Here is a 57,671-nt window from a genome sequence, read left to right as displayed (position 1 = left end):
GTCAACAACGGCGAGCTCGCGCGTGACGCGGCCGTGGCGGGGCTGGGCCTGGCATGGCTTCCGGTGTTCATCGTGGCCCCGGCGCTGGCCAACGGACGGCTCGTGACGGTGCTGGATGACTTCGCGCCGCCGCCGTCCGCCATTCACGTGGTCTACCCCCAGCACCGGCAGGCATCGCTCGTCATTCGCTCATTTGCGGATTTTCTGACATCGGCTTGCGCTGTCGCCGGCACCACCTGGTAAGACCGAGGGCTGTGTCTCACCGGAAAATTCCGAAAAAACGCCGGAAACCAGGTGGGAAATTGGCGAATTTCGGTAAAAACGGGCCTGGCTACGCGCTCCCGGCGTGAACGAGACTTGACCGCCCATGGCCCGGACGGGGATACTTGACAGGTTAATAACGTCTGTTTGCCACTCCGATGACCACGATTCTGCAGCATATCCCCACGGGACAACGGGTCGGTATCGCCTTCTCGGGCGGTCTCGACACCAGCGCAGCGCTCCTCTGGATGCGCACCAAGGGGGCCATTCCCTACGCTTACACCGCCAATCTGGGTCAGCCGGACGAACCCGACTACGAAGATATTCCGCGCCGCGCCATGCAGTACGGCGCCGAAAATGCGCGGCTGGTGGATTGCCGCTCGCAGCTCGTGGCCGAAGGCATTGCCGCGCTGCAAAGCGGCGCGTTCCACATTTCGACGGCCGGCGTCACATACTTCAACACCACGCCGATCGGGCGCGCCGTCACGGGCACGATGCTCGTGGCCGCGATGAAGGAAGATGGCGTCAATATCTGGGGCGATGGCAGCACGTTCAAGGGCAATGACATCGAGCGCTTCCACCGCTACGGTCTCTTGACCAACCCGGGCCTGCAGATCTACAAGCCTTGGCTGGACCAGGCGTTCATCGATGAACTCGGTGGCCGCGCTGAAATGTCCGAATTCATGCGCCAGCAAGGCTTTGCCTACAAGATGTCGTCCGAGAAGGCGTATTCGACGGACTCGAATATGCTGGGCGCGACCCACGAAGCGAAGGATCTGGAACACCTGAATTCGGGCATCAAGATCGTCGAGCCGATCATGGGCGTGCCGTTCTGGCGCGACGATTGCGACGTGAAGCGCGAAGAAGTCACGGTGCGTTTCGAGGAAGGCCAGCCGGTCGCCCTGAACGGCAAGACTTTCGCCAACGCCGTGGAGCTTTTCGCCGAAGCCAACCGCATCGGCGGCCGCCATGGCCTGGGCATGAGCGACCAGATCGAGAACCGCATCATCGAGGCGAAGAGCCGCGGCATTTACGAAGCCCCGGGGCTGGCGCTGCTGTTCATCGCTTACGAGCGTCTGGTGACCGGCATCCACAACGAAGACACGATTGAACAGTACCGTGAAAACGGCCGCCGTCTGGGCCGCCTGCTGTACCAGGGCCGCTGGTTCGACCCGCAAGCCATCATGCTGCGCGAAACCGCCCAACGCTGGGTGGCGCGCGCCGTCACCGGCGAGGTCACGATCGAGCTGCGCCGCGGCAACGACTACTCGCTGCTGAACACGGAATCGGCGAACCTGACATACAAGCCGGAACGCCTGACGATGGAAAAGGGCGAATCGATGTTCTCTCCGCTCGATCGTATCGGTCAACTGACAATGCGCACGCTAGACATCATCGACACGCGCGAAAAGCTGATGACGTACGCCAAGGCGGGCCTGTTGACGGCCAGCAGCGACGACGCCCTGCCGCAACTCGATAACGGCAAGAAAGACTGACGCCAGCGTCCCTGCGTACCGCGCACGGGCGTTGCCGCCGGGCGCATGGCGGCAGAAAAAATGCGGAGCCTCCGAAAGGATCGCTCCGCTTTTTTCATCCGGCCCCGCCCCGCGCCACGGCTGATCTCCTGCACGATGCGGTGACATCCGGAACAACGCTGCCTTATACTGGATCGGACGCGGCGCAGGCCGCCGACGCGCGCGGGCCATTGGCTTGCCGGCCGCGCCACCGCGACAGGATTTCCGCCGAGGACAGCCCAACATGTTCATACGCCTGTGGCGATACGCCAGCGCCGCCCTGTTTCCCGTACTGTTCGCCGGCCTCATGCTGGCGCGCGCCGCGCACGCCGTGACCGCCGAAACCGCACCCGCCACCATTGCGCACGGCGCGATGGTCGACAAGACGCCGCTCGACGACGACCTCGGCCTGCCCGAAGCCGGCGCGCAGTTCCGCATCCGCTACAGTTCCATCGACGGTGTCGGCGGCGTCGCAGCGCGCGAAGACACCGGTGTCGTGTTCCTGCCGAAGGGCCCCATGCCCAAAGGCGGCTGGCCCGTGGTCGCATGGGCGCATGGCACCGTCGGTATCGCCGCCGCCTGCGCGCCCTCGGACCATCCGCGCAGCCCGCGCGATACGCAATATCTCGGCACCTGGCTCTCGCTAGGCTTCGCCGTCGTCGCCCCCGATTACGCGGGACTCGGCTCGAATGGACTCCATCACTATCTCAACGCACGCGCTGAGGCTTACAGCGTGCTCGACAGCGTGCTTGCCGCAAGGCAAGGCTTCCCCCTGCAAAACCGCATTGTGTTCGTCGGCCAGTCGCAAGGCGCACACGCCGCCTTCGCCGCCGCCGCGTTCCAGTCATCCTATGCGCCCCAATTGCGGGTCGTCGCCTCGGTGCTGACCGGCGCACCGTATTTCAATGCGAATACGTCCGCTGCGGCATTGTTCTCGGGTGCGTCCGACCCGGGCGCGGCCGATCCGAAGATCCCGTACGCGATGTACATCTTCCTGTCAGCCGCCGACCTCAATCCGGCGCTCGAGTCAGCCCGGTACTTCTCGCCGCAGGCGTTGCCCGTGCTGAAACAGGCGCGCGAACTATGCATCCAGGAATTGACGGATGCGGCCGCCGCCGCCGGACTCAACGCCGGCAACAGCCTGCGCCCGGCGATCCAGGAGGTCCTGGCCTCGCAAACGCCGGCCTTGCGGTTCCCGGCGCTGCGGGTGCGCCACCCGGTGTTCGTCGGTATGGGTAGCCTCGACATGGACGTGCCGCTCATCATGCAGCAGGCCTTCGTCCACGATCTCACCGCCGCCGGCACAAAGGTTGACGCCCACGTCTACGAAGGCCTCGATCATGAGGCAACGGTCAATCCGTCGCTGCGCGATTCAGTCCCGTTCGTGCTTCAGGCCATCAAACGCGAACCGCACTGATATTTCGTATCCGGCGCCATGGTGCACCTGCACGCAAATTAGAGGAATTCCTCAAATTTACACATTCCTACATTGACGCATGTATGCGCCAATCTTCAGGCGATGCCCGCCCAGCGTGGCTTTTCCGGATGTTGCACTGTCGCGACACCCCTCCGGATTACGTAATTTTACATATGGTGCGTCGCAACAAACGAGCTATACTGAACTCGTCTCCTCCATGTCTCCTCCTGATATGGATTTAGCCCGCCACTCGCGGGCTATTTTTTTGTCACGCTTTGCCGACTTCCAGCAAATGCTCACAAAATTCCGCGGCCAACGGGGACATGGACACCGTCTTGTGACGGATCAGGCCGATGGTGCGCAAAATCTCTCGGCCCGCCAGCGGCACCGCTACGACGTTCGAATTCGGTAACGCCGACAGGGACAGCGACGGCACGATCGCACACCCCACGCCCGCCTCGACCAGCGCAATCACGCACGACACGTGCTCGACCTCGTAGAACCAGCGCAAGCTCACGGATTCCTGCCCCAGTAGTAGCTCCAGCAGCAAGCGATTGCCCGAGTCCCGCCCGCCGATGACCAGCCGCGCTCCTTTCAAATCCTGCAGTGCAACCCGCTCGGCGCCCGCCAGCGGATGGTCCCGGTGTACTGCCAGCACATAGTGGTCGGTGAGTAGCGGTGTGAACGCGAGATCGTCGTCTTCGCCCGGGTCCATGGCAATGCCGAACTCCGCCAGCCCCGCGCGCACCTGACTGACGACGAAATCGTGATTGCCGTCGAAGACCTGGATGCCGATCTGCGGATAGCGCTCCGCATAACGGTGCATGACGGCCGGCAGCACGCGTGTGACGAACGTCGGAATACTCGCCAGCCGGATCTTGCCGAAGCGCTTCTCGGCGATTTCCTGAATCGACGACAACATCGACCCGAGCTGCGCGATCTGTTGCCGCGCCATTGGCAGAAAGTGGCGGCCTACGCCCGTCAGCTCGATGCTGCGCGTGGTGCGGTGAAACAACTCGACGCCCAGTGTCTGCTCGAGCTTCTGGATGCGGCGTGACAAACCCGGTTGCGTGAGATGCAGCTTGTCTGCGGCGCGCTGGAAACTGCCCAGTTCGGCGACCAGCACGAAGGCTTCAAGCTCGGCGTTCTCAACTCTCATAGCGAATTCTCATGAATCCCAAACAGACCCGCATTGGACGCGGCAAATATGGCTAGCGACCATTGTCCCCTGAATCATCGGGTGTGAGAACCGGCCGAAACTCCCCTCGGCAGCAGGGCGTCACACCCGGCAAGTGGAGGAGACAGCATGGATTTCGACGGCATCATTCGCGGCGGCGACGTCATCGACGGCACCGGTGCATGCCGATTTCAGGCGGATGTGGGCATCCAGGGCGATCGCATTGCGGCCATCGGCGATCTCGGCCACGCCACTGCCCGCTGGACGATCGATGCGGCCGGCCAGATCGTCGCGCCCGGGTTTATCGACAGCCACACGCACGACGACGCGTTCGTGCTGTCCTCGCCGGACGTCGAACCGAAGGTATGCCAGGGCGTGACGACCGTCATCGCCGGCAACTGCGGCATCAGCCTTGCACCGCTCGTCGCCGAACGCGACGTTCCGCAGCCGCTCGATTTGCTGGGCGCATGGGATACGTTCCGCTTCTCCACCTTCGCCGCCTATCTCGACGCGCTGGATGCGGCGCCGGCCGCCGTCAACACGGCAGCGCTGGTCGGCCATTCCACGCTGCGCGTGCGCAATATGCGCGACGTCAAGCGCGAAGCGGCGCCGGACGAGGTCGCCCGCATGGCCGCCGACGTCCGTGAAGCAATGACGGCCGGTGCGTTCGGGGTCTCGTCGGGCACGTTCTATCCGCCGGCCGCAAGCGCCACGCAGCAGGAGTTGATTGACGTTTGCGCACCGCTGCGCGAGACGGGCGGCATCTTCGCTACCCATTTGCGCGACGAAACCGTCGACATCCTGCCGTCGCTCGACGAAGCGTTCGCCATCGGGCAAGCGCTGGGCGTGCCCGTCGTGCTGTCGCATCACAAGGTCGCCGGCAAGGAGAACCACGGGCGGTCCGTTGAAACGCTCGCACGCATCGACGCGCAACGCGCCGTGCAACCGCTGTGCCTCGATTGCCATCCGTATCCGGCAACGTCGACGATGCTGCGCGCCGACCGTATCCGCCAATCGTCGCGTGTGATGCTGGCGTGGTCGAAAGCGCGGCCCGACCTCGCGGGACGCGATTTTCACGAGATCCTGCCGATGTTCGGCAACTCGGTCGAAGCCGCCATCGAAGCCTTGCGGCCCGCCGGCGCGATCTACTTCGTCATGGACGAAGCCGACGTCGAACGCATCTTCCAGCACGAACAAACGATGGTCGGCTCGGATGGCCTGCCCAACGATACGCGCCCGCATCCGCGCCTGTGGGGCACCTTCCCGCGCGTGCTCGGCGTGTTCTCGCGCGAGCGCGGACTGTTTCCGCTGGAAACGGCCGTGCGCAAGATGACCGGCCTGACCGCCGAGCAATTCGGTCTCCCGGCGCGCGGGCATGTCGCGGTCGGCCATTTTGCCGATCTGGTCGTGTTCGATCCCGTGCGCGTCATTGATCGCGCGACGTTCGCCGCGCCCACGCTGCGCCCCGAAGGCATCACCCACGTGTTCGTCAACGGCGAACAGGTGGTCGACAACGGACGCCATACCGGCGCACGCCCCGGGCGCGCATTGCGCCGCTCCCCACCCCCGCAGGCATAATCGAAACAACAGACGGAGTCATCATGGCAATCTCGAACGGCGCGACGCCCGCCCGTGGCACCCCACACACCCCGACGGCACACGGTGCAGTTTCGGCACAGGATGCCGACGCGCTTTACCGCAAGCTGAGCCGGCGCATCATCCCGCTGATCCTCCTTTGCTATTTCTTCGGCTATCTCGACCGCGTCAACGTCGGCTTCGCCAAGCTGCAGATGGTGGCCGAGTTGCAGTTGAGCGAAGCCGCGTATGGTGTCGGCGCGGGACTGTTCTTCCTCGGCTATTTGCTATTGCAGGTGCCTGCCGGGTATCTCGTGCAGCGTATCGGCGTGAAGAAGTGCCTGGCCGGTTCGATGCTGACCTGGGGCATCGTGTCGGTCGCCACGCTCGCGACCGTCGATCAGACCTCGTTCTACCTCCTGCGCTTTCTGCTCGGTGTGACCGAAGCCAGCTTCTTCCCGGCGGTGATCGCCTACTTCAGCGTGTGGTTTCCATCGCGCCGGCTGTCGAAAGTGATGGCGCTGCTGTTCCTGGCGATGCCGCTCGGCGTGATCGTCGGCGGGCCGCTGTCGGGCTGGATCATGGACGCCACGCATGGCGGCTTCGGGCTCAAGGGATGGCAATGGATGTTCCTGATCGAGGGCTTGCCGGCGGTGCTGCTCGGTTTTTATCTGCTCGCGACGGTGACTGAACGCGTCGAAGACGCCGCCTGGCTGACAGACACCGAGAAGCGCATCGTGCAGCGCGAAATGGCGCAGGAAGCGACCGGCAAGCGCACGAGCCTCGGCCCTGCCATGCGTGAGCCGACGCTGTGGATTCTGTTTGCGACGTCGTTCCTCTATAACGTCGGCAACTATGGTCTCGTGTTCTGGATGCCGACGATGATCAAGGCGCTCGGCACGCTCACCAATTTCCAGATCGGCATGATCAGCGCGATTCCGTATCTCGTCGCCTCGATCGCGATGGTCCTGAACGCACAGCACTCGGTGAAGACTGGCGAGCGCCGCTGGCACACGGCCGTGCCGGTGTTCATCGGCGGCGTGGCACTGCTGGCGAGCGTGGGCGTGCATGCGCAGCCGGTCGCGGCGGTGGCTTGCCTGACGGTCGGCGTGGCCGGCATCATGAGCACGCTCGCCATGTTCTGGAGCCTGCCGTCGCGGATCCTGGCCGGCACGGCCGCCGCCGGTGGCGCGGGGATTGTCAACATCGGCGCGGCGGTCGCCGGCTTTGTCGGTCCGTCGATCATGGGCTATCTGAAAGGACTGACGGGCAGCACCGAAGTCGGCGTGGCGCTGCTGGCCGTCACCCTGTTCGCCGCCGCAGCGCTGATCCTGTCGATCCCGCGCCGCTTCATGAGGAATGCGTGATGTCCGACACGGATGACACACTCGACACGATGCGCACGCTCGCGCGTGCGTTGCATCTGACGATCGACGACGAGGTCGAGGCGGACGTCGCAACCCTGTTCGGACAAATGGCGCAGGCGGCGCAGCGGCTGGCTGCCGCACTCAGCGAACAGGCAACGTCATGACGTCGATGCGTGGCGCGCTGACACTGGCGCGCGAAGTGAAAACGCGCCGCCTGTCCGCCGAGACTGTGGTGCGCGCCGTATTGGCCGACATCGCCGCGCGCGACAAGGCTTTCAATGCATGCGCGGCGGTCATGGCCGACGACGCGTTGGCCGAGGCATTACGCGTCGACGCGGCCCTCGCCGCCGGACGCGACCCGGGCCCCTTGGCCGGCGTGCCGTTTCTTGCCAAAGCCAACTTCGATGTCGCCGGCTATGTGACCCTCGCCGGATCGCCTGCCCGGGCTTCGTTGCCGCCGGCCGCCGCAGATGCGTTCGCCGTCGCGCAATTGCGGCGCGCGGGTGCGGTGTTGATCGGCACCACGCATATGGACGAACTCGCCTGCGGCGCGACGGGCGAGAACCCGCACTTCGGCGCGGTTCATCTGCCGCACGACACCACGCGCATGACGGGCGGCTCGTCAAGCGGATCGGCGGCGGCGGTGGCGGCCGGGTTTGTGCCGCTCGCACTCGGCAGCGACACCAACGGCTCCATTCGCGCGCCTGCCGCGCTGTGCGGCGTCTGGGGCGTCAAGCCGACCAACGGCCGGCTCTCGCGCGGCGGCTGCGTGCCGTACGCAAACACGCTCGATGTCGTCGGCGGATTCGCGAACCACGTGGACGATCTGGCCATGTTGTACAACGTCATGCAGGGTTACGACGCGACGGACCGCTCGCATGCGCGCGAACCGGTCACGAGGATCGGTGAAGACGCGGCGTCACGCCCACGGCATCCGATGCGTGTCGGCGTGTTGACCGGATACTTCGAGACGTTCGCCGATGCGAATGCGCGGCGCGCGGTGCGTCGTGCGGCCGCATGCTTTGACGCTGTGACGGATGTCGCCATCGATGCCGAGACGATCGAGCGAGTGCGCGACGCCGCAATGATCGTCTCGAACGTCGAGGTGGCGGCCGCGCATGAGGCCCTGCTTGCGGGGCACGCGGCGCAGTGCTCGCCGCGCCTGCGTACACGCCTGTTGGCCGGCTCGCTCAGTCCGGCGATCTGGTACGGACGCGCCCTTGCCTGGCGCGAACAGTGGCAGGCGTTGATCGGCGCCCTGTTCGATTGGTTCGACGTATTGCTCGCTCCCGCGACGCCTTACGCCGCACCACGGTTCGGGACGGCGCATGTTGACGTCGGCGGGGTGGCGATGGCGCCCGCCAAAACGCTCGGCATGCTCACACAGCCGATTTCGTTCGCCGGCCTGCCGGTGGTGACGGCGCCGGTGTTCGACGCCGGCGAATTGCCGTTGGGCGTGCAGCTCATCGCCGCGCCGTGGCGAGAGGACCACTGCTTCGCCGCCGCCCGGCGAATCGAAGGGCAGCGCCAAGCCCACTTCCCCGCCTACGGTTGCGTCAACGGCACGCCCTCGGCACCCGCATAAAATACGATGAGCTCCGCGGGTGAGCTGCCGGTCCTGCCACGGTGAAGCGCGCCGACCAGTTCCGGCAATACCTGCCCCTGCGTGAGCACCCGCTGCACCCCGCCTTTCTTTTTCTCGACGATGAGCTTGCCGGACAGAATATAGCCGGCGTTCGGGCTCGGATGCCGATGCCATGCCAACGTGGTGTGGGACGGCACAACGATTTTCAGGACCGTCAACTCGGGCTGCCCGGGCGGATACGCCGTGTAGGGCGTGCCGTCCCAGGCGGTCGTACTGCGCAGCAAGGTTTCCGTTTGCAACTCAGGATTTGCCAGCGCAGGCAGGGGCCCGGCCAGCAGGAATCCGACAAAAAACATGATCGTTCGCATTGCCGTCCATCCTTCAAGTTAGACGAACAATGACTTTCCCGCCCCTTGCCGCGAAGCGCTATCAAAAATCGCTCAAATTCCGCCTGTGACGACCGCCATTCGGGGGCCTTGGCGGTATCCGGCGAGCAGGCTCAAGGCTTGGGAATGGCGCTGGACGGGAACTAAAGTCAGGTTAATATGCCAATGTCACAGTCCGAAACTTCCGAACGACGAGGGCATGATGCATAAACTCCCCGCACTTTCTTCCGGCTTGACGCTCGCAACCGTGCTGTTCACCGCCGGCTGCGCCACTTCCGGCACGGTGCCGGCATCGCCGACCACACCGCAAGGCGATGTCACGGCACCGAACACCTGCGCCGCCAATCAGCACCCCGACGATGCGTTGGTGGGCAAGACGGAGGCCGAAGCGACCGCGCTACTGCAGGGCTGCATCTGGCGTCTTGGCGAGAAAGACGGCCAGCAATTCCCGGGCACCATGGACTACCGCCAGGAGCGCCGGACGATCGGCGTCAAGGAAGGCAAGGTCACTTGGGTGCGGCGCGGCTGAATTCCTGTCACCGCAAACCGATAACCCGATCGCCCCATCGCGTCTCCCGAGGTTAAACTAGCGCCTGGCGCTTCGACAACGGGGCGCTGGGCCGCAGCATCGAAGGCCGGCAGGTCGAATGCTGAAGGGCCGAAAAAAGGACATCGAATTGTCCGCGGCCAATGGGGAAGAAGCGATGGTGCGGTGGTCACTGAAGTCTCGTTTGGTCGCGTCGACAGTCATTGTTGTCGCGGTCCTCATCGTTCTGTTGTTCGTGGTCGCCCGCCATTTCGCCTATGCGCAACTCCGGCATGTGCTGCAGGCACAACAGGACACGCAAGTCCGATTGGTCGCCGAACAGCTTGACGACAAATTCGAAGAGCGCGCGACGATCCTGCATCACGTGGCCGCACAACTCGCCCCGATGCTGGGCAGAAGCCCGGCAGAACTGAAAGCGTTCGCAGCGACCACGGCGGCCATTCCGCACATTTTCAACTGGGTATTTCTTGCCGGCACGGACGGCTCGCGGATATTCGACTCGCGGCTCACCGGCGAGCAAGCCAACTTTTCCGACCGGGAATACTTTCGCAAGATTTTGCGGGGCGATGAACTGGCGATTTCGGAGCCATTGACAACCAGGTTGACCGGCGCGCCAGGGGTCATCATGGCGGTTCCGGTCCGCGCCGCCGACGGCCGCCTGCTTGCCATGCTCGCCGGCGGGTTGAACCTGCAACAGGCGAACTTCCTGCTGGACCTTTCCAACAATCGAATTGGTGCGACCGGGATCTACTGCCTCATCACGACCGGCCCATCCAGACGCTACGTCATGCATCCGACCGGGGCGATGGTGCTGCAGCCGGAAAGCGCGCAAGGTGACGCATGCGGCTTGGCCGAGGCAGACTCGGCCTGGAGTTTCGGCGGACTTGCGCAACCCGTCGTCGCACGCCAGATCCTCAGGACAAGCGGATGGGAATTGATCGCCGTGCTCCCGCCGAAGGAAGCGTTCTCGCCTTTGACCCAGACTCGGCCAAAGGTTATCGTCACCGTCCTGGGCGCGCTGTTGCTCACCGGCCTGGCCGTATGGCTCGTCATCCGCTGGCTGCTCAAACCGTTGGATCAGTTGCATCGTGTCGTGCGGCGCAGTGCCTCGGATCCCCGCGCCTATACATGCCTGCCAGCGGGAAAGCCCGACGAGATCGGCGAACTGAGCCTTGCGTTCTCCCACCTGATGCGTCAGCTCCTCGAACGGAACGCCGCGCTTCAAAACGCGAAGGAGGTGGCCGAAACACGCGCAAAATACATCCAGACGATCGCGAATCATGTGCCGGACCTGATCTCTTATCTCGACACGCATGAGCGCTACGTCTTCGTCAACGCCGCGTACGAGCGCCGCTTCAACCTTTCCGCGAATCAGATTGTCGGCCGGACCCTGCGAGACCTTTGGGGAGACGAGATCTACCTGAGCACGCTTGCGAAGCGAATCAGGCAAGCGCTTGCCGGCGAAGTCGTCAACTTCTCCGTCGAGTGGCGAGAAGACAGCACCACGCAGATCTTCGACGTGACTTATCAACCGGTGGCCAATGCCGACAGCGGGCCGGTCGTCGGCATCCACGTTTTCGTACGGGATGTCACGCAGGAGCGGATGAAGGTCGAACATCTCGAACAAAAGATGATGTCCGACCACCTGACCGGATTATTGAACCGGACCGGGTTCGAACAACGCCTGGCATCCGCCATGGCGGCGGCTGAGCGCGATCGCCAGAAGGTCGCCCTGCTGCTCATCGACCTGGATAACTTCAAGCTGGTCAACGATACCTACGGCCATGCGTTCGGCGACGCATTGCTGACACTTTTCGCGCGACGGCTGAAGTCATGCGCGCGGGGGGCAGATGTTGTCGCACGGATCGGCGGAGATGAATTCGCCGTTATCCTGGCCGGCTTCCCGTCCGAAAAAACAGTCGAGCGCATCGCCGGAGACATCGTCAACCATTGCGCGCAAAGCTATGAGATATATGGCTTGAATCTGCAATGCGGCGCGACCGTCGGCGCCGCATCGCACTTGGGCGACAGGCAGATCTCCAGAAACGAATTGTTCCTGAAGGCCGATACCGCCCTCTACGCTGCGAAAAACGCCGGGAAGGCGCGATTCGCCCTGTTTCCTTTGCTCGACGCCCCCGACGCTACGCCTTGTCCGGGCGACCCGTCTTGATTTTCTCGACTGCCCGAAGCTCTGTAAGCAAACGCTTAATAGGCATCACCTCCAGCGCAGCGAGCCCAGCGCGGAGCAATTCGCTCTTCTTGACCTGAACGCCTTCAGCAAGGCATTTCTTCTTCAGTTGCGCCAACTTCACATGGTCGTAGTCCGGCATCGTAAAGCTGTCGCGAACAATTTTGACTTTTGACTTCTTGGGGCTCTTGTCGCTTTTGGCCGCGGGGGTCTTGGGCGTGGGGGTCTTGGACGCGGAGGCGGAGGCCGAGGGGGACGTTTTCGCGGCGACAGTCGCTACCGCATTGGGCGATTCGTCCGCCTGCGCGTTGCGCTTCGGCGGCGCCTTCTTGGCCGCTACGGTTGAGGCTTGCTTGGCAGCGGCCACCGAGCGGGTTCTCTTCACAGGCATCTTGGATGGGCTCACGGTTACCTCTCGTTAGAAACGGTATATACAGTTTAGCGCAATACCGTTGCGGTATCCATCGCAAGGCTTGGCAAAGTGGAGCATCCGACCGGCATTTCCGGGCGTCGGCCTCCGCAAGCTACAAATCCTTACATTTTCGTGATGCGCTCGCGTCCACCGTTTTGCCGGCTCCGGCGTTGCTATCGGAGACACCATTGGAGTTCCTCATGAGCGCAGTTACCCTCGGCAGTTCACCGCACCGCAATCGCACCCGCCTGATGCTTGCCGGGGCAGCGATTGCTGTCGCCTGTCTTTCCGGTACGGCATCGGCACGCACCGATGTCGGTGTCTACTTTGGCATTCCCGCCCCGGTCTACGCGGCGCCGCCGGTGGTTTATCAGGAAGCGCCGCCGCCGGTCGTGTATGAGGCGCCCCCCGTGGTCTATCAGCCGGTTTCGCCTCCCTATTATGGATATCGGTACGACGACGACGACCGGGAACACCGGTACGAGAAACACTGGCGCAAGCGCTGGGAGCATCGCCACGGCCATGACGACGACGATTAAAACGAACGCCGGCCGACACGTTTCGACAACTTCAACAATTTCGTGCTGATAAACGTACCCTCGATCATGACCGCGACCAAATCCGTCATCTTCTCCGCGTTGGTTCTCGCACTTGCCGCGACAGCCGGGCAAGCCTCTGCCAAAGGTTGCATCAAGGGTGCCGTCGTAGGCGGTGTCGCCGGGCATTATGCAGGGCACCATGCGGTCGCAGGCGCAGTCGCCGGGTGCGTCGTTGGCCGGCATATGGCAAATAAGCAGGCGGAAGCGGCCGCCGCCGCGAAGCAAGCGAATCCCGGCTCGGCGACGGGCAAGCCCAATTAACGTTCAACAGTTGCCGCGGTTTGCAAGGCTGCGGTTTGCCGCAGCCTCGCCTGGCGCACTGTCGCCAGCCTAGCGGTGTCCGCCGCCCCCGTGGCCGCTACCCCAATCGCTAACGCCGTCGTGCCCGCCGCCTGAACCGCCTTCATGCGAGCCGCCGCCACCGCCGTGCGAGGCCCCTGAACCGCCTGAGCCGCTCGAACCGCCGCCCGAAGCGCTCACACCGGCTTCATGCGAGCCACCGCTCGCGCCACGAGACCCGTCTCGTGCCCAGCCGGAAACCCCCATGCCGTCATGCCCGCCGTGCCCCGCGTGAAAGTCGTGAAAATGGTCATGGTCATGATGAAAGTCATGGTCACGGTCACGGTCACGATCACGATCAAAGTCATGGTGATGATGGAAGTGATCAAACCCAACGAATCCGAAAAACAGCGGGTTGTAGTACGGACAAGGGGTTACAGGGCCGCAGTACTCGTAGTATTGATCGCTGGAATATGCCGGTGTCTCGTAAGGCACCGTCGTACAGCCGCCAAGGACAGCAGTCGCTATTACCGAGGCGACGGGGAAATGATTCATGCGCTTCACGATGGCACCTCACCTGCTGCGCGGGACGCCTCTCCCGCAACTACTTTGACCGCAGCGCGCGATGAACGTCACATGTACGCCCCGGGAAATCGTTACCGAATGTGACAGCGCGAGCCCGATATTCGCGTGAACAGGCCCTAGCGCGTGCCCGAAGCGAGCGCCACGGTGCACCCGGGACTCTCGTCGGTGATGCCGATCGACATGCCGTGCATTCTGGCAATCGCTTGCGCAACGCTCAAACCCAGGCCGCTGCCTGGCGTGCTGCGACTGCTTTCAGTGCGATGAAAACGCCGGAACACACGGGCACGTTCATCGGGCGGAATGCCCGGGCCATTATCACGCACCGCCATGCAGAATCCGTCGGCGGTTCCGGTAAGCGCCAGCGAGACCCGCCCCCCCGGCGGCGCGAACTTGATCGCGTTGTCGAGCACGTTGCTGATCGCCTCGAACAGCAAGCTTGGATCGCCCGCCGCCATGCGCACGGGCTCGGCCGGTCTTTGATAGTCCAGTGAGATGCCCTTTTCCTCGGCCGTGGGCTGGTAGAACTCGATCACGTCGTCCGTGATGCCGCGCAGATCGACAGGCACGAACCCCGCGCGACGCGCATCGCCCTCGACTTCCGCGATCCGCAGCAGGGCGTTGAAAGTCCGCAGCAACTCGCTGGTCTGTTCGATCGCGTCCTCGATCACCGCGCGTTGCTGCTCCACCGATGACGTGTTGCGCTGCGCGCGCTCCAGACCGGCCCTCAGGCGGGTCAGCGGCGTGCGCAGATCGTGGGCAATCGCGTCGCACACGCCCCGCACTTCGTCCATCAGGCGTTCGATGTGATCGAGCATGCCGTTGACGACCGCCGCCAGCCGATCGATGTCATTGCGCTGGCCGGACACCGGTAAGCGACGGCCGAGGTCACCGGTCATGATGTCACGAATGGAATCCGTCACCGCGTCGATACGCCGCATTGCGCTGGCCGCCACGAAGGCGGCGCAGCCCAACCAGACGAGCAGCGTGGCAACCCCGACCGACACCAGCACCTCGCGAAGTTGTTCGTTGAAATGCCCCACGTCGTGCACGTCCTGGCATTGCAAGACCAGCTGCTGCGACGGCAGCGCCGTCGCTATGCAGCGCAACGGCACCCGATGTCCATGGATCGTGACCTTTGTCGAAAACGGCTTGTCCAGCGAGGGGATGACCGGCTGCACGCCCGGGAAGCCGCCGGCCAGCCGGGCCCCGCCGGCGTCGAACAACCCGAACGGCCGCCGTTGGAGCGTATCGACGCGCGCCTTCTCGTCAAGGGCCGCGCGCAGGCGGTCCGGCGCTACCCTGCGGATGCCGGCCTGCTCGCGCAACAGCCAGTCATCGACGCTTTGCATGGCAAAACCCGAGATCGAGATATACAGGTAGGCGCACAGGCCGAGCGACACCAGCCCGAACAGGCCGAGAAACAACACGGCCAGCCGAAAACTGCTGGTGCGCGGCAGCTCACGCAGGCGCGCGAAAAATGTAACCAGAGCCACGAACGGTATGAATCATCGGTAAGCGGTTATCGGGGTCGAGCTTCTTCCTCAACCGGCTGACGTGCACGTCGATCACGTTGGTTCTTTCGTCGTAGCGGTAGTCCCACACCGCCTCGAAAATCATCGTGCGCGTCACCACCTGGCCCGCGTGACACACCAGATATTCGAGCAGGCTGTATTCGCGCGGCAGCAGCGATATGACGGTGTCGCCGCGCCGCAGCGTACGCGTGAGCAGATCGAGATGCATGCCGCCGAAGCGATATTCTGTGACGACCTGGGCCGGCACGCGGCGTCGCATCAGTGCATCGAGGCGCGCCGTCAACTCCAGCGAGTCGAACGGCTTGGTCAGGTAATCGTCTCCCCCCGCGCGCAAGCCCCGCACCTTGTCATCGATCGCCGACAGGGCACTGAGGATCAGCACCGGCGTCTCGACCTGCGCGCCGCGCAGGGTGGCCAGCACGGCCAGGCCGTCCATGCCCGCCGGCAGCATGCGATCAAGCACGATGGCGTCGTAGGTGTTGGCAGCCGCCATCAGCAACCCGCTGCGGCCGTTGTCGGCAGTCTCCACGGCAAAACCGTGATCGCTCAGCGCGGCCGCGATTTCGGCTGATGTTTGTCGGTCATCCTCGACTACCAGAATCTTTGGCATGGCTCTCTTCGTTCGCGCCGGCCTCGCGGCGGGGCGGCCGTCCTCGGCAGGGGCGCGCACCAAACGCGCCGCATACGGTATTGTTACGATTATGCCAGCGCACCTTCCTCAAGCGTTTCGCCGGAACGTGAAATTATTGTAATGTGCGGCCCCCGGCCGCCGCCCACGCCAAGCACACACCGCCCATGCGCATCCTGGTAGTGGAAAACGACGATCGCTCCGCCAATTATCTGCTGCGCGGGCTGGGTGAAAGCGGACATGTCGCGGACAGCGTGCCAGACGGGGAGACGGCATTGGCCCTGTTGTGCGAGGGCATCTATGACATCGCCATCGTGGATCGCCGGCTGCCCGGCATTGACGGCATCGAACTGGTCCGGCGCCTGCGCGCGGCGGCTTCGGCGCTGCCGGTGCTGATGCTGTCGGGCCTCGGCAGCAGCGCGCATCGCACCGAAGGCCTCCGGGCGGGCTGCGACGACTACCTCGCCAAGCCCTATGCCTTCTCGGAACTGCTCGCGCGCATCGAGGCACTCGGCCGGCGCACTGATCGCAGCCGGCGCGACACCCTACTGCGCGTGGCCGACCTGGTTCTCGATACACGCGCCAGAACCGCCAGCCGTGGCGGTGTGCCGCTCAATCTGCAGCACCGTGAATTCCTGCTGCTGGAACTGTTGATGCGCCACGCTGGCCAGGTCGTCTCGCGCGGCATGTTGCTCGAAGCTGCCTGGGACTATGCGTTCGAACCGCGCGGCAACATCATCGACATGCACATGCATCGCCTACGGCGCAAAGTCGACAAGGATTTCCCGATCCCCCTGCTGCATACCGTACCCGGGGCGGGCTACACGTTGCGTGCTCCGGCCTAGGGCCTGCTCAAACATTACAGCGTTTTCATCTCGGCGCGAAGGCCCGTTCAGGCCGTGGCCGCTATCGTGACGGCAACCTCATGCCTGGTCGCGGAAATGCCTCGACCGGGTGGCGAGCCGTGCCGTCAACCGATCCCGTCGATCGCTTCCGAGATGCCGCTGTGATGTCCCGCCAAAGTCCGCTCCCCGATTCCGCCGCCATGCCGGCAACCCGGTGCGCCCGGCCTGCGCCATGGCGCCCGCCGCGCTGGGTCGCGGGCGTGGCCCTGTTGCTGCCGGCGCTCGCCGCCTGCTCGCTCACACCGCCCTTGCATCGCCCCGACGCCGACGTTCCGTCGCAGTGGAGCCGCGCCGTGAACACCTCGGCAAACGCCGCCGCTACGGTCGACCGGACCTGGTGGGAGTCATTCGGCGACCCGACGCTGACGACGCTCGTCGACCGGAGCCTTGGTCATAGCTTCACGCTCGATGCCGCCATCGCACGGCTTGCGCAAGCTCGCGCGAGCGCCGTGCAGGCCGGCTCGCCACAGTTCCCGGCGCTCGGCATCGTTGGCGCGGCGAGTCGAACTGCCCAGTCCGGCGACACCGGCAACCGGCATAGTCAGAGCGTGTTCCTGTCGGCCAGCTATGAACTCGATTTGTGGCGACGCAACGGTGCTACGGCGAATGCCGCCAGCACCCTCGCCGACGCGGTGGCATTCGATCGCGACGTCGCCGCCCTGAGCCTCGCCGCAAGCGTCGCCGATACGTATTTCGCGGTACAGGCCCTGCGCGCGCGGCTTCGGCTGGCACACGAAATCGTCGACAACGCGGAGCAGATCGAGGATCTTGTGCAAGCGCAGTACGAGGCCGGCGTAGCCACACAGTTGCAGTTGGAGCAGCAGCGCAATGCCCTGGCCACGTTCCGGGCCGCGGTGCCCAGCCTGCAATTGCAGCTCAACCAGAATCTTCACGCGCTGGCCGTGCTGAGCGGCGCTGACCCGGTGCGCATGGACGTGCCCGACGCATCGCTGCGTCACATCCGGGTCCCCGAACCGGTGGTCGACATGCCCGCCACGGTGCTCGAGCGACGTCCCGACATTCGTGCCGCCGAGTCCCGCCTGGTGTCCGCGAACTTCAGTGTCGGCGCCGCACGTGCGGCGTTCTTTCCAAGCATCGTGCTCACGGCTGAAGGGGGCGTGAGCAGCAACTCGCTCGCGCATTTCCTGGCCAATCCGCTGGCCACTGTCGCCGCGGCGTTGACAGCGCCACTGCTCGATGGGGGCTTGCGGCGGGGGCAACTGGCTCAGCAGCAGGCAGTCGTTGACGAACGCACGGCCAACTATCGCCAGGCCGTGCTCAGCGCTTTGCAGGATACGGAAGATGCACTCAGTGCCGTCCATCTCGAACAGATGGTGGAGACGGAGCAAACGACCGCGCGAGGTGCCGCGCGCGCGGCAGCCACGCTCGCGCAGGCGCAGTACCGTGCCGGCACGATCGATTTCATGAGCGTGCTCGACTCCGAGCGAACTGCCTATCAAGCCGAGGACGCACTGCTGCAAACACGGTTGCTGCGCCTGCAGGCCGCCGTGGGACTGTTTCGCGCGCTCGGCGGCGGCTTTGATGCGGCCCCCGGCACCGCCAGTCTCGCTGAGGCCGCGCTTGCCCCTCACGCCATCACTCCAGGAGTTTTACGATGACCCCCGACCAACGCGATCCGGCGAACCCTGCCCGCGCCCGGCCTGTCCTGACGCGACGCGGCATCCTCGCCGTAGTACTTGTCGCGGGCGCGGCCGTGGCGTGGCTCGCATGGCCGCGCCCCAAGCCCGTTGCCGCGGCATCCGCCACACCGGTCTCGACGGCATCAGCCCTGCAAACGGACTTGCCGATCTGGGCCACCGCAATCGGCACCGTCCAGGCCCTCAATACGGTCGACGTCAAAGTGCGCGTCGACGGACAGTTGCAGTCCGTGTCGTTTGCCGAGGGACAGGACGTGAGCGCCGGGCAGGTGCTTGCCCATCTCGACCCCGAGCCCCTCAAGGCCGAGTTGCGCAAGGCCGAGGCCGCACGCCAGAAGGATCAGGCGTCGCTGGACAACGCGCTTCTTGATCTGCAACGCTACACCAAGCTGGGGCAAATCGGCGCCGCCACCAAGCAAAGCGTCGACACGGCCACCGCGCAGGTCGCCTCGCTGCGCGCCGCCACGGCTGCCGACGATGCGCAAGTTCACGCCGCACGGCTGCAACTCGGCTACACCACGATCACCGCGCCTTTGAGCGGCAGAGTCGGCGCCCGCCAGGCCGACGCGGGATCGGTTGTGCATGCCAATGACGCCAGTGGCCTGGTGACGATCACCCAGATGCAGCCGATCACCGTAGCGTTCTCGGTCCCCCAGGACCTGTTGCCAGACCTCCTTGCGGCCCAGGCCAGCGCCCCGCTGGCCGTCACTGTGGCGACGCGCGGCGGCGAACGCGCATTGGCGCAAGGAAAGCTGGTGTTCGTCGACAGCCGTGTTGATCAGAACACCGGCCAGATTCGCCTGAAAGCGGCCTTCGACAATCAGGACCGCGCGCTCTGGCCAGGCGAGTTGATCAGCGTACGCTTGCTGCTGCGGACCGAGCGGCAGGTCGTGACGGTACCGAGCGACGCGGTCGTCAACACCCAGGATGGCCAGCGAATTTTCGTGGTCAAGGCGGATCAGACCGTGCAATTGCGACCGGTCAGGACCGGCGCGAGCGCCGACGGCAAAACCGAAGTGCGGGCCGGCGTGCGGGCCGGCGAAGCGGTGGTGACCGACGGCCAGAGCCGGCTCAACGACGGCAGCAAGGTCGCCGTACGGGCCGCTGTCGCTGTGGCACAAGCCGATGCGGGAGGACAGCGCTGATGTCGCTTCTCGACACCCTCGTTCACCGTCGCATCGCGACTTCCTTGCTCGCCGTGGCCGTGCTGCTGGTCGGCGGCATCGCCTATTTCCAGTTGCCGGTGGCGCCGCTGCCGCAAGTCGACTTCCCGACCATCCAGATCCTGGCGCGCCTGCCCGGCGCCAGCGCCGACACCATGGCGACCTCAGTAGCGACGCCGCTCGAGCGGCAGCTCGTCAACGTTGCCGGCATTACCGAAATGACGTCGTCAAGCTCGCAGGGCACCACATCGATCGTCGCGCAATTCGACCTCAACCGCGACATCAATGGCGCCGCACAGGATGTGCAGTCCGCCATCAACGCGGCAGCCGGGTCGCTGCCCAAGAACCTGAGCAGTCCGCCAACCTATGAGAAAGTGAACCCGGCCGACTTCACCATGCTGTCGCTGGCACTGACCTCCGACACCCTGCCACTGACCGAACTCGATCACTACGCGGAAGACTACCTCGCCCAGCAAATCTCGCAAATGCCGGGGGTCGGCCTGGTCGATTTCCATGGCGCGCAGCGGCCGGCAGTGCGTATTCGCCTGGATCCGGACAAGCTCGCGGCACGCGGACTGACCCTGGAAGATGTGCGCTCGATCGTTGGCCTGCAGACCGTCAATACGCCCAAGGGCAGCCTGAACGGCCGCAATCGCGCAGTGGTGCTGAACGCGACCGACCAGATGACGGACGCGGCCGACTATCGCGACATGGTCGTGGCCTACAAGAGCGGTGCGCCCATCCGCATGAGCGATCTCGGCACCGTCGTCAACGCCCCCGAGGACCTCCAACAAGCCGCCTGGGTGCAGGGCAAGCGCTCTGTCATCATCGACGTGCACAAGCAACCGGGCTTCAATGTCGCGGCCACCATCGATAACATCAAGGCACAGCTCCCGGCATTGCGCGCGACACTGCCGGCATCGGTGCACCTGGCTGTGGTGGGTGACCGCACACAGACCATCCGGGCGTCGGTCAACGACGTGCAGTTCACGCTGATGATCACCATCGCGCTGGTCGTCATGGTGATCTTCCTGTTCCTGCGCGACGTGTGGGCGACGCTGATCCCCAGCCTGACCATCCCGCTGTCGCTCGTTGCCACCTTCGGCGTCATGTATCTGTGCGGCTACAGCCTCGACAACCTGTCGCTGATGGGGCTCGCAATCGCCGTCGGCTTCGTGGTCGACGACGCCATCGTGGTGATCGAAAACGTGATGCGTCATATTGAAGCCGGTACGCCAAAACTGGCGGCCGCCCTGCAAGGTGCGCGCGAGGTGCGCTTCACCATCGTCTCGATGACCGTTTCGCTGATTGCGGTATTCATTCCCATCCTGTTGATGGGCGGCATCATCGGCCGATTGTTTCGCGAGTTCGCAGTGACGGTCAGTGTCGCGATTGTGATGTCGGCAATCGTCTCGCTGACGGTGACCCCGATGATGTGCGGCTGGGTACTGCGCAACCATCCTGCGGAGGGTGCGACGGGCCGGTCCGTCGGACGCCTGCACCGCTGGCTCGACGACGGCCTGGACCGGCTACTGCGTGGCTACGAGGCTGGCCTGGATTGGGTCCTTCAGCACCAGCGCATAACGTTGGCCGTCACTGTCGCGACCGTCGCAGCGACGGCAGCGCTGTTCGTGGCCATCCCCAAGGGCTTCTTCCCGCAAGCGGATTCCGGCCTCATCCTCGGCGTGGTGCGCGCCGCCCCGGACATCTCCGTGCAGGCCATGTCGGCGCGCATGCAAGCGGTCGGCCGCGTGGTCGAAAGCGACCCCGCCGTCGAAACCGTCTACTACTGGATCGGCCCGAACCCGACCTTGAGCCAAGGCCGGCTGATGATCAGCCTGAAGCCGTTCGACCAGCGCGATGCCGGCGCCACCGCCGTATTGAACCGGCTCAAGCCACGCCTGGCCGCGGTCACCGGTGTCTCGGTCGGCATGCAGGTCAAGCAGGACATCCAGGTCGGCGGCCGGATTTCGTCCGCGCAATACCAGTACACCCTGCAGGGCGTCGATATCGACGAAGTCAACCGCTGGGCGCAGCTGCTGGCCAAGCGCTTCGCCAAACTGCCGGCGCTGACGGACATCTCGACAGACCTGCAGCAATCGGCGACCAGCGCCACCCTCGCCATCGACCGCAACACGGCCGGCCGGCTCGGCGTGCCGGTACAGACCATCGACGACACGCTCTATGATGCCTTCGGCCAACGTCAGGTGGCGACCATGTTTACGCCGATCAACCAGTATCACGTGGTAGAGGAAATTGACCCGGCCTACCAGGCGTCGACCGACACGCTCGACCGCCTCTACGTACGCTCGCAGACGACTGGCGAGCTCGTGCCGCTGTCCACCCTGTTGAAGGTGAAGCCGGGCGTCTCGCCCATCGCGATTCCTCACCAGGGCCTGCTGCCGGCGGTGACGCTGACCTTCAACCTGGCACCGGGGCACTCGCTCGGCGACGCGGTCACCGCGATCCGGGCGGCCGAACTCGACGCTGGCATGCCGGCGTCGATTCGCGGCAGTTTCCAGGGCACGGCACAAGCGTTCCAGAGCTCACTCAAGAGCGAGCCGTGGCTGATCGCGGCAGCGCTGATCGCGGTGTATATCGTCCTCGGCATCCTGTACGAGAGTGTCGTGCATCCGCTCACCATCATCTCCACACTGCCATCGGCCGGCGCAGGTGCCCTGCTGGCCCTGATGCTGTGCGGCCAGGACCTCTCGATCATGGGCATGATCGGCATCATCCTGCTGATCGGGATCGTCAAGAAGAATGCCATCATGATGATCGATTTCGCCCTCGTCGCCGAGCGCGAGCAGGGCCTCTCGAGCTTCGCGGCGATCCGGCAGGCCTGCCTGCTGCGCTTCCGGCCGATCACGATGACCACCCTTGCAGCGTTGCTCGGCGCCCTGCCGCTCGCACTCGGCCACGGCGCCGGGGCGGAGTTGCGCGTACCGCTCGGCATCGCCATCGTGGGAGGCTTGCTGGTCTCGCAGGCGCTGACCCTGTTCACCACGCCGGTGGTCTATCTCTGGTTCGCACGCCTGGGCAAACGCGGCAAGACGGGCGCCGACGATCCTGCCGCTTCAGCCATCGACGTCGGCGCCTGATGTGCGCGTCGCCGGCATGCTGACGGCGACGTGCATGCAAAAAGGGCGATGCGGGAAATTCCCCCATCGCCCTTTTCTTCATCCGGCCTTCGCTCAAATCCCCCCATTCGCTACATACTTTACCGCTACGTCATGGCGTGAGGGCCGTGCGGCCCTCCGGCTCAGTTGCCCGCCAGCGCGTGACTGGCCCCGCCCGGCAGCACATTGAAACGCAGCAGCGCGCCGCCTCCCTTGCTGTCCCCCGGCGATACCGCCACGTACATCCGGCGCAGTTCGGGCACGAGGATGGCCGTCTTGGCGCCCTTGGCCGTCGGCACGTTGGCAAGTGCCTCATAGTGGTTCGCGCCTTTCTGCTGAATCACACCGAGATAGTTGTCACCGGCCATGTAGATGCGCTGGTTTGCCTCGTCGAACATCACCTGATTGGTTCGCTCAGGCGCGTCGAAGCTGGCCAGCTCGGCCCCGTTTTTTGTATCCAGCACCAGCAGCTTGAACGGCTTGCGCGTGGAGATGAACAAGCGTTGATGTGCTTCGTCAAGCGCCATCGCCGCGTTCAACTCGGCGCCCTTGATCGGCCAGGTGTCGATGATCCGGCGGCTGGCCTTGTCAACAACCGCCACCATGTTCTTGCCGGTCACGTTGATGAACAGGCGATTGCCCTTCTGCTCCGCCGCCATCGCTTCCGTGAAGTCGGTGTCGAACTGCATCTCGCCGATCGTGCGGCCAGACCTCGGATCGATCTCGGCAACGATGGTCTTGGACATCTTCGGCTCGGCATTCTTGCCGCCGGTGACGATATAGAGATGCTTGCGCGACGGATCGTAGTGCATGGAGTCCGCGCCGAGCGTGAGCGGGATCGACCCGATGATCTGGTAGTTTGTGCCGTCGACCACCTTGGTCATGCCGGCGCCGCTGTCGGTCACGATCAGGCGGTTCACGTCGGGCAGGTAGAGGATGCCGTGGGGCTGCTCGAATCCTTTGACCGTTTTCAGGTGCGCCCCCGTCTTGAGATTGAAGACTTCAAGCGTAGCCCCGTCTTCACCGGCAAGAAACAGGCGGTTTCCTTTGACGTCTGCGGCCAAATGATCAAAGTCGCCCGTATAGGCCGGCAGTTCCGTACGCCCGCCGAGATGCAGCACCGGCGCGGCGGTGGCGACCGCACCGGGCTCAGCCGCCATTGCCGCGCCGGGCAGGCCCGCGCAAAGGGTGGCACAAGCGAGTGCTGTGAGGGACAGCATCGCGGAAATTCGCACACGCATTTTTCGACTCCTGGTGAGCATTCGGTGAGCGAGACGGCGTGCTCCGTCCAATGAAAATTGAGCTTTCCCCAACAGGTCGGGGAAAGCTCACGCACGTCACACGCGTCGCCGCTCAGCGTATTCAGTGAACGGGATTGAACAGCGCCTCGAAGCTGGGGATCTGCTTTTGCAGGCTGTCGCGCAAGGCGGTTCCAGCCATGAAGAAGCCTTTCTCGCCCTTGGCGTATTTGCCGTCGTTCTTGTAGGCGGCGACGAGAAGCCCGATATTTTCGCCCGCTGCGTCGCGCATCGGCATCATCATGACGAACTTCTTCACGGTGTCATTGGTCCGGTGCCAGCGCGGATCCACAATGGTGATGCCCTTCGTGATGATGTCGATATCGTCCGGATCGTCCGGATTGCCGATACGGTCCAGATAGGAGCCTGCAAACATGGTGTACGTCCCGGCTGCGGCACCGGGCGGGACACCGTGGAACGTGATGCTGATCAGTTCCGGATGCGCTTTCATGATCTTCTCGGACAGCACTTGCGCGTAAATCTTCGTGCTCGGCGGCGTCCAGTTTTTCGCCTTTTCCGGTGCGGGGGCGGGTGCCGCCTGCGCGGTGCACAGCGCTGACACGGTCGACAGCACACTGAGCGTCGTGACGAACGCGATCTTGGTCAAAGTTTTCATATATCTCCTCTCTCTTGCCCGGCGGGCGGTATGGAACCAACTGTATGAACGAGTGTAGGTTTGACACCTTGAACGAAGATGAACGTGTCCTTAAAACAAATTTAACCAGGGGGTGAGCAGCACGTACGGCGCTATCGGGCGTACGTCAAGACACTGAACGTGTCGGGAAAAAAGTGTGTGGCTGGCGCGCGTCCTTCTTCGTATTTGATGACATACCGGGCGTTGACCAGATAGATCTTGCCCGTCTCGGCATCCATGACGCCGGTGCGCGCCATCGGTTGCGTGCCGACGGTTTCCGCCACCCGGTAATCATTGGCCGACACCTGTTGAATGACCGTCATGTTCGCGTCTTCGCCATTGGCGGTCACAATCTGCCGGGCCCTTTCGTCAAACAGGACTTCGTCGACACCCCGGCCAATCGGCAGCTTCGCGAGCTGTGTTCCGGAGGCGGCGTCGAGCACCGCCAGCCCGGGAGGCGAGTCCCCTTTGCCCCGGCAACCAACGAAAATGCGCTGCGCGGCACTGTCCACTTCCAGCGCAGCCGGCTGCAGGCAATCGTCGAGTGGAAACGTCGTGACCACCTTCATCGTTCTGGCATCGACCTTGACGATCCGGGCTTTGTCGCGAAGCGGCATCAGGATATTGCCCGCCCCGTCAGATCGCGGCGCATCGACCTTCACGCTGTCGATCGTCACGGATCCAACGGCCTTGCCGGTCGTGCCGTCGAAAAAGAGCACCGGCGTCGTCTTGTTGGCACTGTCCGCTTCGCCAATCATGGCGAAACGCCGGCTCACCTTGTCGAACGTGGCCCCGTCGAAGCCGTCGGTATCGCTCTTGTAGCGAGATAACGTCTTGAGACTGGATATCCGGAATACCACGACGTAACCATCGGTCGTGCCGGCCAGGCCCACGTCGAATTCGGGCGCGAGCGCAGACGTGTTGGTACCCGTGGATTGCGCCAGTGTCTTCACAACACGCGCATGGTGGATGTCGTACACCTGCAGGCCGTCTTTTCGATGCGCAATGAACATTCGGCCGCGCACCTGATCCAGCGAGTTGTAGTCCCACCCGGTGTCGCTGCTCTTCACCGTCACCTGTTTTTCGAGGTGATAGCTGCCGGCCTGCGCGCCATGGGCGGCCGCAAAGGCCGACAACATGGCGGCCACCAGGAATCCGCCCCTGAGCGGGCGGGCGTCACGCACACCCGAAGGTTTCAAGCCAAGCATGGGAATCTCCTTCGCAAACCGTTCCTCCCGTCTCAGAAATCGATCTTGGCATTCAGCCTGACGCTGCGATCCATGCCGGTCCCGAACGTGCCGGTCTGCACCGAATTCCAGTAGCGCAGGTTGGTCAGGTTGTCGACGCTCAATACGAACGAAGTGCGGTGTCCGCTGATCACGGTGGCATACGTCGCGCCCGCCGAATACAGTACGTAGCCGGGGATGACGCCCTGGTTCTGCGGATTGACCTGCCGCTGCGTCACGAACGACGCGCCCAGTGTCACGGAAAGGCCAGGCAGCAGATATGTCGGCCGGTGCGTCACCGAAACGTTGCCGATCCACTTCGGCGTGTTCTCCGGCGTCTTGCCCCTGATCGTCATGTCCGACACCGGGTTCTGGATGGCGTTGAGCCACTGGACGGCAGTGGTCACGCTCCACTGGCGGCCGAACTGCTTGGTGACGACCGCCTCGGCGCCGCGGTACGTGATCGTGCCGTCATTGGAGAAGATCCTCGTCACCGAGTTGGTCACGGCATTGACGCGCTCGATGTCGAAGTACGACGCGCTGATCGACAGGCCCTCGAAATATGAATCGCGTATGCCGATCTCCTTCTGCGTCGAGACCGCTGGCGGCAGGATCTGATACGCGTTGACCGAGCTGACCGGCGCAACCCCGCCGTCTTCCAGCCCCTTCATATAGCTCGCAAACAGGGTGGTCGTTGGCAGCACGTCGTAGAGAACGCCGGCTGCCGGCAACGGCAGGTAAGACGCCTGCGACACGCGGCCGTCGCTCGACGTGGAACGAGTCTCGCGAAAGCCGGCGAGTACTTTCCACTTCTGGCCGATGCCGATGGTGTCATACGCATAGAGCCCGCTGTCGCTGCTGGTTTGCAGCGGCAGCGACGTGTTTGGACTGGTCGGCACCGGTGCCGGCAGCGCGATCGGATCGTAGATATTGATCCGCTGCGGCAGCACGATACTGTTCTGCGCGGGCGTCTCGGCATTGCGTTCGCTGCGCGAGATGCCCATCGTCAAGTCATGCGCCAACGGACCCGTGTGGAACTTGCCGAGCACTTCGGTCCGCTCGAAGCTGTTGATGTAGTTCTGCGTGACCGTGCCGACCGTCTCCACGCCGCCCGCGCCGGTCACGAGGTTATAGTTGGCAATACGCCCCGTGAGCCGCGAACGCTCCGCGTAAGAGCGGCCGACTTCCGCAAGCACTTTCCAGCCGTCGTCGATGATGTAGTCGACCCGGCCCTGCACGTTGGTCGTGCGCGGCGAATACACGGCCCATGGACCGGACAACAGGTTTTTCGGGTCCGGCACGCGCGGTATCGTGATATGCCCGTTGACCGCCGTGGGCAGATTGATGGCCGCCTGCTCCACGACGTCCTTCTGATACTGCTCGAAATCGAACTGGAAGCTGAGCCGGTCAGTCGCGCGCCAGTCCGCCCCCAGGCTCGCGAACGAACCGTGCCCGTTGCCGCCGTTGACACCATTCTCAAGGTGGGCGCCCGACAGGTTGACGCGCAGCCCGAGCTGCTGCTCGCTGCCAAAGCGCCGGCCGATATCGATGCCGCCGCCGTATTGACCGAACGAGTTGCCGGACAGCGTCACCGAAGTCACGTCGTGATCGGTGGCCCGCTTGGTCACGAGGTTGATGATGCCGGCCGGGCTCGCGACACCGAACATCAACGCATTGGCGCCCTTGAGCGTCTCGATGCGCGCCTTGTCGTCAGTCGGCGTAGTCACCACGCCGGCGATCGCCACCCCGCCGTTGAGGCGATAGTTCGAAAACAGGTTGAGCTTGATGCCGCGAATGCTCTGCGCATCTGCCGGACTGCCTTTTGAGTTCGTCGGCGCGACACCCGCCTGGTTCTTGACCGCGTCGGACAATCCGTCCTGCGCATCCTGAAGCGCGGCACTGGAAACCACCTGCTTGGTCATCGGCAGGGATTCCTTGTTGCCCAACGCCGACTTGTCCAGGTCGGGGGCCGCGGTACTCGCGATCGGCTTCACGGCGCCCGGCTCGAACAAATTCGGCTTCTGCGCGATCTGACGGCTCATGTCATCGCGAATGGCTTTCGCCCGCTTGATCAGCGCAGTCTCGTCGAGGCCCGAACCTGACGGATACGGGAAGGTGAACTCGACCGTTCCGATGATCGTTCCGCGCGCATCGAGCAACGGCAAGTGGGCCTCGACGTTTTGATCCCCCACGCGGTTGATTTCCACGAACGGCTGCCCCGTCTTGAATACCCCCAGGTCGTCCGGATCGGTCGCGTTGCCGATCCGCTTGCCTGACTTCGCCGCGATGATGACGCTGCGCTGCGCGCCCGGCGGCATCACGTGCAGGTCCAGTTCGAGCAGTTCCGGATGTTGGGCAACCGTGGCATCCACCAGGTTCTGCGCAAAGCTCCCGCCCTGCGCCTGCGCCCCTATGGCCTGCGTGCCGGCAGCTTGGGGGGGTTGCGTCTGCGCGTACAGCGCCGCCGGCAGCGTAGCCGCAACCGCCATGGCAAGCACGGATTTCGTGAACATGTCTCCTCCGTTATTATTCGCCCCTCGTTTTCCGATGAGAGGCTTTATCTCGTGACACCGGCCTTGGTCCGCCAAGCGTAAGCAACGAAACGGGCGCGGATGTGTGTGCGCATCCACGTTGCGGCGCAAAGTCACCGCAACGTGGGAAAGACTGACGATGCTTTTGGGGAGCGGCAGATCACCATCCCGCCTGTTCCAGAAGCGGGATGCCCCAATCACGCGGTTCCCATCGCCGCAGCGTCGCGGCGATGGCAAGTGGGTGAGACAGCAGATGCGGCGCGAGCGATAGCGCCCAAGAGAGGACCGTGGTGTCGCCCAAGGGACGACGTTGTATGTCTTGATGTCAACCGGCGACGTGGATGGGCTTCCTCTCCAACCCGTCCACCCCGCCGGCATCAAACGTTCAATCGACTTTGTCGAGCTTCGCCAGTTCTTCGCGTACGACCGCAGGCGTCAGCGGGATATAAACGCCTTCCTTCGCGACGACGTCCTGCCCCTGGCGGCTGAGCACCGCCTTGAGGAATTCCTTCACCTTCGGCTCGAGCGGCTGGCCCGGCTTCCGATTGACAAAGATGTAGACGTAGCGGCTCAGCGGATATTTGTGCGAGTACACATTCTCCAGCGTCGGCGCCAGGAACGGCTCGCCCTCCTTGGCGGCAAGCGGCACCACTTTCACGTTAGGCGTGACGTTGGCCAGCAACGCGTAAGTCAGGCCGCCCGGACGCGTGGCCATGTCTTCGGCCGCCACCGTGAAGGCATGGGTGAAACCCTTGCCTTTGACGAACTGGATGTTGTCTTTGTAATCGCCACCTTGCAGCACATTGAGTTTGAGGAACCACTCAATGCCGTTGACCGGCTTCAGGCCGTACAGATGAATCGGGCGTTTGGCCCACTCGCCCCCGAGTCCCAAGTCGCCCCAGGTCGAGATATCCGCGTGACCGCGATTGCGGGTCTTCGAATAGATCGCATCGAGTTGCGCCAGCGTCAGGCCCTTGATCGGATTGTCCTTGTCAACCAGCACGATCGAGGTCGCGGTCTTGCCCAACGAGCCTACGCTGCCGGTCGCCACACGAATCGCCATCGGCTTGTAGCCAAACTTGTCTACGAAGCCCTTCTCCTCCGCCGGCAGCAGCTCGCGGCCAACCGGTGCCAGATCTGCCCGGCCCTCTGTCAGGGCCGGCCCGCCGCTGCCGGACGATTTCGCCTCGATCGTGACGCTGAGTCGCGGATAGGCCTTGCGATACAGCTTGGCCCAACCCAGGGTGATTTCATCCATGACGTCAGCGCCGACCAGGCGAAGCTCTTCCTCCGGTATCGACTGGACTTCGCCCGGCTGCCAAACCGGAATCGCGGGATCGACCTTCAGATGATGCTCGACTTCGGCGTATTTCAACGCAAACGCCGGCGTCGATGTCATGAGCGACAACGCCGTCAGACCAAGCGTACCGGCAATGGACATCACCGCGGCTCGACGAAGCGAGGCGAATTGCGTCTGATGATTCATGTGCATCTCCTGAAATGTTTTAATAAGAATGCAAGATCGACTAACGACTTCCCTGGGCTTTGCCATGGCAGATTCATTGGCATGCCGCGAGCGCCACAACGGCGCGAGACTTGCTCAGTTCCCAACTGGTAGCGTTGTTTCCCCTTTGGGCTCCGGGTTTATTCATGGTGATATGCGCCCGTTAACAAGACCTGAAAGGATTCTGAAAAAATATTCAGATTGGCGTGAAGGGGCCATTTGGCGCCTCCGACTAGGGAAAGCACCAACGATAAAAGTCGCTCTGCGCAACGTTGGAGGCGATGATGAAGTTACGCCGCCGAATCCGGCGGCGTAAGGTAAGGCGCGGGCGATCTTCCCGCGTTAGAAGTCGATCTTGGCGTTGAGCCTGACGCTGCGATCCATGCCCGTGCCCAACGTCCCCGTTTGCACGGAATTCCAGTAGCGCCGGTTGGTCAGGTTGTCGATGCTCAGCACGAACGAAGTGCGATGTCCGCCGATCACGGTGGCATACGTCGCGCCCGCTGAATACACCACGTAGCCGGGAATGACGCCCTGGTTCTGCGGATTGACCGGCCGCTGCGCCACGAACGACGCGCCCAGTGTCACGGAAAGCCCGGGCAGCAGATATGTCGGCCGGTGCGTCACCGAGAAGTTGCCGATCCACTTCGGCGTGTTCTCGGGCGTCTTGCCCTTGATCGTCATGTCCGACACCGGGTTCTGCACGGCGGTGAGCCATTGCACCGCGGAAGTCACGCTCCACTGGCGGCCGAACTGCTTGGTGACGACCGCCTCGGCACCCCGGTACGTGATCGTGCCGTCGTTCGAGAACACCTTCGTCACCGAGTTGGTCACGGCATTGACGCGCTCGATGTCGAAGTACGACGCGCTGATCGACAGCCCCTCGAAATACGAATCGCGAATGCCGATTTCCTTCTGCGTCGAGACCGCCGGCGGCAGGATCTGGTACGCATTGACCGAACTGGCCGGCGCAACCCCGCCGTCTTCCAGCCCCTTCATATAGCTCGCAAACAGGGTGGTCGTCGGCAGGACGTCATAGAGAATGCCGGCCGCCGGCAACGGCAGGTAAGACGCCTGCGACACGCGGCCGTCGCTCGACACCGAGCGGGTCTCGCGAAAGCCCGCAAGCACTTTCCATTTCTGGCCGATGCCGATGGTGTCGTACGCATAGAGCCCGCTGTCGCTGCTGGTTTGCAGCGGCAGCGACGTGTCCGGACTGGTCGGCACGGGCGCCGGCAGCGCGATCGGATCGTAGATATTGAATCGCTGCGGCAGCACGATGCTGTTCTGCGCGGGCGTCTCGGCATTGCGTTCGCTGCGCGAGATGCCCATCGTCAAGTCATGCGCCAACGGCCCGGTATTGAACTTGCCGAGTACTTCGGTGCGCTCGAAGCTGTTGATGTAGTTCTGCGTGACGGTACCGACCGTCTCCACGGCACCTGCCCCGGTCGCGACGTTGTAGCTACCAATGCGCCCCGTGAGCCGCGAACGCTCCGCGTAAGAGCGGCCGACTTCCACGAGCACTTTCCAGTTGTCGTCAAACTTGTAATCAACGCGGCCCTGCACGTTGGTCGTGCGCGGGGTGTACACCGCCCAAGGACCGGACAGCAGGTTCTTCGGATCAGGCACGCGCGGTATCGTGATATGCCCGTTGACTGCCGTGGGCAAACTGATGCCAGCCTGCTCGACGACGTCCTTCTGGTACTGCTCGACATCGAACTGGAAGCTGAGCCGGTCGGTCGCGCGCCAGTCCGCCCCCAGGCTCGCAAACGAGCCATGACCGTTGGCGCCGTTGACACCATTCTCAAGGTGGGCGCCCGACAGGTTGACGCGCAGCCCGAGTTGTTTCTCGCTGCCGAAGCGCCGGCCGACATCGATGCCGCCGCCGTATTGACCGAACGAGTTGCCGGACAGCGTCACCGAAGTCACGTCGTGATCGGTGGCCCGCTTGGTCACGAGGTTGATGATGCCGGCCGGGCTCGCAACGCCGAACATCAACGCGTTGGCACCCTTGAGTGTCTCGATGCGCGCCTTGTCGTCAGTCGGCGTAGTCACCACGCCGGCGATCGGCAAGCCGCCGTTGAGGCGATAGTTCGAAAACAGGTTGAGCTTGATGCCGCGAATGCTCTGCGCATCCGCCGGGCTGCCCTTTGAGTTCGTCGGCGCGACACCCGCCTGGTTCTTGACCGCGTCGGACAATCCGTCCTGTGCATCCTGAAGCGCGGCACTGGAAACCACCTGCTTGGTCATCGGCAGGGATTCCTTGTTGCCCAACGCCGACTTGTCGAGATCCGCAGCCACGGTGCTCGCCACCGGCTTCACGGCGCCCGGTTCAAACAGTTTTGCGCTGCCCGGAATGCGCAGGCGCAGGTCGTCCCGGATCTTCTCGGCTTGCCGTTGCAGCGCCGGCTGGCTGGACGTCTTCGCATACGGAAAGATCACGCCCAGCGCGCCGACGGTCGCACCGGTCACGTCCTGCAACGGCAGTTTGACTTCGAAGCGGTCCTCCTCGCGATTGACTTCGAGACTTGTCTTGCCACTCGTGATCACGCGGATATCATCGTCATCCGCCGGCTTGCCGATGCGGCCGATGTTGGACGCGATGATCGGGTAGTCGGCGCCGCCCTGGGGCGGCTTGACGTGCATGGCAAGCACCACGACGTCGGGATACCGGGCCAGCGTTTCGTCGATCAACGTCTGCGCGTACGTGTTGCGCGGAATGCGTGTATCGAAGCGCGCCGGCTCGAACAGATTCGGCTGATGGGCGATTCGTCGGCTGATGTCATCGCGGATTTGCGCCGCCGTCCGGATCAGCGCAGTCTCGTCGAAGCCCGAACCCGCCGGATACGGAAAGGTCATTTCGACCGTGCCGATGACCGTGCCGTGTGCGTCGAGCAACGGCAGGTGGGCTTCGACGTTTTGATCCCCCACACGGTTGATTTCCACGAACGGCTGACCCGACTTGAAGACCGCCAGGTCGTCCGGATCGGTGGCCCGGCCGATCCGCTGGCCCGACTTTGCGGCAATGATGACGCTGTGCGCGGCATTCGCCGGCGTCGCGTGCAAGTCCAGTTCGAGCAGTTCCGGATGCCTGGCGACGGTGGTGTCTACCAGATGCTGCGCATAGCTCTCGGCCTGCGTCTGCGTGCCTATGGCCTGCGTACTGGCGGCCGGGGGGATTTGCGCCTGCGCATACACCGCGGTCGGCAACGTCGCCGCAATCGCCATGGCAAGCACGGATCTCGTGAACATGTCTCCTCCAATCTTATTCATCCCCCTTTATTCTTTTACGGGGGTATTTCTTTCACCACGTGGCCGGCATACCGGCTTCGTGGTTAGCGGGCCGGTTCAAACAGCGCCTCCAACGACGGCGTCTGAGCGCTCAGTTCGTCACGCAAGCGCTCGGCCTGTTGCACGGCCAGGGCTTTGTCACCGCCCCCCGCGAAACGGAATGTCGCGCCGATGACACCGATCGTCTTCGCATTGACATCGCGCATGATCAGTTCCACCGACAGGTCGCCGACCTTGGTCATTTCCACCCGCGGTTTCCCCGAAGCCAGGACAGACAAGTCGTCGGCGTCAGCCTTCTTGCCGATGCGGCCGATATTCGACGCGACGATGACGTTGTCCGCTGCAGCCGGCGGCGTAACGTGCAAGGCCAGGATCGTCAGTTCGGGATGCGCGGCCAGGGTCTTGTCGACCAGGCTTTGCGCATAGCTGGGCGCCCATGGCTGGGCCATTGCTGCGCCCGACAGCAACAACGCGGTTGCGGCCAAGATGATACGTTTCATTGAAATGCCCTCGTTACTGCGCCGCGCCTGCGCGCCTCCCGGGAAAGGTCGGGGCGCGCACGGCGGACGTATCCAATGGTAGTCTGACCTGAACGTCAGTTGGCGATCAGCGCGCGCGAACTGTCGGCCTGCCCCGCACGAAGCGGCACGTACATGGCGTTGTCGATGACCGACTGTTGCCCTTCCTTGCTCAAGACGTAACGCAGGAATTCGGCGATCGCGGGATCGAGTGGCTTGCCGGGCGCTTTATTGGTGTTGAAGTAAATCAACCGGCTAAGGGGATAGGTGGCCAGCGCGACGTTCTCGTAGGTCGGCGCAACGAACGGTCCATTGGCGGTCTCTGCGAGCGGCAGCATCTTCACCGGCGAATCGATATAGGCGATGCCTGAGTATCCGATCCCGTAACGATCGTTTGCGACACGCTTGGCCAGGGGGAACACCAGCTTGTCATAGTGGATATCGTCGCTCCACTCGCCGCGCTTGCCGTCGGTGCTCAGGATTTTCTGGCGCACGAACTCCTCGAAGCCGTTCCACGGCTTGATCGCGTACACGTGAATCGGCTTGTCCGCCCATTCGCCAGTCAGCCCGAGGTCACCCCAAGTCTTGACCGGCTTGTCGCCACGAAGATGGGTCTTGGAGAAGAGCGCATCGATCTGCTGGTAGCTCAACTTCTGCAGGGGATTGTCTTTGTTGACGAAGAAGCCGATCGTGTCGAGGAAACCGAAGTGGCGATAGGAACCGCCGGAGATCGGCACGCTCAGCGGGCCGTAGCCGAACTTTGCCTTGAAGTCGGTCACATCGTCCGGTTTCAACTCACGCGACACGAAGACAAAGTCGAGATTCTGCTTGACCAGCTCCTTCGCGCCCAAACTACCCGCGTAGGGCGGCTTGACGTCAATGTTGACGTCCGGATAGTACTTCTTGAAGCCGTCGATCCACCGTTTGACCAGCATCGGCAGGACGTCGGAAGCCGCTCCCTTGAAGTTGCCGGACAGTTTGATGTCGGTACGCGGGTGATAGCTGGGCAGCCCGGCGTCCAGCGTGGGTTGCAGAATTTCCGGCTGCACCAGGGCGCGGCCCACCTTCATGCCCTCGTCCGCTTGCTCTTTCGTCTGCGGCGTGACGGTCGGCAGCGCGGGCACGACCCACTCCACCATCGCCTCCTGGCCGCCACCTGCGGGGGCCTGGGCCGCAGCAGCGCCGCCCGACGCGACCAGCGTCGCAATCGCCAGGCCCATCGCCAAAGGCAAGCGCATCAGGCGGGCTTGGCCGTACACCGCGCCAGCGTCAGTCTGAGTTGCAGGATGTAAATCGGTGTCTTTCACGGTGCGTCTCCTCTTTTTGGCGGCACGTCCAAATGCCGTGTCTCTTGATGATTACAGCAGCAACGAAAACCATTGAGCCTGTGCGCCGACGCATCGTAGCAAACGAGCATCCAACAGATGAAATGGCGTTGCTCGATGTCTGTGTCCGCAGCATATCTGCACTCTGATACTGACGATACGATGCAGCACTAAACGCAACCTGAACCGTGCATGAATAATCGTTTATGGTTCGGCTCGCCGTCCCTTCCCTGGCGTTCGATGACCACTGCGCATCGTATCTCGTCAATACGATCCGATCATGAACGGATTTTCATCATCGGTTCAGGTAGCGTTTATCGCCACCCCGTATTGTCCATGTCGAATCCCCGAACTCGCCCGCTCAACCAAGCACCACCCGGATCACGGTTGGGCTGCGGTGCCGATCGACGGAAAAGAAACGTACGGAGACTAGCAAATTGCGAACCCAGCGATTCACCACAGCGCCCTGCTTGCGCCTGAGCACGTCGGGTGCCGACGCCGGTATGCCGGCCGCTCGCCGCACAGCCCAAGATACGCAAACCCGGCCACGCCATTTCGCGCTGGCGGCTTGCATGGCTGGCCTGTTACTGTCTGCCGGCAACGCGCTTGCCGCGCCGGCGGTCGATTCGGCATTGCCGGCCTACCAGCCGGAAGCGCACGTCGCGGGCCCCATCAACAGCGTCGGCGACGACGCGATGAAGCCTTTGATGAACGATTGGCTCGCCGCGTTCGAGCAGCGTCAGCCCGGAATTCGCCGCGGGACGAACTGGCGGCACGTGAGCGGCGTCACCGCATTCGGCGCCCTGATGTTCGGCAACGCCGACATCGCACCGCTCACGCGCGAGCCATGGCCAACTGAATTGCAGCCCTACGCCCACCAATTCGCCGGCGACATGATGAAATCGCCGGTGCTGGTGCACGTCGCCAGCGTGGATGGGCGTCCGGCGTACATCGCCGTCAACCAGCGCCCCGGCGCACCACTCCCACAGAAGGTGAAGGAATTCCTTGCCTTCATGCTCAGCCGCGACGGACAGGCAATCGTGGCAAGACACACGTCCTTCGCACCGATCAGCGCGAGCGAGTCTGCGCAGGAAACCGCCAGGCTTCAGGCATTTCTCCCGCCACTCGATCCTGCGCTGTCCAACTACAAGCCGGTCGAAGGTCTGCACGGCAAGATCGACAGTATCGGCAGCGACGGCATGAAATCGCTGATGGACACGTGGATCCAGGACTTCCATCGGATTCAGCCCGGGGTACGGAAAGGCGACCGCTGGGAGCATCTGGGCACCCTGAACGGCTTCCACGCGTTGCTTGTCAACGACACCGACATGGCGCCGATGGGCCGTGAGCTCTGGCCGGAAGAAAGCCGCGCCTATGACGCCGCGCAACACGGGAAGGCGCCCCTCCTCGAAATCCGAGTCGCGCGCGGCGGCTTCAATACCCCGCAACGTACGACCGCACAGGCCATATTCGTGCCCGAGAACAACCCGCTGGCCCAGATCACTGTGGCACAACTGGCGGACATTCTCGGGGAACACCCCAGCATCACGCGTTGGGGGCAACTTGGCTTGACCGGCGAATGGGCAAACCGGCCCATTACCCTCTACATGCCGCCCCACGTCGCGCCCAATGCGATGTCGATGCAAATCATGGTGCTCAAGGGCCGCCAATGGAATCCGGCGGTGCATGAAGGTTCCATCGCCCAGACTGCCGAGGCGATCGCCCGCGATCCGGGTGCGATTGGCTTCGGCGGCCTGGAGGAAGGCGGCGCCGGTCTCAAGGCGCTGGCGGTGGCCGGCAAGGCGGGAGGGCCCTTCTATGCGCTCAACGCCGAGAACGCCGCCAGCGGCCGCTATCCGCTCACGCGCTACATGTATATCCGCCTTAGCCGGCCGCTGTCCGAACCGGTAAAGGCGTTCCTGCGCTATGTGCTGAGCCGCGCGGGCCAGGAGCCGGTGCGCTACTCCGCCTACTTCCCGCTGAGCGCGGCCGAAGCGCAACAGGAACTGGACAAACTCAAGTAAGCACCGCCCCGCTGTCGACATGCGTGGCCGGGCTGCCTGAACAGACTTTCATTTTCGATTCAGCCTGATTTTAGGGTGGTTCTCTATAAATGAGCTTGTTCAATACACGCAACCCGCACAGATCCGGGGCACGTATTCGTTCAGAAACCGCGAGCGCGACACGCGCGACGCAATAACACTGACATTCAGGAGATCGCACTATGAAACTGAAACATTCGGCTTTGCGCATCGCGCTCGGCGCCCTGGTGATGGGTACCCTCTCCCATTCGGCCTTTGCCAACGAAAAGATTACGCTGATGGTCGGCGGCATGGAAAAGCAGATTTACCTGCCCGCCAAGCTGACGGAACAGCTCGGCTACTTCAAGGAGGAAGGGCTGGACGTCGAGCTGCTCAACGAACCGGCCGGCGTCGACGCCGAAAACGAACTGATCGCCGGCGCCGTACAGGGCGTGGTGGGCTTTTACGATCACACCATCGATATACAAGCGAAAGGCAAGTTCCTCGAATCGGTCGTGCAGTTCAGCCATACGCCGGGCGAAGTCGAGTTGATCTCGTCAAAAATCGCCGACAAGGTCAAGTCGCCGGCCGATTTCCGCGGCAAGACCCTGGGTGTGACCGGGCTCGGTTCCTCGACGAACTTCCTGACGCAATACCTCGCGGTATCCCATGGCGTGCCGATCAGCGAAGTGACGTCGCTGCCTGTCGGCGCCGGCAATACCTTCATCGCGGCCATCAAGCAGGGCAAGATCGACGGCGGCATGACCACCGAGCCGACCATCTCGCGCCTGGTCAAGACCGGCGACGCCAAGGTGCTGGTCGACCTGCGCTCGCCCGAAAGCACCAAGAAGTGGCTGGGGGGCCTGTACCCGGCGGCCTCGCTGTATATGCAAACGTCGTGGGTCAACACCCACAAGGCCACGGTGCAGAAGCTCACCAACGCCTTCGTCAAGACACTGCGATACATCTCGACCCACAGTGCCGAAGAGCTCACCGCAAAGATGCCGGCAGACTACTACGCGGGTGACCGCGAGATGTACGTGAAGGCGCTGGCTGCCGGCAAGGTCTCCTTCATTCCGGACGGCCGCATGCCTGAATCGGGCCCGCCCACCGTGCTCAAGGTGCTGTCGGCGTTCGACAAGGGTCTCCAGGGCCGCAAGATCGACCTGTCGAAAACCTACACCACGGAGTTTGTGTCGGCGGTACCGGCGAAGTAAGGCCGCCTCCACGGTCCTTGCCGATCAGTTCGCATCGCGGCCGCGGCGTGCCGCAGTCGCGATGCCAATCCCAACGTTGAGCAGGGCCGGGCGCATCGTCCCGCCCCCCACGGGCGAACGCTGCCGCGGCGCGGCGCGCCAACTCCGCAACCTCACTCTGGCACTCAAGGTTTTTCACATATGACCGTCCAACAAGCAACCCACCGGCTTTCGGCCGCAAACGTCCCCGACAGCACGCCCGCGATAGAGCTCGATCGCGTCAGCCGCAGATTCATCAGCCCGGAAGGCAAGGCCATCATGGCGCTGCAGAACTTCACCATGAGCGTGGAGAAGGGGCAATTCTGCGCAGTGGTGGGCCCCACCGGCTGCGGCAAGTCCACGACCCTCAGCCTGATTACGGGGCTGGCCCGGCCCAGCGCCGGCGCGGTCCGGATCTGGGGTCAACCGGTGACCGGCATCGACCGGCGTATCGGCTTCGTGTTTCAGAGCGATGCGGTTTTCCCCTGGAAAAGCGTGCTCGACAACGTCGCCGCCGGGCCCATCTATCGTGGCATGCGCAAGGATGAAGCCAACGACCGGGCCATGGACTGGATTCGCCGGGTCGGCCTCTCGCGCTTCGAACATCATTACCCGCACCAGTTGTCGGGCGGCATGCGCAAACGTGTCGCCCTTGCGCAAACCTTCATCAACGAGCCGGAAATCTTGTTGATGGACGAACCGTTCTCGGCGCTCGACGTGCAGACGCGCGCGCTGATGCAGGACGAATTGCTGCACCTGTGGAGCGTCAATGGCGCTTCGGTGGTCTTCGTCACGCACGATATCGAGGAGGCGATTGCCCTGGCCGACAAAGTCTTCGTACTCACATCCGGGCCCGCCACCGTCAAGACCTCGTACGAAATCGACCTGCCGCGGCCCCGCGAAGTCTCCGAGGCGCGCTATTCGCCGCGTTTTATCGAACTCTCCCGTCAGATCTGGAACGATCTGCGCGATGAAGTCCACATCTGAATGCCTGCGGGCATTGCGAGGAACACCATGAATACCCGAACAACTGAATTTCCGGCGCAGGATCTCGAACTGCGCCAAGTGGAACTCGAAGCGCAGGTGAGAATGCGCCGTCGCCAAACCCTGGTTCACACACTTCGCCTCGCGGTGCTGGTGGTGACCCTGGGTGGCTGGGAACTCTCCGGACAACTGGGATGGATCGATCCATTCTTTTTCTCCATGCCCTCGATGATCGCCGCCCAGATCTGGACGTGGCTGACGGAGGGCACGTCGCAGGGTCCTCTGTGGGTGCAGGTGCTGGTGACGCTGGAGGAAACCGGACTCGGCTTCCTGATCGGCGGGGTAGGCGGCGTTATCGCGGGCATCGCCCTTGGCCGCAACAAGCTGCTCTCTGACGTGTTCAGTCTCTACATCAAGATCGCCAATTCGATTCCGCGCGTCGTTCTGGGCTCGGTTTTCATCATCGCGCTGGGATTGGGCATGGCATCGAAGGTCGCACTGGCGGTCGTGATGGTGTTCTTCGTGGTGTTCGCCAACGCCTTCCAGGGCGTACGCGAAGCCGACCGGAATCTCATCGCCAACGCGCACATCCTCGGCGCGTCGAAGCGCCAGGTCACGATGACGGTGGTACTGCCCGCCGCGATGAGCTGGATTCTGGCGAGCTTGCACGTCAGCTTCGGTTTTGCGCTGGTCGGCGCCGTGGTCGGCGAATTCCTCGGCTCCCGCCAAGGCATCGGCCTCCTGATCTCGACGGCGCAAGGCGCCTTCAATGCGGCCGGCGTTTTCGCAGCGATGATCGTACTGGCAGTGGTGGCACTGGGGGCGGAATTCCTGCTCACGCAGCTCGAGAACAAGCTGCTCAAATGGCGCCCGCCGCAGTTCACCGACGGCGGCCATTGACACCCTTCTTCGGCCGCGGCTCGCGGCCGTTGCATCAAGGGGGACGCCGGCGTGCGTCCCCGTCCGCAGCCAAGACGCCCACACAACGCGTCCGCCAACAACATTCAGGAGATCCAACATCATGCCCAGCGTTCCCCACGGAACCCACTCGGCACAGCGCGCGCGCCATGCGCGCACCGGTCCGCGCATTCTCATGTCGATTCTCGCCGCCAGTACCTTGCTGGCTTTCCACAGCGCCTTGGCCACGCCGCCCTTCGTAACGGACGATGCCGAGCCCGCCGAAAATGGGCATTTCGAGATCAATGTGGGCGCCACCGGCACCGTCAGGCGAGATGAACATAGCGGCGCGTTGCCTGCCGCCGAGATCAACTACGGCGCGACCGACAACCTCGAGCTCAATGCGAAGGTCGGCATGTCATTCATGCATCCGAGCGGCGAGAAGTCCCATTACGGGTTCGGCGACACGGAGCTTGGCATCAAGTACCGCTTCATCACGGAAGACGATGAAGGCATCCGCCCGCAAGTGGCGTTCGGCCCCAGTGTGACACTACCCACCGGCAACGATCACCTCGGCCTCGGCGATGGTCACAGCCACGTGTCGTTGCCGTTGTGGGTGCAGAAATCGTTCGGTGACTGGACAACCTATGGCGGAGGCGGCTATGTCGTCAATCGTCATGCGAACGAGCGGGGCTATTGGTTCGGCGGGTGGGCGCTCACGCGCAAGATCAACGAGCACCTTGAACTCGGCGGGGAAGTGTTCTACACGGGCGCGGCCACCGTTGCCGACCCGTCGTCGCTGGCCTTCAACCTTGGCGGCAAGTACAGCTTTACGGAGCATGACCGGTTGCTGTTCTCGGCCGGCCGCGGCATTACCCACGTCAACGCAACCAATCAGTTCTCCTACTACCTCGGCTATCAGCGCGATCTATGAGCGCGTAGACAATCGCGGGGGGCCGGCGCGTGCCCCTCGGGGTCACGTCGTGCCGGCCTCGTGCAGCGGAACATCGTGCGAGGCGGCAGCGCCTTCAAGCGAAGTCGTCGCCGGGATCTCGAACACCATGCGCAAACCAGTGCCCCCCGGCGCGGCTTCGGCAAAGATACGGCCGCCGTGCAGTTCCACGAGACTGCGGCAAATCGCCAACCCCAGTCCGGTACCCTTGTCCTCACCGGGACGCGGGATACGCACGAAGCGTTCGAAGATGCGCTCACGCTGCTCCGCCGGCACGCCCGGCCCCTCATCCTCGATACTCACTTGCCAAGTGCCGTTCATGAGCGTGGAACGCAACGTGACCCGGCCGCCGGGCGGCGATGCCGAAAACGCATTGCTCAGCAAATTGAGCAACACCTGCCGTAGCCATTTCGGTTCGATAGCCGCCTGGCCGCGGCCGTGGTGAGTCAGGAAAAACCGCAGCGCCTGATGCTCCGCCAGCACGTAGGCATCCTGGGCGAAGCTTTGCAGGAACGGCTCGGGGTCCTGCGGCTTGAGATCGAGCGTAATGGCACGTGCGTCGGCACGCGACAGGAACAGCAAGTCCTCGATGATGCGGCTGAGATGCGCGAGCTCCCGGAGCTGGATCTGGACTGACTGCTCCTGCGCCGGCTGCAGGTGTCCCTCCACCACCAATTTCTCCGCCTGCAGTCTCACCAGCGTCAAGGGCGTCTTGAGTTCATGTGACGCCTCGGCGGTAAATCGGCGAATCTGATCGAACGAGACCTCCAGACGGTCGAACATCTGGTTGAGCAGGCGCGCCAAGTCCGAAATCTCGTCCTTCGCCGCCGAGACCGGAATCCGCTCGCTGAGATTGTCCGAGCGAATGCGGTCGGCAGTGTCCTGAATCAACCTGAGCGGGCGCAGCGCCATGCGGCTCAAGCCATAGCCGATAACGCTGCTCACCAGGATCATGACCAGCAACAAGCCGTAGAAGGTCCGTTCGTAGCCGTCCATCACCACCCGGACGTGACGCTTCGAGGTTGCGATGACAACCTTGAACGGCCCCAAGGCAAACGTGTCCGCCCGCAACTCGCCCAGCCCGTCGACAAACACATTGAAGGCCTGGCCCGCCGGCAACGGGACAATTTCCCGGCCGCGCAGGCCCTGCGAGCGAAACACCCTATCGCCGTTCGGCCCGTAGACCTCGACATAGAACAGCTCAAGATTGTCGGTCATCATGGCCTGCACGCGATCGCGCAGCACGTCTCGCGGCAATCCATTGCCGACCGGGCCGATTCCGGCTTTCAGTTGCTCGAATTCCGATTCGTTGAGCAAGTCGAGCGCGTGAATGGCATGACGCTCGATGAAGTAGCGCCCGGCCAGGAACAGCGAGGCGAAGGTAACGGTTGAAGCCAGTACGTAGCAGATTGCCAGGCGCGCGCCAATCGATTTCATATGAGCTGATAGCCCACGCCACGTACCGTCTTGAACAGCGGCTTTCCGAGGGGACCTTCGAACTTGGCGCGCAGCCGGCTCATGTACACGTCGAGCAGGTTGGTGTCGACGTCGTAGTGCGATTCCCAGATCTTCTCGGAGATCAGGGTACGCGTCAGGATTCGGCCAGGATTCTGCAGGAATATTTCAAGCAAGGCGAATTCCCGGCTGGTCAGGTCGATCGGCTGCCCGTTCAGGTGCACCGTACGGCTCAGGAGATCGAGCTTGACGCCCTGGTGCTGCAGGATCGTTTCCTTCACCGCAGATTGGCGCCGCAACAGCGATCGCATGCGTGCCAGGAGTTCTTCAAGACTGAACGGCTTGGGCAGATAATCGTCCGCGCCCACATCGAGCCCGCTGACGCGGTCCTCTACGGCATCGCGCGCGCTGAGGATCAGCACCGGCTCATTGAAGCCGGCGCGGCGCCATTCACGCAACAGGTCGAGGCCATCGCCGTCAGGCAATCCAAGATCCAGCACGATGACGTCGTAACTGGTCGCACAAAGGGCCTCGCGCGCCTCGGCACAGCTGGCCACCCACGTCGCGGTATACGCACGTTCGTTCAGCGCCTGCTTAAGAAACTGTCCCAGTTTTCGCTGGTCTTCAACGATCAGGATTTTCATATTTCAAGCCGCATCGAAGGTAGTTTCAGGCTAGCGCAAAGTCACCGACATCACAAGCCGCACACCGGATTGCCGGCGTTTTCGGCCCATTTCTGAACAAGAATTCAGCCGGCGCTCAGCTTGCGTTCAGTTTCGCCGGTTTATCAGTCAGCGGCGCGGTTGCGTGTTTGGCCGAGCAGGAGCAGCACAATCGTGACGCAGCAGAAACCTGCGCCGGCGTAGAACGTCGCCGCGGGGCCCATACGGTCCCAAAAAATGCCCGCCGTCACGCTCGATGCAAGCGTGACGATGCCGCTCAACAAATTGAAGAAGCCGAACGCGGTGCCACGCAGTCGCGCAGGGGCGGCATGCGCGACCATCGTCGCCAGCAAACCTTGCGTCATTCCCATATGTAGCCCCCACAGCACAACGCCTGCCAGCACGGCGCCCCAGTGCGTGCCGTGCGCCAGGACAATGTCTGAGGCAATCAGCGTGGCCCGCCCTGCCACGAGCAATTTCATGTGACTCGTCTTGTCGGCCAACCAGCCAAACGGATAGGCGGAGACGGCGTATACGAGATTCATTGCGACCATCACCAGCGGCACCCAGGCGATCGGAATGCCGCTCCCCATGGCGCGCAGTACGAGAAAGGCTTCGCTAAAGCGCGCCAACGCGAAAACTGCGCCGATGACCGCGACCCAGCAGTAACCAGCGCCCAGATGTTTCAGGCTATCCCAACGAATCGGGTTAACGCGTTACGCATCGCGATCGCGCGCGGGCTCCTCGATGCCAAAGGTCAATAGTCCGACCGCCACCAGCCCGGGAACCACGGCAATCCAGAAGGCACGCCGGAAGTCGTTTGCCCACAGGAGCATGATGGCGACCGCAATGAGCGGGCCCAGGAAGGCGCCTACAGTATCGAGCGACTGGCGAAGACCGTCGGCCGCGCCGCGCAAATGGGGGGGCGTGACATCGGCGACGAGCGCATCGCGCGGTGCGCCCCTGATGCCCTTGCCGACACGGTCGATGATCCGCGCCGATACCACGACACCGATCGTGGGCGCCAACGCGAAGAGGGGTTTGCTGAGAGCCCCCATCCCGTAGCCCACGACCGCGAGCCATTTGCGATTGCCAAGGTAATCGCTCAACGTACCGGAAAATACTTTGACGATCGGAGAGGTCGCCTCTGCGATGCCTTCGATCAGGCCGATAGCCGTGGCGCTTGCACCCAGCCCCGCCATGAGAAACATCGGCAACAGGCTGTGGATGATCTCGGACGAAATATCCATGAACAAGCTGACGCAACCGAGCACCCAGATGCTGCGAGGAAGCTGCCGCAGCACGCCAAATCTTCCTTGTGCGTCCAATTCAGGCTCCATATTAGGAAGCAGCCCCCGACATCAGGATGAGTCCTGGATTACGTTTTTGTCATGAAATCGCGCGTAGCGCAAAGCGCGCCTGAACTCACAGAGTCGGCAATCGCTCGAATCGGTCGAAGCGCGGGTACGGTGGCGGTACCTCGGTGACGTCCAGCCCATCCACAAGCGCTGCGGGCAGGCCTTCGCTCAACCAGGCGCACATGTCGGCAAGCTGCGCAGGCGTGCCCTGCAACATGGCCTCGACGGAGTCGTCCATGCGATTGCGAACCCAGCCGGTGACACCCAGTGCCCGGGCATGACGCACACAGGCTTCCCGATAGCCGATGCCCTGCACGCGACCGCGCACGCGCACCAGCCGGGTCTCAAGCCCCCTATCGCTTCCGTCAGCTTCCATGCGTGTGATTCTGCCATATGTGGCCACCGGTTCGTCTCGTCGCGCGCCTGACATCGCCTCGGTCAGGAGCGGTGCACCGGACATGACCGAGGCGATGTCACTCCTCCGGTGGCCGGACTTTTCTGAACATCGCGAGTAGCAACAAGTCGTAGCTGATTTTGATGGTGCCCGCCGCCAGCAGCGGCCACCCGAACGACGTCAGGCCCAGCAGATACCCGGCCAGGACCGGGCTGGCGGCCGATGCCAGGCTACGTGGCACTGACGTTACGCTTGCGGCCGCCGGGCGCTCTGCCGGAGGAACGATCGCCATCACGTAGGAGCTTCGCGTTGGCACGTCCATCTGCGACAACGCACCCCGAATGAAAAGTAATGCGATCGCGTAGCTGACGTCGGGGACAAATGGCATCGCGATCAAACACAAGCTCGACGGCAGGTGCGTGAACACCATCGTGTTCACCAACCCGATCCGTTTGGCGATGCGCACGGCCGCGAGGTACGAGAGCGCGGTGAGCAGCCCCGTCCAGAAAAAGACCGTTCCCGCCGCGGCCGCCGACAGACCGAATCGCTGATACAACCAGAGTGCCATCATCGACTGCACGATGAGGCCTCCCCCGAAAGCATCCAGACTAAACAACGCGGCGAGCGTGTAGACGTTCTTCTTCGATTTTTCCAGCGCCGCGGTCGCTTGCCGCGCGTCGGCGCCCAATTCAGCCGGCAGATCGCGATACGCCCATCCGGCCATGCAAGCGAGCAACGCGTAAAGCCCAAACATCCCCTGGATCGCTGCCGTGGAGGTCAGCCCTGTCGCGCCAACCAGTACCGCAGGCAGTGCCGCGGCGAGTGCCCCCAGGGCGGACGACATGGACGCCACCAGACTGTAGCGCGCAAATGCAGCAGTCCGCCCTTCGTCGCTCACGGTGCGCGACAGTGTCGCGTGTTCGAGCGGCAAAAAAATGCTGACGTCGCCGCTGGAGGGGTTCAGGGTTCCCACGAAAGCGACCACCACGAGCGGCCAGAAGCGCGTTTCGAGCGCAAACGCGACGCCGGTGGCGGCCATCAACGCGGCGGCGCCGAGCAGCAACGCACGGTAGGGGTAACGGCCAGCATACAGGCTCACCGCAAGGGTCATCAGGCCGGAACCCAACAGCGTAGCGGTCGCGACGACACCCACCTGCAGCGGCGTGAAGCCAAGCCCCAGCAAATACAGCGGCAACAGCAGGCTGACATAACCGTCGCCGAAGGCCCGCAGTCCTTTGGCGACCAGGAGGCTGATCACGGCGGGATGTCGCATGCTTATATGCCAAATAAATTTATTTGTAGTTAACGATACATCAAAGTAGACTTTGCTACATGAACAATTGGCTCACCCTGATTACCAGTCTTCCGACCGAAAACGCCACCGCCCGCATGCGCGCATGGCGGGCGCTCAAGGCATCCGGCGCTGCCGTATTGCGCGACGGCGTTTATCTGCTGCCATCGCTGGATAGTTGCCAAACAACGTTATCGGCCATTGCGGCAGACGTGATGTCGTCCGGTGGCTCGGCCCATCTTCTGCACGTGGCAGAGCCGAACGGCGCGGATTTCCCCACCCTGTTCGACCGCGGCGATGATTACTCCGCGCTGTTGGCCGACATTGGCCGGGCCCGCGACGCGCTAAGTGCCGATACGGCGCTCGATACACTCAAGCTCTTGCGCAAGCTACGCAAGGCGTTCGCAAACCTGGCCGACATCGACTTCTTCCCTGGCGAAGCGCAGAAGCAAGCGAATGCCGCGCTGGAGGAACTCGAGGTGGCGGCAAACCGGTCGCTGGCACCTGACGAGCCGCACCCAATCGAGCGGGCGATTCCATCCCTGGCGATCGGCGACTATCAAGGCCGGACGTGGGCTACCCGTCATCGGCCGTGGGTCGACCGTCTGGCCTGCGCCTGGCTGATCCGGCGCTTCATTGACCCGCAGGCTCGCTTGCTGTGGCTGCAGCGCCCCACCGACTGCCCAGCCGATGCACTCGGGTTCGACTTCGACGGCGCGCACTTCAGCCACGTGGGTGGGCGCGTCACTTTCGAGGTTCTGCTGGCAAGCTTCAGGCTCGATCAACCTTCCCTTGGCCGCATCGGAGCACTGGTGCACTACCTCGATGTGGGTGGCATCCAGCCGCCCGAGGCAGCCGGGATCGAGCAGGTGTTGGCGGGACTGCGCCAAACGCTCACGGATGACGATCAACTCCTCGCTGCCGCCAGCCATATTTTCGAGGGCTTACTGACAGCGTTCGAGCCTGAGGCCGGCGCTCACGGGAATTCCGGAACATGAGCGAGCACATCAAACCGCCTTACACCCTATGGCAATTGGCCTTGTATTTCATGCGGCTGGGCACCTTCGGATTCGGCGGCCCCGTGGCGCTGGTGGGCTACATGCACCGCGACCTGGTGGAGCGGCGCAATTGGATCAGCGAGTCGGACTACAAGGAAGGACTGGCGCTGGCACAGATCGCCCCCGGTCCACTGGCGGCGCAACTCGGCATCTATCTCGGCTTTGTGCACTATCGCATCCGCGGCGCTACGGTGGCGGGCTTCGCGTTCGTCATGCCGTCTTTCCTGATGGTCCTGGCACTCGGCTGGGCTTATGTATCGTTCGGCGGACTGACCTGGATGCAGTCCGTGTTCTACGGGGTCGGCGCGGCGGTGATCGGCATCATGGTCATCAGTGCGCACAAACTCACGGTCAAGAACGTGGGCAGGGACAAGCTCCTGTGGGCCATTTACCTGCTGCTCGCGGCCGTCACAGTGATCACGCAATCCGAAATCGCCTGGCTGTTCATTGGGGCCGGGGTGCTGGTGTGGCTAGTGCGCTGCAAGCCCAGGCTGGGCTCCTGGAGCCTCGCAGTGCTGTCGCCGGCGCAGAGCCTGCCCAACCTGGCGCTTGCCACGGCCACAGATCCCAACACGTTGATTCAGATCGCACTGTTCTTCACCAAGGCCGGTGCATTCGTGTTCGGTTCCGGACTTGCGATCGTGCCGTTTCTTTACGGCGGGATCGTCACCGAGCATCACTGGCTCAACGACAAACAGTTCGTCGATGCAGTGGCCGTCGCCATGATCACACCCGGGCCGGTAGTCATCACCACCGGCTTTATCGGCTACCTGATCAGCGGCGTGCCGGGTGCCTTCCTGGCCGCGCTGGCCACTTTCGTGCCGTGCTATCTCGTCACTGTCATCGCGGCACCGTATTTCAAGAAGTACGGCAAACTTCCGGCCCTGGTGGCGTTCGTGGACGGCATTACGGCCGCAGCGATCGGGGCCATCAGCGGCTCGGTAGTCGTGCTGGCGCAGCGCTCAATCACCGATGTACCGACAGCGTTACTGGCGGCGGTCACGGCGGCATTGCTCTGGAAAGTCAAAAAATTGCCGGAACCGATCATCGTGCTGGGGGCAGCACTGGTCGGGCTTGTCGTCTATCCGTTGATGCATCACTGAGGTCCCCGCCGATATTGTCGTGCCGGCCTTCCATTCAGTCGCGCAGTTTACGAATTTCCGTGTTGAAATCCCCACACGACCGGGAAAGCCCGACCCACGTTGCCAAGGTTGTCGCCGCGCTTTGTGTGCGGGGTCACAGATGAGCTGACTCACGCCCCAGGAGAGCCCGTCACATCGCTCTCATCCATAAGGGAACCGATCAGCGGACAGGCGACCTTACCCGTCGATGTGGCGCAGCGCATTACGAGCGTCGCCAGTGCACCTTCCAGCGTTTGCAAGTCCTTTATGCGTCGGCCCACGTCTGCAAGCCTGTGTTCGGCGATGGCACGTGCGGTGGCACACGTCTGCCCATCGTGCAATGACAGTAACGTCTCCACCTCGTCCAGGGAAAAGCCAAGGGCCTGAGAGCGCCGGATGAAGCGAAGTCTCGACAGCGCCGCTGCCGGATATCGACGAATGCCACCGGTCGGCCGAGGCGGTGTCGGCAACAGGCCCCGGCGGTGGTAGTACCGTATCGTTTCGACGTTGACGCCCGCCGCCCCGGCCAATTGCCCAATGGTCATCTCTTGCATGACGCGCTTGACTCCGTACCCAAGTACGCACCTAGACTAAACTTAAACACTTCACAAGGAAAGCGTCATGTCACGTCGCAGGACCGCCACCGGCACGCTGCTCACGGGCGCGGCTGCAGCGATAGGCGCATCTGCCTGCTGCGCGGGGCCCTTACTTTTGGTGGTTCTGGGCCTCGGAGGCACCTGGGGGGCGCGCCTGACTGCACTCCAGCCGCTTCAGCCACTCTTTGTCGCCGCATCGCTCACGTCCTTCGTACTGGCCTTCCACAGGCTCTACGCCCGGCCAGCGAACTGCGCCCCGGGTGAGGCGTGCAGTGTGTCTCCGGTTCGGCGACGCCAGCGAATAATTTTCTGGGTGATAGCCGTCCCTGCGTCGGCGCTGATGGCGTTCCCCTTGTATGCACCGCTCTTCTACTGACCATTCGCCATGAAAAAATTCATCGCTTCGTGTCTTGCCATTGCGTTGACCACTGCCTCGGCGTTGGCGGCGGCGCAACGTACCGCAACGCTGGAAGTCACGAATATGGACTGCGCGGTATGTCCGATTACGGTTCGCAAGGCTTTGGAAAGGGTGCCAGGTGTCACATCGGCAAACGTGGATTTCGAGACGAAGCGCGCGGTGGTGGCATTTGACCCCGCCAAGGCTTCTCCCGCGTCGCTGACAAAGGCTACGACTGACGCCGGCTACCCATCCCATCTCGTGCAGGTGCAATGATGGGCACTGTCACGCTGCAGTCGACCATCACGTGCCCGGTATGCGGGCACGCGAAGGAAGAAACGATGCCGACCGACGCCTGCGTATGGTTTTACGAGTGCGAACGCTGCAAGACCGTGCTCAAGCCTAAACCCGGGGACTGCTGCGTGTACTGCTCGTACGGCACCTGTCAGTGTCCACCGATGCAACAGCTTGGCCCATGCTGTATCGGATCAGTATGACGCGAATGCTTAACGGGTCCGTCGCGCGAAGTGGCCTTGCAGCCACATTTTGACGCCGTCCCCTATCGCACGCACGTCGCGTTAATGCCGATGACGGTGATGGATGTCCGGGAAATGCGGGTGTACATGCGTTACCGGCTCGTGCCGATGCGAATGCGTGTGCGGCTCCCGACCATCCCAGGAAAAATCGTGGTCGTGCTGATGATGTTCGTCGTGACGATGCCTGTGGGTGTGCTCCAACGGTTCGTGGGTATGAGCATGCTCATGGCGCTCCCGGATGTGAAGCCAGACACCCAGCGCCATGAGCGTAGCGGCTACCCAGAACAGCGCAGACGGCATTTCCGGCCATATGACGAACGACAGGGCGACACCGAACAGCGGGGCAACTGAAAAGTAGGCGCCAGTCCGCGCCGTACCAAGATTGCGCAGAGCCACCACGAAAAGCACCAGACTCACCCCGTAACCGCCGAAGCCGGTCAGCATGGCTGCAGCGATCTTCGCGGCACCGGGAAAGTGGCCGCCCAGCAAAAGTGCGATAGCCAGATTGACCGGTCCGGCAACCAATCCCTTCAGGCACGCGATGACCATCGCATCGTTGGTCGAAACTTTGCGGGTAAGGTTGTTATCCACCGCCCAGCACACGCACGCTGCGGCAATGAGCCATGCGCCAAGCGGCACGCCCGAGGCCCCGGGTTGCCACGACAGCACCACGCCGCCGGCCACAATAGTGACCATCCCAAGAAAAACTTGCAGGGCGACATTCTCTCGAAATACGACCCAGGCAATCAGCGCCGTGAAGACGCCCTCGAGATTTAGCAATAATGCACTCGTGGCCGCCGGGGTCGTGCTCAAACCTAGCATCAGCAGCGCCGGCCCGGCGACACCGCCCGCCACAATGGCGCCGGCCAGCCACGGGATTTCGCCTCGTTGAATACGGCTGTCGCTCGAGTCTCGCGCGTCGCTTCGCTTCAATCGCCGAGCCACGATGACCGCCGCAAGGCCGATACCGCTCCCCAGATAAAACAGGCCAGCCACCATGAACGGCGAAATCGAGCCAAGAAGGGTCTTGGCCAGCGGCGTCGCCGCGCCAAAGAGGGCGGCAGCAAGAAGCGCCGTAAAAATGGCATTAGCGTGTGCGTTCATGGTCGTCTGCTTTCGCGGGTGATGGGGTATCGCGCCAACGTAATATAAGGATAGCCCGGATAAAACACACCATTCATCAACAATACCCACATCGGCATCCCATTGGCGCTTGTGATGTTCAGGTTAGAATTGTGACGCTATACTGGGCACCATGAAACTGCTTCGGACATTTTTCCTTCTGCTGCTTTGCGCCATGCTGCCCCTTTCCGGGCTGGCAGCCAGCGGCTTGACGGGAGCCTGTCCGATGCAAATGTCCTACGCCGGCGACGAGGGGGCGATGGCAGGCGAGATGCCGGATTGCGATTTCATGAAGGCGCCGACCAGTGTCAAAATCAAAGCGCCTTTCTGCAAGGCGACCGCTGTGTGCCAACTGGGTAGCTTATATCACCCGGTCTCGGAACTTGCAGTCACCGGCCCTATCACTTCGTCTGACTCGGTTTCCGACGTCTACATCGACGTCCTCCGCGTTCGCGCCCCCGACGGTCCGTGGCGACCTCCCACCTCGCTTTAACCCCACCGAGCAATAACTCATCGCTCGCCGCGTCAGTGGCGGAATAGCTCTATTTCGGAGCGCGATTCCCTATGGGATTCGTCGAATCGGGGTTTTAACATGTACCTAACCTTTGGTACGCCGGTGAATCGGCGTACTCAGGCACGCGCGTGTGCCATATTTGCGGCGCTATTGTTGGGCTGTGCCCCAGCATACGCCCAGGAAGCGGACTTCACGCTTGAAGCCGCATTGCAATCGGCGATGAGCCGCTCTGCGTCGATGCAGGCAGCACAATCGTCTGTGCGCTCCAGCGCCGAGGCTGCAGTGAAGGCCGGCCAGTTGCCGGACCCTATGCTGAAAGCCGGGATTGACAATCTTCCGGTGAACGGCGACCAACGCTTTAGCGTTGGCCAGGACTTCATGACAATGCGCCGCATCGGCATTGAACAGGAATGGGTGTCGTCGGACAAGCGGCAACTGCGGACCGACCTCGGCAACCGAATGGTTGACCGCGAACGCTCGGGCTACCTGGCCCAAATCGCCAATGTGCGGCAGCAGACCGCCACGGCCTGGTTAAATGCCGCATATGCCAAACAGTCCGTAGCCTTGCAACAGGCGCTGGTGATGCACATGACGCACGAACTTGGGGCGACCGGTGCCTTATATCGCGGCGCCAAGGCATCAGCGGGCGACGTGACCCAAGCCCGGGTCATGCTGGCGCAGGCCCAGGACCAGTTGCTCAAATCCCGGCAATCATTGACGTCCACGATTATCGGACTATCGCGGTGGACCGTGACGCCGGTCGCGGATGTGGTCGGCGACCCGCCAGCGCCGATTTCGACGGTACCCTCACTGACGCCGGACCAGCTCAAGCAAGTTCAGCCCGCCCTCATCGCGGCCTCGGCGGATATCGCCGTAGCGAATGCCGACACGGCGGTGGCCACCAGCGCGCGGTCCCCGAATTGGACCTGGGAGGTGGCATATCAACAGCGAGGCAGTCAATTCTCAAACATGGTGTCCGTCGGTGTCAGCATTCCATTGCCCATTCATCGAGGGAGTCGCCAAGACCGAGACGTGGCAGAAAAAGCCGAGCTCAGCACCAAAGCCCGGCTGATGTTTGACGATACGCAACGCCAGGTGGGCGCCGATATTCGGAATCTTGCGACGGTTCTGGAGAACGGCCGCGAACGTCTCGCCAACTTGAATCGGACGTTGTTGCCCGCCGCTGACCAAAGAGTGCAGCTTGCCACGGCCGCCTACAAGGCCGGCACCGGTTCGCTAGCCGATATTTTCGCGGCCAAGCGCGCTCAGCTCGAAGCGCAGTTGCAAGTGCTGGATTTGCAGCGGGACGTTTCGCTGGCCTGGGCTCAACTCGAATATCAAGTGATTCCGCCGAACATCGCGGCCGTCCAGTGAAGGAGAAGCACATGAGAAAGAAGCCACTGGCCCTCGGCGTCTCGGGAATCGTCGCGGCCACCGCACTTGTCGGCGTCGGCTATTTCGCGGGGGCGCATCGGTCGGCCCTACCGGCCACCGCGACGCCCATGGCAACAGCCACGCCGGATAAAGTCGACCCAAATACTGGCCGCAGGGTCCTGTATTGGCACGACCCGATGGTACCGAACCAACAGTTCGACAAGCCGGGAAAATCGCCGTTCATGGACATGCAGCTGGTTCCTGTCTACGCGGACGAAGCAGGCGGGGCTGGCGTCAAGGTGGACGCTGGACTGCAGCAGAATCTCGGCATCCGCTACGCCACCGTACACCAGCAGGCGGTTAGCGAGGGCTTCGACGTCGTGGGCACCACCCAGTTCGACGAATCCCGGGCCGACGTCATCCAATCGCGCGTCACGGGCTATATCGACCATCTGTATGCCAACGCCCCCATGCAGCGCGTGACCAAGGGCGCGCCGATCGCATCGCTGTTTGTACCAGACTGGCTGGCCCCGCAGGAAGAATACCTTGCACTGAAGAACGGCCAGATGGATGACAGCATGTTGACGGCTGCACGTGCCCGCATGCGAGCGATGTCCATTCCGGACGGCCTCATCGCGGCGCTTGACCGAACCGGCAAGGTGCAAACGCACATCGTGCTGCCGTCACCGGAAACGGGCGTGCTGACGGAACTGAATGTCAGAAGCGGCGCGATGGTCACGCCCGGCCAGACATTGGCAAAAGTCGCCGGCCTGTCGACGCTCTGGCTCGTCGTGGAAATTCCGGAAGCCATGGCGTTGCGCGTGCAACCTGGAATGACGGTCGACGCGACTTTCGCCGGCGATGCGACCCGGCACTTCAACGGACGAATTCGCGAAATCCTGCCAGGCATCAGCGCCGGCAGCCGTACTCTGCAGGCCCGACTGGAGCTCGACAATGCCGGCGGCGAACTCACGCCCGGTATGCTGCTGCGGGCGCGGGTGGGTGCGCAGAATACCGCTTCTCGCCTGCTGGTCCCGTCGGAAGCCGTCATTACGACCGGCAAGCGGTCCGTGGTCATCGTCAAGAACAGTGACGGGCGCTTGCAGCCCGTCACCGTCACCGTGGGTAGCGACTTCGGTGATGACACCGAGGTATTGAGCGGTCTGAGCAACGGACAACAGGTCGTAGCGTCCGGCCAGTTCCTGATTGACTCGGAAGCCAGCCTGAAGTCGATTCTTCCCAGGCTTGAAGGCGGCACGGCAACTGCCGCAAGCGCGTCGGCGCCGGCATCGTCAGCCACTGCCGCCCAGACTTACGAGACGACCGGAAAAGTCGAGAAGGTCACGAAAGAAGACATCACGTTCTCACATCAGCCGGTGCCCGCGCTGGGATGGGGCGCAATGACCATGGCGTTCGGCAAGCCGTCGCCGACGGCCTTTGCAGACGTAAAGGTGGGGCAGACCGTTCGCTTCGCCTTCAAACAGACCGACGACGGTTATCAATTGACGAAGGTCGAAACAGCGGGAGGCAGCCAATGATTGCGCGCCTTATTCGCTGGTCCATCCACAACCGTTTCCTCGTGTTGTTGGCGACTGTGCTGTTAGCTGGCTGGGGGGTGTATTCGCTGTCTCGCACGCCGCTCGATGCGCTGCCAGACCTGTCGGACACCCAGGTCATCATCAAGGCCTCGTATCCGGGTAAGGCGCCGCAGGTCGTAGAAGACCAAGTGACCTACCCGTTGACGACCACGCTGCTGGGGGTTCCAGGGGCAAAGACGATTCGGGCGTATTCATCGTTTGGCGATGCCTTCGTCTACGTGTTGTTCGAGGACAAGACGGACCAATACTGGGCGAGGTCGCGTGTGCTGGAGTACCTCAATCAGGTCCAGAGCCGCTTGCCGCAAGGGGCGACCGTCTCCCTTGGGCCTGACGCCACGGGTGTCGGTTGGGTGTACGAGTACGCCTTGATCGACCGTGCCGGCAAGCACGACCTCGGCCAACTGCGCGCCCTCAACGACTGGTTTCTCAAGTTCGAACTGAAGTCGGTGCCCGATGTGTCGGAAGTCGCGTCACTCGGCGGCATGGTCCGCCAATATCAGGTCGTCCTCGACCCGGACAAGCTTCGCGCCTATGGCATCACACAGGGGACGGTAGCTGACGCGCTCGCCAAGGCGAACAAAGCATCGGGCGGTTCGGTCCTGGAAATGGCGGAATCGGAATACATGGTTCGCTCATCCGGTTACCTGCGCTCGCTCGACGACTTCCGCAACATCGTGTTGCGCACCAACGATGCCGGAACACCCGTGCTGCTGGGCGATGTGGCACGTGTCCAAATCGGCCCCGAAATGCGTCGTGGCATCGCCGAACTGAACGGCGAAGGCGAAGTTGCAGGGGGTGTCATCGTCATGCGTTCCGGCAAGAATGCGCTGACGACAATTGATGCCGTCAAGGCCAAGCTGGCTGAATTGAAGAAGTCGCTGCCGCCTGGCGTCGAGGTCGTGACGACGTACGACCGGTCTCGGCTCATCACGCGTGCGGTGGACAACCTCAAAGACAAGCTCATTGAGGAATTCATTATCGTCGGGCTCGTCTGCGCGGCATTCCTGTTCCATTTGCGTAGCGCATTCGTCGCGATCCTCTCGCTGCCGCTCGGCGTGCTGGCCGCGTTCATCGTGATGCGTTACCAAGGGGTGAACGCGAACTTGATGTCGTTGGGGGGCATCGCCATCGCTATCGGCGCCATGATTGACGCAGCCATCGTCATGATTGAAAACGCGCACAAGCATTTGGAGGCGTTTGCGAATGACAATCCGGGTGCGCCGCCGACCCTGAGTCAACGATGGGAACTCATTGCGGAATCGGCCGCCGAAGTGGGCCCGGCCCTGTTCTTCTCGTTGCTCATCATTACCCTGTCGTTCATTCCAGTGTTCTCGCTTGAGGGTCAGGAAGGCAGGCTGTTTTCGCCCTTGGCATTCACCAAGACATACACCATTGCGGCAGCGGCGGGCTTGTCGGTAACGCTCGTGCCGGTGTTGATGGGCTATTTGATTCGTGGCCGTATCCCGCACGAGGCGTCGAACCCCATCAACCGGGTGCTGATTCGACTGTATCGCCCGTTGCTCGAAGGCACGCTGCGACGCCCGTGGCTCGCCATCGGACTTGCTGTCCTGACGTTGGTTCTGACAGCGATTCCCGTTGCGCGGCTAGGTGGGGAATTCATGCCGCCGCTCGATGAGGGGGACTTGCTTTATATGCCGACCGCCTTGCCCGGCATTTCAGCGGAAAAGGCGGCAGAGTTGCTGCAGCAGACGGACCGCCTGATAAAGACGGTACCGGAGGTAGCGTCGGTCTTCGGCAAGTCAGGACGCGCAGATTCCGCAACCGACCCGGCGCCGCTGGAAATGTTCGAAACGACGATTCAGTTCAAGCCTCGTAGCGAATGGCGGCCGGGCATGACGCCCGAGAAACTGGTTGATGCGCTGGACCGTACGGTAAAGGTGCCCGGTTTGTCGAATGTCTGGGTGCCGCCTATCCGCAATCGGCTGGACATGCTTTCCACCGGTATCAAGACACCGGTGGGCGTCAAGATTTCCGGCGCCGACCTCACGCAAATCGACAAGATTGCGACGCAGGTCGAGGCAGCCGTCAAGCATGTGCCGGGCGTCACTTCCGCATTGGCCGAGCGTCTGACTGGCGGCCGGTACATTGACGTCGACATCAATCGACAGGCGGCTGCACGCTATGGCCTATCCGTCGCGGACATCCAGGCAGTCGTCTCATCGGCAGTGGGTGGCGAGAATGTCGGCGAAGTCATTGCCGGCCGGGAGCGCTTCCCCATCAACATACGGTATCCACGGGAAGTACGGGATTCGCTTGAGAAGTTGCGGCAATTACCGGTCGTGACGGACCGGGGCGCGCAAATCCAGCTCGGGGACGTGGCTGCCATCAAGATTGCCGATGGGCCGCCCATGATTCGCAGCGAAAACGCCCGGCTGTCCGGATACGTTTATGTCGACATCCGGAACACGGACCTGCAAACGGCTGTGAAGGCGATGCAGCATGCCGTGGCAGAAAAGGTCGCGCTGCCTCCGGGCTACGCCATCGCATGGTCGGGTCAATTCGAATATTTGGAACGCGCCGCCGCCACGTTGCGCACGGTGATTCCGGTGACCCTCGCCGTCATCTTCATCCTGCTGTTTCTGACGTTCAATTCCGCAGTGGACGCGCTGTTGCTGATGTCCACGGTGCCGTTCGCCCTGGTCGGTGGGTTCTGGCTCATCTGGAGTTTGGGCCATGCGGTCTCGGTCGCCACATCGGTGGGATTTATCGCACTTGCGGGCGTGGCCGCCGAGTTCGGCGTCGTCATGTTGCTTTATCTGAAAGGAGCGCTCAATCGCAGACTGGAACTCGGCGAACCGCTGACCGAGGCGATGCTCATGGATGCGATTCGTGAGGGCGCCGTTTTGCGGGTTCGTCCCAAG

General features: G+C 63.0%; 49 protein-coding genes and 1 pseudogene (2 of these 50 running past the window's edge). 29 read left to right on the top strand and 21 right to left on the bottom strand.

All coding sequences use genetic code 11. The features are described from left to right. The 3 genes from PTE30175_RS11770 to PTE30175_RS11760 all read left to right on the top strand — a co-directional run. A protein-coding gene (locus PTE30175_RS11770) for a LysR family transcriptional regulator (RefSeq protein ID WP_150697225.1) crosses the window boundary here: on the top strand, positions 1-243 show its 3' end. 654 nt of this gene lie to the left of the window's left edge; the window shows 243 of its 897 coding nt (coding positions 655-897); its start codon lies off the left edge, out of view; its stop codon occupies positions 241-243. A gap of 176 nt (positions 244-419) precedes the next feature. Further along, positions 420-1,757 (top strand): argininosuccinate synthase, encoded by a 1,338-nt coding sequence (gene argG, locus PTE30175_RS11765; RefSeq protein ID WP_150697224.1) that lies wholly within the window; start codon positions 420-422, stop codon positions 1,755-1,757. Between the two features lie 262 nt (positions 1,758-2,019). Continuing rightward, positions 2,020-3,192, top strand: coding sequence for a lipase family protein (locus tag PTE30175_RS11760; protein ID WP_150697223.1), 1,173 nt, complete (start codon positions 2,020-2,022; stop codon positions 3,190-3,192). 268 nt (positions 3,193-3,460) lie between these two features. On the opposite strand, the gene PTE30175_RS11755 is transcribed toward PTE30175_RS11760, so the two are convergent. Then, a complete protein-coding gene (locus tag PTE30175_RS11755; RefSeq protein ID WP_150697222.1) occupies positions 3,461-4,351 on the bottom strand; it encodes a LysR family transcriptional regulator in 891 nt (296 codons plus the stop codon). 147 nt (positions 4,352-4,498) lie between these two features. Between PTE30175_RS11755 and PTE30175_RS11750 the strand changes: the two genes are divergently transcribed. The 4 genes from PTE30175_RS11750 to PTE30175_RS11740 are packed head-to-tail and all read left to right on the top strand — an operon-like array spanning position 4,499 to position 8,896. Continuing rightward, a complete protein-coding gene (locus tag PTE30175_RS11750) occupies positions 4,499-5,947 on the top strand; it encodes an N-acyl-D-amino-acid deacylase family protein (protein ID WP_150697221.1) in 1,449 nt (482 codons plus the stop codon). Between the two features lie 23 nt (positions 5,948-5,970). Then, positions 5,971-7,311, top strand: a complete 1,341-nt coding sequence (locus tag PTE30175_RS11745) for an MFS transporter (RefSeq protein WP_150697220.1) — start codon at positions 5,971-5,973, stop codon at positions 7,309-7,311. Beyond that, the gene (locus tag PTE30175_RS28215; protein WP_191629002.1) at positions 7,311-7,475 is read left to right on the top strand and encodes a hypothetical protein; all 165 of its coding nucleotides are present in this window, start codon (positions 7,311-7,313) and stop codon (positions 7,473-7,475) included. The genes PTE30175_RS11745 and PTE30175_RS28215 overlap by 1 nt, the downstream gene beginning before the upstream one ends. Positions 7,476-7,480: 5 nt before the next feature. Continuing rightward, positions 7,481-8,896: an AtzE family amidohydrolase gene (locus tag PTE30175_RS11740; protein WP_150697319.1), complete on the top strand. Its 1,416-nt coding sequence runs from the start codon at positions 7,481-7,483 to the stop codon at positions 8,894-8,896. On the opposite strand, the gene PTE30175_RS11735 is transcribed toward PTE30175_RS11740, so the two are convergent. Beyond that, positions 8,857-9,264: a cupin domain-containing protein gene (locus PTE30175_RS11735; protein WP_150697219.1), complete on the bottom strand. Its 408-nt coding sequence runs from the start codon at positions 9,262-9,264 to the stop codon at positions 8,857-8,859. The genes PTE30175_RS11740 and PTE30175_RS11735 overlap by 40 nt on opposite strands. Positions 9,265-9,481: 217 nt before the next feature. Between PTE30175_RS11735 and PTE30175_RS11730 the strand changes: the two genes are divergently transcribed. Together PTE30175_RS11730 and PTE30175_RS11725 are read left to right on the top strand one after the other, a co-directional pair. Further along, complete coding sequence (locus PTE30175_RS11730) at positions 9,482-9,811, top strand: hypothetical protein (RefSeq protein ID WP_420819625.1); 330 nt, start codon at positions 9,482-9,484, stop codon at positions 9,809-9,811. 148 nt (positions 9,812-9,959) lie between these two features. Then, entirely contained in the window at positions 9,960-11,999 is a 2,040-nt protein-coding gene (locus PTE30175_RS11725; RefSeq protein ID WP_224788723.1) for a sensor domain-containing diguanylate cyclase, read from the top strand. On the opposite strand, the gene PTE30175_RS11720 is transcribed toward PTE30175_RS11725, so the two are convergent. Further along, entirely contained in the window at positions 11,971-12,423 is a 453-nt protein-coding gene (locus PTE30175_RS11720) for a hypothetical protein (protein ID WP_150697218.1), read from the bottom strand. The genes PTE30175_RS11725 and PTE30175_RS11720 overlap by 29 nt on opposite strands. A gap of 206 nt (positions 12,424-12,629) precedes the next feature. Between PTE30175_RS11720 and PTE30175_RS11715 the strand changes: the two genes are divergently transcribed. Both PTE30175_RS11715 and PTE30175_RS11710 read left to right on the top strand, forming a co-directional pair. Beyond that, the gene (locus PTE30175_RS11715; RefSeq protein ID WP_224788722.1) at positions 12,630-12,968 is read left to right on the top strand and encodes a hypothetical protein; all 339 of its coding nucleotides are present in this window, start codon (positions 12,630-12,632) and stop codon (positions 12,966-12,968) included. Positions 12,969-13,034: 66 nt separating this feature from the next. After that, positions 13,035-13,289 (top strand): hypothetical protein, encoded by a 255-nt coding sequence (locus PTE30175_RS11710; RefSeq protein WP_150697217.1) that lies wholly within the window; start codon positions 13,035-13,037, stop codon positions 13,287-13,289. Positions 13,290-13,504: 215 nt separating this feature from the next. Here the strand turns inward: PTE30175_RS11710 and PTE30175_RS28210 are convergent, their stop codons facing one another. The 3 genes from PTE30175_RS28210 to PTE30175_RS11695 form a co-directional block, all read right to left on the bottom strand. Next, complete coding sequence (locus tag PTE30175_RS28210; protein WP_191629000.1) at positions 13,505-13,696, bottom strand: hypothetical protein; 192 nt, start codon at positions 13,694-13,696, stop codon at positions 13,505-13,507. A 312-nt stretch (positions 13,697-14,008) separates the two neighbouring features. Further along, positions 14,009-15,385 carry a sensor histidine kinase gene (locus tag PTE30175_RS11700; RefSeq protein WP_224788721.1) on the bottom strand — a complete coding sequence of 459 codons (1,377 nt, stop codon included), beginning with the start codon at positions 15,383-15,385 and terminating at the stop codon, positions 14,009-14,011. Next, entirely contained in the window at positions 15,351-16,034 is a 684-nt protein-coding gene (locus PTE30175_RS11695; RefSeq protein WP_150697215.1) for a response regulator transcription factor, read from the bottom strand. Before PTE30175_RS11695 ends, PTE30175_RS11700 begins: the two co-directional genes overlap by 35 nt. A gap of 185 nt (positions 16,035-16,219) precedes the next feature. Between PTE30175_RS11695 and PTE30175_RS11690 the strand changes: the two genes are divergently transcribed. The 4 genes from PTE30175_RS11690 to PTE30175_RS11675 all read left to right on the top strand — a co-directional run bounded on the left by PTE30175_RS11690 (position 16,220) and on the right by PTE30175_RS11675 (position 22,879). Further along, positions 16,220-16,897 carry a response regulator transcription factor gene (locus tag PTE30175_RS11690; RefSeq protein ID WP_150697214.1) on the top strand — a complete coding sequence of 226 codons (678 nt, stop codon included), beginning with the start codon at positions 16,220-16,222 and terminating at the stop codon, positions 16,895-16,897. Between the two features lie 164 nt (positions 16,898-17,061). Continuing rightward, positions 17,062-18,576 (top strand): efflux transporter outer membrane subunit, encoded by a 1,515-nt coding sequence (locus PTE30175_RS11685; RefSeq protein ID WP_191628998.1) that lies wholly within the window; start codon positions 17,062-17,064, stop codon positions 18,574-18,576. After that, a complete protein-coding gene (locus PTE30175_RS11680; protein WP_150697212.1) occupies positions 18,573-19,760 on the top strand; it encodes an efflux RND transporter periplasmic adaptor subunit in 1,188 nt (395 codons plus the stop codon). Before PTE30175_RS11685 ends, PTE30175_RS11680 begins: the two co-directional genes overlap by 4 nt. After that, the gene (locus PTE30175_RS11675; protein ID WP_150697211.1) at positions 19,760-22,879 is read left to right on the top strand and encodes an efflux RND transporter permease subunit; all 3,120 of its coding nucleotides are present in this window, start codon (positions 19,760-19,762) and stop codon (positions 22,877-22,879) included. The genes PTE30175_RS11680 and PTE30175_RS11675 overlap by 1 nt, the downstream gene beginning before the upstream one ends. Positions 22,880-23,040: 161 nt before the next feature. On the opposite strand, the gene PTE30175_RS11670 is transcribed toward PTE30175_RS11675, so the two are convergent. The 8 genes from PTE30175_RS11670 to PTE30175_RS11635 all read right to left on the bottom strand — a co-directional run bounded on the left by PTE30175_RS11670 (position 23,041) and on the right by PTE30175_RS11635 (position 35,206). Further along, positions 23,041-24,138, bottom strand: coding sequence for a YncE family protein (locus PTE30175_RS11670; protein ID WP_150697210.1), 1,098 nt, complete (start codon positions 24,136-24,138; stop codon positions 23,041-23,043). Between the two features lie 121 nt (positions 24,139-24,259). Beyond that, positions 24,260-24,811, bottom strand: a complete 552-nt coding sequence (locus PTE30175_RS11665) for a hypothetical protein (protein WP_150697209.1) — start codon at positions 24,809-24,811, stop codon at positions 24,260-24,262. A 131-nt stretch (positions 24,812-24,942) separates the two neighbouring features. Then, positions 24,943-26,037: a YncE family protein gene (locus PTE30175_RS11660; protein WP_150697208.1), complete on the bottom strand. Its 1,095-nt coding sequence runs from the start codon at positions 26,035-26,037 to the stop codon at positions 24,943-24,945. A 32-nt stretch (positions 26,038-26,069) separates the two neighbouring features. Beyond that, positions 26,070-28,568: a TonB-dependent siderophore receptor gene (locus tag PTE30175_RS11655; RefSeq protein ID WP_224788720.1), complete on the bottom strand. Its 2,499-nt coding sequence runs from the start codon at positions 28,566-28,568 to the stop codon at positions 26,070-26,072. Positions 28,569-28,971: 403 nt separating this feature from the next. Next, on the bottom strand, positions 28,972-30,072 hold the full coding sequence (locus PTE30175_RS11650; RefSeq protein WP_150697207.1) for a PstS family phosphate ABC transporter substrate-binding protein: 1,101 nt from the start codon (positions 30,070-30,072) through the stop codon (positions 28,972-28,974). Between the two features lie 360 nt (positions 30,073-30,432). Continuing rightward, a complete protein-coding gene (locus PTE30175_RS11645; protein ID WP_191628996.1) occupies positions 30,433-33,342 on the bottom strand; it encodes a TonB-dependent siderophore receptor in 2,910 nt (969 codons plus the stop codon). An 83-nt stretch (positions 33,343-33,425) separates the two neighbouring features. After that, positions 33,426-33,881 (bottom strand): hypothetical protein, encoded by a 456-nt coding sequence (locus PTE30175_RS11640; protein ID WP_150697206.1) that lies wholly within the window; start codon positions 33,879-33,881, stop codon positions 33,426-33,428. 95 nt (positions 33,882-33,976) lie between these two features. Then, positions 33,977-35,206 carry a PstS family phosphate ABC transporter substrate-binding protein gene (locus PTE30175_RS11635; protein ID WP_224788719.1) on the bottom strand — a complete coding sequence of 410 codons (1,230 nt, stop codon included), beginning with the start codon at positions 35,204-35,206 and terminating at the stop codon, positions 33,977-33,979. 590 nt (positions 35,207-35,796) lie between these two features. On the opposite strand from PTE30175_RS11635, the gene PTE30175_RS11630 reads away from it, so the two are divergent. The 5 genes from PTE30175_RS11630 to PTE30175_RS11610 all read left to right on the top strand — a co-directional run bounded on the left by PTE30175_RS11630 (position 35,797) and on the right by PTE30175_RS11610 (position 41,295). Then, entirely contained in the window at positions 35,797-37,248 is a 1,452-nt protein-coding gene (locus PTE30175_RS11630) for a substrate-binding domain-containing protein (protein ID WP_150697205.1), read from the top strand. A 200-nt stretch (positions 37,249-37,448) separates the two neighbouring features. Beyond that, positions 37,449-38,462 carry an ABC transporter substrate-binding protein gene (locus PTE30175_RS11625; protein WP_150697204.1) on the top strand — a complete coding sequence of 338 codons (1,014 nt, stop codon included), beginning with the start codon at positions 37,449-37,451 and terminating at the stop codon, positions 38,460-38,462. Between the two features lie 180 nt (positions 38,463-38,642). Further along, positions 38,643-39,467, top strand: coding sequence for an ABC transporter ATP-binding protein (locus tag PTE30175_RS11620; protein WP_150697203.1), 825 nt, complete (start codon positions 38,643-38,645; stop codon positions 39,465-39,467). A 27-nt stretch (positions 39,468-39,494) separates the two neighbouring features. After that, positions 39,495-40,364: an ABC transporter permease gene (locus PTE30175_RS11615; protein WP_150697202.1), complete on the top strand. Its 870-nt coding sequence runs from the start codon at positions 39,495-39,497 to the stop codon at positions 40,362-40,364. Positions 40,365-40,485: 121 nt separating this feature from the next. Then, on the top strand, positions 40,486-41,295 hold the full coding sequence (locus PTE30175_RS11610; protein WP_150697201.1) for a transporter family protein: 810 nt from the start codon (positions 40,486-40,488) through the stop codon (positions 41,293-41,295). Positions 41,296-41,337: 42 nt separating this feature from the next. Here the strand turns inward: PTE30175_RS11610 and PTE30175_RS11605 are convergent, their stop codons facing one another. The 5 genes and pseudogenes from PTE30175_RS11605 to PTE30175_RS11585 form a co-directional block, all read right to left on the bottom strand. Next, a complete protein-coding gene (locus tag PTE30175_RS11605) occupies positions 41,338-42,750 on the bottom strand; it encodes a HAMP domain-containing sensor histidine kinase (protein ID WP_150697200.1) in 1,413 nt (470 codons plus the stop codon). Continuing rightward, entirely contained in the window at positions 42,747-43,412 is a 666-nt protein-coding gene (locus PTE30175_RS11600) for a response regulator (protein WP_150697199.1), read from the bottom strand. The genes PTE30175_RS11605 and PTE30175_RS11600 overlap by 4 nt, the downstream gene beginning before the upstream one ends. Before the next feature lie 143 nt (positions 43,413-43,555). Then, a pseudogene (locus PTE30175_RS11595) lies at positions 43,556-44,770 on the bottom strand (MFS transporter). An 85-nt stretch (positions 44,771-44,855) separates the two neighbouring features. Beyond that, positions 44,856-45,164 carry an acylphosphatase gene (locus PTE30175_RS11590; RefSeq protein WP_150697198.1) on the bottom strand — a complete coding sequence of 103 codons (309 nt, stop codon included), beginning with the start codon at positions 45,162-45,164 and terminating at the stop codon, positions 44,856-44,858. A gap of 97 nt (positions 45,165-45,261) precedes the next feature. Continuing rightward, a complete protein-coding gene (locus tag PTE30175_RS11585) occupies positions 45,262-46,455 on the bottom strand; it encodes an MFS transporter (protein WP_150697197.1) in 1,194 nt (397 codons plus the stop codon). Between the two features lie 59 nt (positions 46,456-46,514). Between PTE30175_RS11585 and PTE30175_RS11580 the strand changes: the two genes are divergently transcribed. After that, positions 46,515-47,471, top strand: a complete 957-nt coding sequence (locus PTE30175_RS11580) for a chromate resistance protein ChrB domain-containing protein (RefSeq protein ID WP_150697196.1) — start codon at positions 46,515-46,517, stop codon at positions 47,469-47,471. Then, positions 47,468-48,634 carry a chromate transporter gene (locus tag PTE30175_RS11575; protein ID WP_150697195.1) on the top strand — a complete coding sequence of 389 codons (1,167 nt, stop codon included), beginning with the start codon at positions 47,468-47,470 and terminating at the stop codon, positions 48,632-48,634. Before PTE30175_RS11580 ends, PTE30175_RS11575 begins: the two co-directional genes overlap by 4 nt. A gap of 149 nt (positions 48,635-48,783) precedes the next feature. On the opposite strand, the gene PTE30175_RS11570 is transcribed toward PTE30175_RS11575, so the two are convergent. Then, positions 48,784-49,206 (bottom strand): MerR family transcriptional regulator, encoded by a 423-nt coding sequence (locus PTE30175_RS11570; protein ID WP_150697194.1) that lies wholly within the window; start codon positions 49,204-49,206, stop codon positions 48,784-48,786. Positions 49,207-49,273: 67 nt separating this feature from the next. On the opposite strand from PTE30175_RS11570, the gene PTE30175_RS11565 reads away from it, so the two are divergent. The 3 genes from PTE30175_RS11565 to PTE30175_RS28610 are packed head-to-tail and all read left to right on the top strand — an operon-like array spanning position 49,274 to position 50,142. Further along, positions 49,274-49,624, top strand: coding sequence for a mercuric transporter MerT family protein (locus PTE30175_RS11565; RefSeq protein ID WP_150697193.1), 351 nt, complete (start codon positions 49,274-49,276; stop codon positions 49,622-49,624). 9 nt (positions 49,625-49,633) lie between these two features. Then, a complete protein-coding gene (merP, locus tag PTE30175_RS11560) occupies positions 49,634-49,921 on the top strand; it encodes a mercury resistance system periplasmic binding protein MerP (RefSeq protein ID WP_150697192.1) in 288 nt (95 codons plus the stop codon). Then, positions 49,921-50,142, top strand: a complete 222-nt coding sequence (locus PTE30175_RS28610) for a GDCCVxC domain-containing (seleno)protein (protein WP_150697311.1) — start codon at positions 49,921-49,923, stop codon at positions 50,140-50,142. The genes merP and PTE30175_RS28610 overlap by 1 nt, the downstream gene beginning before the upstream one ends. 81 nt (positions 50,143-50,223) lie before the next feature. Here PTE30175_RS28610 and PTE30175_RS11550 read toward each other — a convergent pair whose 3' ends face one another. After that, entirely contained in the window at positions 50,224-51,285 is a 1,062-nt protein-coding gene (locus PTE30175_RS11550) for a DMT family transporter (protein ID WP_150697191.1), read from the bottom strand. 151 nt (positions 51,286-51,436) lie between these two features. Here PTE30175_RS11550 and PTE30175_RS11545 point away from each other — a divergent pair, with 151 nt between their 5' ends. The 4 genes from PTE30175_RS11545 to PTE30175_RS11530 form a co-directional block, all read left to right on the top strand. Beyond that, a complete protein-coding gene (locus PTE30175_RS11545) occupies positions 51,437-51,796 on the top strand; it encodes a hypothetical protein (protein ID WP_150697190.1) in 360 nt (119 codons plus the stop codon). Between the two features lie 99 nt (positions 51,797-51,895). After that, on the top strand, positions 51,896-53,191 hold the full coding sequence (locus PTE30175_RS11540) for a TolC family protein (protein WP_150697189.1): 1,296 nt from the start codon (positions 51,896-51,898) through the stop codon (positions 53,189-53,191). An 11-nt stretch (positions 53,192-53,202) separates the two neighbouring features. Further along, positions 53,203-54,729, top strand: a complete 1,527-nt coding sequence (locus PTE30175_RS11535; protein WP_150697188.1) for an efflux RND transporter periplasmic adaptor subunit — start codon at positions 53,203-53,205, stop codon at positions 54,727-54,729. Continuing rightward, on the top strand, positions 54,726-57,671 hold the 5' portion of the coding sequence (locus PTE30175_RS11530) for an efflux RND transporter permease subunit (protein ID WP_150697187.1). The gene runs 261 nt beyond the window's last position; the window shows 2,946 of its 3,207 coding nt (coding positions 1-2,946); its start codon is at positions 54,726-54,728; its stop codon lies off the right edge, out of view. Before PTE30175_RS11535 ends, PTE30175_RS11530 begins: the two co-directional genes overlap by 4 nt.

The organism is Pandoraea terrae (assembly GCF_902459695.1).
Taxonomy (GTDB): Bacteria; Pseudomonadota; Gammaproteobacteria; order Burkholderiales; family Burkholderiaceae; genus Pandoraea; species Pandoraea terrae.
Note: the sequence above shows the minus strand (reverse complement) of the source record. Positions and strands in the feature narration are given on the sequence as shown.

Bases quoted from the DNA above. Each gene is read 5' to 3' on its own strand.
- PTE30175_RS11605 (WP_150697200.1), bottom strand. From the start codon at position 42,750: ATGAAATCGATTGGCGCGCGCCTGGCAATCTGCTACGTACTGGCTTCA.
- PTE30175_RS11715 (WP_224788722.1), top strand. From the start codon at position 12,630: ATGAGCGCAGTTACCCTCGGCAGTTCACCGCACCGCAATCGCACCCGC.
- PTE30175_RS11640 (WP_150697206.1), bottom strand. From the start codon at position 33,881: ATGAAACGTATCATCTTGGCCGCAACCGCGTTGTTGCTGTCGGGCGCA.
- PTE30175_RS11630 (WP_150697205.1), top strand. From the start codon at position 35,797: ATGGCTGGCCTGTTACTGTCTGCCGGCAACGCGCTTGCCGCGCCGGCG.
- PTE30175_RS11745 (WP_150697220.1), top strand. From the start codon at position 5,971: ATGGCAATCTCGAACGGCGCGACGCCCGCCCGTGGCACCCCACACACC.
- PTE30175_RS11750 (WP_150697221.1), top strand. From the start codon at position 4,499: ATGGATTTCGACGGCATCATTCGCGGCGGCGACGTCATCGACGGCACC.
- PTE30175_RS28610 (WP_150697311.1), top strand. From the start codon at position 49,921: ATGGGCACTGTCACGCTGCAGTCGACCATCACGTGCCCGGTATGCGGG.
- PTE30175_RS11585 (WP_150697197.1), bottom strand. From the start codon at position 46,455: ATGCGACATCCCGCCGTGATCAGCCTCCTGGTCGCCAAAGGACTGCGG.
- PTE30175_RS11545 (WP_150697190.1), top strand. From the start codon at position 51,437: ATGAAACTGCTTCGGACATTTTTCCTTCTGCTGCTTTGCGCCATGCTG.
- PTE30175_RS11735 (WP_150697219.1), bottom strand. From the start codon at position 9,264: ATGCGAACGATCATGTTTTTTGTCGGATTCCTGCTGGCCGGGCCCCTG.
- PTE30175_RS28215 (WP_191629002.1), top strand. From the start codon at position 7,311: ATGTCCGACACGGATGACACACTCGACACGATGCGCACGCTCGCGCGT.
- PTE30175_RS11535 (WP_150697188.1), top strand. From the start codon at position 53,203: ATGAGAAAGAAGCCACTGGCCCTCGGCGTCTCGGGAATCGTCGCGGCC.
- PTE30175_RS11610 (WP_150697201.1), top strand. From the start codon at position 40,486: ATGCCCAGCGTTCCCCACGGAACCCACTCGGCACAGCGCGCGCGCCAT.
- PTE30175_RS11625 (WP_150697204.1), top strand. From the start codon at position 37,449: ATGAAACTGAAACATTCGGCTTTGCGCATCGCGCTCGGCGCCCTGGTG.
- PTE30175_RS11710 (WP_150697217.1), top strand. From the start codon at position 13,035: ATGACCGCGACCAAATCCGTCATCTTCTCCGCGTTGGTTCTCGCACTT.
- PTE30175_RS11660 (WP_150697208.1), bottom strand. From the start codon at position 26,037: ATGCTTGGCTTGAAACCTTCGGGTGTGCGTGACGCCCGCCCGCTCAGG.
- PTE30175_RS11755 (WP_150697222.1), bottom strand. From the start codon at position 4,351: ATGAGAGTTGAGAACGCCGAGCTTGAAGCCTTCGTGCTGGTCGCCGAA.
- argG (WP_150697224.1), top strand. From the start codon at position 420: ATGACCACGATTCTGCAGCATATCCCCACGGGACAACGGGTCGGTATC.
- PTE30175_RS11550 (WP_150697191.1), bottom strand. From the start codon at position 51,285: ATGAACGCACACGCTAATGCCATTTTTACGGCGCTTCTTGCTGCCGCC.
- PTE30175_RS11730 (WP_420819625.1), top strand. From the start codon at position 9,482: ATGATGCATAAACTCCCCGCACTTTCTTCCGGCTTGACGCTCGCAACC.
- PTE30175_RS11685 (WP_191628998.1), top strand. From the start codon at position 17,062: ATGTCCCGCCAAAGTCCGCTCCCCGATTCCGCCGCCATGCCGGCAACC.
- PTE30175_RS11695 (WP_150697215.1), bottom strand. From the start codon at position 16,034: ATGCCAAAGATTCTGGTAGTCGAGGATGACCGACAAACATCAGCCGAA.
- merP (WP_150697192.1), top strand. From the start codon at position 49,634: ATGAAAAAATTCATCGCTTCGTGTCTTGCCATTGCGTTGACCACTGCC.
- PTE30175_RS11580 (WP_150697196.1), top strand. From the start codon at position 46,515: ATGAACAATTGGCTCACCCTGATTACCAGTCTTCCGACCGAAAACGCC.
- PTE30175_RS11690 (WP_150697214.1), top strand. From the start codon at position 16,220: ATGCGCATCCTGGTAGTGGAAAACGACGATCGCTCCGCCAATTATCTG.
- PTE30175_RS11760 (WP_150697223.1), top strand. From the start codon at position 2,020: ATGTTCATACGCCTGTGGCGATACGCCAGCGCCGCCCTGTTTCCCGTA.
- PTE30175_RS11575 (WP_150697195.1), top strand. From the start codon at position 47,468: ATGAGCGAGCACATCAAACCGCCTTACACCCTATGGCAATTGGCCTTG.
- PTE30175_RS11600 (WP_150697199.1), bottom strand. From the start codon at position 43,412: ATGAAAATCCTGATCGTTGAAGACCAGCGAAAACTGGGACAGTTTCTT.
- PTE30175_RS11570 (WP_150697194.1), bottom strand. From the start codon at position 49,206: ATGCAAGAGATGACCATTGGGCAATTGGCCGGGGCGGCGGGCGTCAAC.
- PTE30175_RS11650 (WP_150697207.1), bottom strand. From the start codon at position 30,072: ATGAATCATCAGACGCAATTCGCCTCGCTTCGTCGAGCCGCGGTGATG.
- PTE30175_RS11620 (WP_150697203.1), top strand. From the start codon at position 38,643: ATGACCGTCCAACAAGCAACCCACCGGCTTTCGGCCGCAAACGTCCCC.
- PTE30175_RS11665 (WP_150697209.1), bottom strand. From the start codon at position 24,811: ATGAAAACTTTGACCAAGATCGCGTTCGTCACGACGCTCAGTGTGCTG.
- PTE30175_RS11670 (WP_150697210.1), bottom strand. From the start codon at position 24,138: ATGCGTGTGCGAATTTCCGCGATGCTGTCCCTCACAGCACTCGCTTGT.
- PTE30175_RS11540 (WP_150697189.1), top strand. From the start codon at position 51,896: ATGTACCTAACCTTTGGTACGCCGGTGAATCGGCGTACTCAGGCACGC.
- PTE30175_RS11565 (WP_150697193.1), top strand. From the start codon at position 49,274: ATGTCACGTCGCAGGACCGCCACCGGCACGCTGCTCACGGGCGCGGCT.
- PTE30175_RS11740 (WP_150697319.1), top strand. From the start codon at position 7,481: ATGCGTGGCGCGCTGACACTGGCGCGCGAAGTGAAAACGCGCCGCCTG.
- PTE30175_RS11590 (WP_150697198.1), bottom strand. From the start codon at position 45,164: ATGGAAGCTGACGGAAGCGATAGGGGGCTTGAGACCCGGCTGGTGCGC.
- PTE30175_RS11675 (WP_150697211.1), top strand. From the start codon at position 19,760: ATGTCGCTTCTCGACACCCTCGTTCACCGTCGCATCGCGACTTCCTTG.
- PTE30175_RS11645 (WP_191628996.1), bottom strand. From the start codon at position 33,342: ATGTTCACGAGATCCGTGCTTGCCATGGCGATTGCGGCGACGTTGCCG.
- PTE30175_RS11680 (WP_150697212.1), top strand. From the start codon at position 18,573: ATGACCCCCGACCAACGCGATCCGGCGAACCCTGCCCGCGCCCGGCCT.
- PTE30175_RS11655 (WP_224788720.1), bottom strand. From the start codon at position 28,568: ATGTTCACGAAATCCGTGCTTGCCATGGCGGTTGCGGCTACGCTGCCG.
- PTE30175_RS11615 (WP_150697202.1), top strand. From the start codon at position 39,495: ATGAATACCCGAACAACTGAATTTCCGGCGCAGGATCTCGAACTGCGC.